The sequence below is a fragment of the Actinoplanes sp. NPDC049681 genome (assembly GCF_044465265.1).
Classification (GTDB): Bacteria; Actinomycetota; Actinomycetes; order Mycobacteriales; family Micromonosporaceae; genus Actinoplanes.
Genome location: NZ_JBITLP010000008.1, coordinates 291,243 through 348,054, shown reverse-complemented (window position 1 = coordinate 348,054; position 56,812 = coordinate 291,243). Strand labels below are relative to the sequence as shown.

52 protein-coding genes and 2 riboswitches (2 of these 54 only partly in view) are annotated in these 56,812 nt (G+C 73.4%); of the genes, 32 read left to right on the top strand and 20 right to left on the bottom strand.

Translation table 11 applies throughout. The features are described from left to right. Both ACIBO8_RS29230 and ACIBO8_RS29225 read left to right on the top strand, forming a co-directional pair. A protein-coding gene (locus ACIBO8_RS29230; protein WP_396118551.1) for a phosphoketolase crosses the window boundary here: on the top strand, positions 1–195 show its 3' portion. The gene continues 2,208 nt to the left of window position 1, outside the view; the window shows 195 of its 2,403 coding nt (coding positions 2,209–2,403); its start codon lies beyond the left edge, outside the window; its stop codon occupies positions 193–195. Between the two features lie 44 nt (positions 196–239). Beyond that, complete coding sequence (locus ACIBO8_RS29225) at positions 240–860, top strand: response regulator transcription factor (protein ID WP_396118550.1); 621 nt, start codon at positions 240–242, stop codon at positions 858–860. Between the two features lie 6 nt (positions 861–866). Here the strand turns inward: ACIBO8_RS29225 and ACIBO8_RS29220 are convergent, their stop codons facing one another. Further along, a complete protein-coding gene (locus tag ACIBO8_RS29220) occupies positions 867–1,070 on the bottom strand; it encodes a hypothetical protein (protein WP_396118549.1) in 204 nt (67 codons plus the stop codon). 32 nt (positions 1,071–1,102) lie between these two features. Beyond that, a complete protein-coding gene (locus ACIBO8_RS29215) occupies positions 1,103–1,669 on the bottom strand; it encodes an AAA family ATPase (protein ID WP_396118548.1) in 567 nt (188 codons plus the stop codon). Positions 1,670–1,753: 84 nt separating this feature from the next. Between ACIBO8_RS29215 and ACIBO8_RS29210 the strand changes: the two genes are divergently transcribed. From ACIBO8_RS29210 to ACIBO8_RS29200, 3 genes are all read left to right on the top strand, one after another. Next, complete coding sequence (locus tag ACIBO8_RS29210) at positions 1,754–2,239, top strand: hypothetical protein (protein ID WP_396118547.1); 486 nt, start codon at positions 1,754–1,756, stop codon at positions 2,237–2,239. A 110-nt stretch (positions 2,240–2,349) separates the two neighbouring features. Then, a complete protein-coding gene (locus tag ACIBO8_RS29205) occupies positions 2,350–3,168 on the top strand; it encodes a hypothetical protein (RefSeq protein WP_396118546.1) in 819 nt (272 codons plus the stop codon). Then, positions 3,156–4,499 (top strand): hypothetical protein, encoded by a 1,344-nt coding sequence (locus ACIBO8_RS29200; protein ID WP_396118545.1) that lies wholly within the window; start codon positions 3,156–3,158, stop codon positions 4,497–4,499. The genes ACIBO8_RS29205 and ACIBO8_RS29200 overlap by 13 nt, the downstream gene beginning before the upstream one ends. Here the strand turns inward: ACIBO8_RS29200 and ACIBO8_RS29195 are convergent. From ACIBO8_RS29195 to ACIBO8_RS29180, 4 genes are all read right to left on the bottom strand, one after another. Further along, on the bottom strand, positions 4,414–5,589 hold the full coding sequence (locus ACIBO8_RS29195) for a glycosyltransferase (protein WP_396118544.1): 1,176 nt from the start codon (positions 5,587–5,589) through the stop codon (positions 4,414–4,416). The two genes, ACIBO8_RS29200 and ACIBO8_RS29195, sit on opposite strands and share 86 nt — an antisense overlap. Next, positions 5,586–6,515: a glycosyltransferase family 2 protein gene (locus ACIBO8_RS29190; protein ID WP_396118543.1), complete on the bottom strand. Its 930-nt coding sequence runs from the start codon at positions 6,513–6,515 to the stop codon at positions 5,586–5,588. Before ACIBO8_RS29190 ends, ACIBO8_RS29195 begins: the two co-directional genes overlap by 4 nt. A 100-nt stretch (positions 6,516–6,615) precedes the next feature. Continuing rightward, positions 6,616–6,957, bottom strand: a complete 342-nt coding sequence (locus tag ACIBO8_RS29185) for an STAS domain-containing protein (RefSeq protein WP_396118542.1) — start codon at positions 6,955–6,957, stop codon at positions 6,616–6,618. Further along, entirely contained in the window at positions 6,957–8,180 is a 1,224-nt protein-coding gene (locus ACIBO8_RS29180; RefSeq protein ID WP_396118541.1) for a PP2C family protein-serine/threonine phosphatase, read from the bottom strand. The genes ACIBO8_RS29185 and ACIBO8_RS29180 overlap by 1 nt, the downstream gene beginning before the upstream one ends. Positions 8,181–8,274: 94 nt before the next feature. Between ACIBO8_RS29180 and ACIBO8_RS29175 the strand changes: the two genes are divergently transcribed. From ACIBO8_RS29175 to ACIBO8_RS29115, 13 genes are all read left to right on the top strand, one after another. Next, positions 8,275–9,810: a serine/threonine-protein kinase gene (locus ACIBO8_RS29175; RefSeq protein ID WP_396118540.1), complete on the top strand. Its 1,536-nt coding sequence runs from the start codon at positions 8,275–8,277 to the stop codon at positions 9,808–9,810. A gap of 173 nt (positions 9,811–9,983) precedes the next feature. Then, positions 9,984–11,120 (top strand): inositol-3-phosphate synthase, encoded by a 1,137-nt coding sequence (locus ACIBO8_RS29170; RefSeq protein ID WP_396118539.1) that lies wholly within the window; start codon positions 9,984–9,986, stop codon positions 11,118–11,120. Then, positions 11,117–11,965, top strand: a complete 849-nt coding sequence (locus ACIBO8_RS29165; protein WP_396118538.1) for an SCO3242 family prenyltransferase — start codon at positions 11,117–11,119, stop codon at positions 11,963–11,965. Before ACIBO8_RS29170 ends, ACIBO8_RS29165 begins: the two co-directional genes overlap by 4 nt. Further along, positions 11,962–12,807 carry a sugar phosphate isomerase/epimerase family protein gene (locus ACIBO8_RS29160; protein WP_396118537.1) on the top strand — a complete coding sequence of 282 codons (846 nt, stop codon included), beginning with the start codon at positions 11,962–11,964 and terminating at the stop codon, positions 12,805–12,807. Before ACIBO8_RS29165 ends, ACIBO8_RS29160 begins: the two co-directional genes overlap by 4 nt. Beyond that, a complete protein-coding gene (locus tag ACIBO8_RS29155; RefSeq protein WP_396118536.1) occupies positions 12,804–13,400 on the top strand; it encodes an EboA domain-containing protein in 597 nt (198 codons plus the stop codon). Before ACIBO8_RS29160 ends, ACIBO8_RS29155 begins: the two co-directional genes overlap by 4 nt. Beyond that, on the top strand, positions 13,400–14,248 hold the full coding sequence (locus tag ACIBO8_RS29150; RefSeq protein WP_396118535.1) for a TatD family hydrolase: 849 nt from the start codon (positions 13,400–13,402) through the stop codon (positions 14,246–14,248). Before ACIBO8_RS29155 ends, ACIBO8_RS29150 begins: the two co-directional genes overlap by 1 nt. After that, positions 14,248–15,399, top strand: a complete 1,152-nt coding sequence (eboE, locus tag ACIBO8_RS29145) for a metabolite traffic protein EboE (protein WP_396118534.1) — start codon at positions 14,248–14,250, stop codon at positions 15,397–15,399. Before ACIBO8_RS29150 ends, eboE begins: the two co-directional genes overlap by 1 nt. Continuing rightward, positions 15,396–16,766 carry an alkaline phosphatase family protein gene (locus ACIBO8_RS29140; RefSeq protein WP_396118533.1) on the top strand — a complete coding sequence of 457 codons (1,371 nt, stop codon included), beginning with the start codon at positions 15,396–15,398 and terminating at the stop codon, positions 16,764–16,766. Before eboE ends, ACIBO8_RS29140 begins: the two co-directional genes overlap by 4 nt. Further along, entirely contained in the window at positions 16,763–17,833 is a 1,071-nt protein-coding gene (locus ACIBO8_RS29135) for a polyprenyl synthetase family protein (RefSeq protein WP_396118532.1), read from the top strand. The genes ACIBO8_RS29140 and ACIBO8_RS29135 overlap by 4 nt, the downstream gene beginning before the upstream one ends. 103 nt (positions 17,834–17,936) lie before the next feature. Beyond that, on the top strand, positions 17,937–19,034 hold the full coding sequence (locus tag ACIBO8_RS29130) for an LCP family protein (RefSeq protein WP_396118531.1): 1,098 nt from the start codon (positions 17,937–17,939) through the stop codon (positions 19,032–19,034). A gap of 272 nt (positions 19,035–19,306) precedes the next feature. Next, on the top strand, positions 19,307–20,887 hold the full coding sequence (locus tag ACIBO8_RS29125) for a DUF4041 domain-containing protein (protein ID WP_396118530.1): 1,581 nt from the start codon (positions 19,307–19,309) through the stop codon (positions 20,885–20,887). A 158-nt stretch (positions 20,888–21,045) separates the two neighbouring features. Continuing rightward, on the top strand, positions 21,046–21,726 hold the full coding sequence (locus tag ACIBO8_RS29120) for an MBL fold metallo-hydrolase (RefSeq protein ID WP_396118529.1): 681 nt from the start codon (positions 21,046–21,048) through the stop codon (positions 21,724–21,726). Between the two features lie 106 nt (positions 21,727–21,832). Next, on the top strand, positions 21,833–22,195 hold the full coding sequence (locus ACIBO8_RS29115) for a hypothetical protein (RefSeq protein ID WP_396118528.1): 363 nt from the start codon (positions 21,833–21,835) through the stop codon (positions 22,193–22,195). A gap of 76 nt (positions 22,196–22,271) precedes the next feature. Here the strand turns inward: ACIBO8_RS29115 and ACIBO8_RS29110 are convergent, their stop codons facing one another. Further along, on the bottom strand, positions 22,272–22,988 hold the full coding sequence (locus ACIBO8_RS29110; protein ID WP_396118527.1) for a nicotinamide riboside transporter PnuC: 717 nt from the start codon (positions 22,986–22,988) through the stop codon (positions 22,272–22,274). Positions 22,989–23,056: 68 nt separating this feature from the next. Then, positions 23,057–23,187: riboswitch (FMN riboswitch) on the bottom strand. A 273-nt stretch (positions 23,188–23,460) separates the two neighbouring features. Here ACIBO8_RS29110 and ACIBO8_RS29105 point away from each other — a divergent pair. Further along, entirely contained in the window at positions 23,461–25,167 is a 1,707-nt protein-coding gene (locus ACIBO8_RS29105; RefSeq protein ID WP_396118526.1) for a serine/threonine-protein kinase, read from the top strand. Between the two features lie 7 nt (positions 25,168–25,174). Here the strand turns inward: ACIBO8_RS29105 and ACIBO8_RS29100 are convergent, their stop codons facing one another. The 3 genes from ACIBO8_RS29100 to ACIBO8_RS29090 are packed head-to-tail and all read right to left on the bottom strand — an operon-like array spanning position 25,175 to position 27,041. Beyond that, a complete protein-coding gene (locus ACIBO8_RS29100; RefSeq protein WP_396118721.1) occupies positions 25,175–26,296 on the bottom strand; it encodes a CaiB/BaiF CoA transferase family protein in 1,122 nt (373 codons plus the stop codon). After that, positions 26,293–26,481 (bottom strand): DUF1918 domain-containing protein, encoded by a 189-nt coding sequence (locus ACIBO8_RS29095; RefSeq protein WP_396118525.1) that lies wholly within the window; start codon positions 26,479–26,481, stop codon positions 26,293–26,295. Before ACIBO8_RS29095 ends, ACIBO8_RS29100 begins: the two co-directional genes overlap by 4 nt. Continuing rightward, positions 26,478–27,041: a universal stress protein gene (locus tag ACIBO8_RS29090; protein WP_396118524.1), complete on the bottom strand. Its 564-nt coding sequence runs from the start codon at positions 27,039–27,041 to the stop codon at positions 26,478–26,480. The genes ACIBO8_RS29095 and ACIBO8_RS29090 overlap by 4 nt, the downstream gene beginning before the upstream one ends. Before the next feature lie 167 nt (positions 27,042–27,208). On the opposite strand from ACIBO8_RS29090, the gene ACIBO8_RS29085 reads away from it, so the two are divergent. Together ACIBO8_RS29085 and ACIBO8_RS29080 are read left to right on the top strand one after the other, a co-directional pair. Beyond that, entirely contained in the window at positions 27,209–27,766 is a 558-nt protein-coding gene (locus ACIBO8_RS29085; RefSeq protein WP_396118523.1) for an HD domain-containing protein, read from the top strand. Positions 27,767–27,811: 45 nt separating this feature from the next. Beyond that, the gene (locus tag ACIBO8_RS29080) at positions 27,812–28,696 is read left to right on the top strand and encodes an alpha/beta fold hydrolase (protein WP_396118522.1); all 885 of its coding nucleotides are present in this window, start codon (positions 27,812–27,814) and stop codon (positions 28,694–28,696) included. A gap of 20 nt (positions 28,697–28,716) precedes the next feature. Here the strand turns inward: ACIBO8_RS29080 and ACIBO8_RS29075 are convergent, their stop codons facing one another. From ACIBO8_RS29075 to ACIBO8_RS29050, 6 genes are all read right to left on the bottom strand, one after another. Then, complete coding sequence (locus tag ACIBO8_RS29075; protein ID WP_396118521.1) at positions 28,717–29,049, bottom strand: STAS domain-containing protein; 333 nt, start codon at positions 29,047–29,049, stop codon at positions 28,717–28,719. A gap of 58 nt (positions 29,050–29,107) precedes the next feature. Beyond that, a complete protein-coding gene (locus ACIBO8_RS29070; protein ID WP_396118520.1) occupies positions 29,108–29,941 on the bottom strand; it encodes a cyclase family protein in 834 nt (277 codons plus the stop codon). 78 nt (positions 29,942–30,019) lie between these two features. Continuing rightward, a complete protein-coding gene (locus ACIBO8_RS29065; protein WP_396118519.1) occupies positions 30,020–31,537 on the bottom strand; it encodes a serine/threonine-protein kinase in 1,518 nt (505 codons plus the stop codon). Positions 31,538–31,615: 78 nt separating this feature from the next. Then, a complete protein-coding gene (locus ACIBO8_RS29060) occupies positions 31,616–31,843 on the bottom strand; it encodes a PspC domain-containing protein (protein WP_396118518.1) in 228 nt (75 codons plus the stop codon). 54 nt (positions 31,844–31,897) lie between these two features. After that, complete coding sequence (locus ACIBO8_RS29055; protein WP_396118720.1) at positions 31,898–33,109, bottom strand: aminotransferase class V-fold PLP-dependent enzyme; 1,212 nt, start codon at positions 33,107–33,109, stop codon at positions 31,898–31,900. Between the two features lie 83 nt (positions 33,110–33,192). Then, positions 33,193–33,309, bottom strand: a riboswitch (SAM riboswitch). 25 nt (positions 33,310–33,334) lie between these two features. Continuing rightward, entirely contained in the window at positions 33,335–34,639 is a 1,305-nt protein-coding gene (locus ACIBO8_RS29050) for a M20/M25/M40 family metallo-hydrolase (RefSeq protein ID WP_396118517.1), read from the bottom strand. A 39-nt stretch (positions 34,640–34,678) separates the two neighbouring features. Here ACIBO8_RS29050 and ACIBO8_RS29045 point away from each other — a divergent pair, with 39 nt between their 5' ends. From ACIBO8_RS29045 to ACIBO8_RS29030, 4 genes are all read left to right on the top strand, one after another. Then, positions 34,679–35,686, top strand: a complete 1,008-nt coding sequence (locus tag ACIBO8_RS29045) for a DMT family transporter (RefSeq protein WP_396118516.1) — start codon at positions 34,679–34,681, stop codon at positions 35,684–35,686. After that, positions 35,683–35,910 (top strand): chaplin family protein, encoded by a 228-nt coding sequence (locus ACIBO8_RS29040; RefSeq protein ID WP_396118515.1) that lies wholly within the window; start codon positions 35,683–35,685, stop codon positions 35,908–35,910. The genes ACIBO8_RS29045 and ACIBO8_RS29040 overlap by 4 nt, the downstream gene beginning before the upstream one ends. Before the next feature lie 147 nt (positions 35,911–36,057). Then, positions 36,058–37,662 (top strand): methyl-accepting chemotaxis protein, encoded by a 1,605-nt coding sequence (locus ACIBO8_RS29035; RefSeq protein ID WP_396118514.1) that lies wholly within the window; start codon positions 36,058–36,060, stop codon positions 37,660–37,662. Positions 37,663–37,670: 8 nt separating this feature from the next. Beyond that, positions 37,671–38,708 (top strand): BMP family protein, encoded by a 1,038-nt coding sequence (locus ACIBO8_RS29030; RefSeq protein ID WP_396118513.1) that lies wholly within the window; start codon positions 37,671–37,673, stop codon positions 38,706–38,708. Between the two features lie 30 nt (positions 38,709–38,738). Here the strand turns inward: ACIBO8_RS29030 and ACIBO8_RS29025 are convergent, their stop codons facing one another. Then, the gene (locus ACIBO8_RS29025) at positions 38,739–39,056 is read right to left on the bottom strand and encodes a hypothetical protein (protein WP_396118512.1); all 318 of its coding nucleotides are present in this window, start codon (positions 39,054–39,056) and stop codon (positions 38,739–38,741) included. Positions 39,057–39,215: 159 nt separating this feature from the next. Then, positions 39,216–40,184, bottom strand: coding sequence for a DUF6461 domain-containing protein (locus ACIBO8_RS29020; protein WP_396118511.1), 969 nt, complete (start codon positions 40,182–40,184; stop codon positions 39,216–39,218). Positions 40,185–40,257: 73 nt separating this feature from the next. Here ACIBO8_RS29020 and ACIBO8_RS29015 point away from each other — a divergent pair, with 73 nt between their 5' ends. From ACIBO8_RS29015 to ACIBO8_RS28995, 5 genes are all read left to right on the top strand, one after another. Further along, positions 40,258–41,823, top strand: coding sequence for a protein kinase (locus ACIBO8_RS29015; protein WP_396118510.1), 1,566 nt, complete (start codon positions 40,258–40,260; stop codon positions 41,821–41,823). Between the two features lie 192 nt (positions 41,824–42,015). Beyond that, entirely contained in the window at positions 42,016–47,082 is a 5,067-nt protein-coding gene (locus tag ACIBO8_RS29010) for an RHS repeat-associated core domain-containing protein (protein WP_396118509.1), read from the top strand. Positions 47,083–47,084: 2 nt separating this feature from the next. Continuing rightward, positions 47,085–47,387, top strand: coding sequence for a hypothetical protein (locus ACIBO8_RS29005; RefSeq protein ID WP_396118508.1), 303 nt, complete (start codon positions 47,085–47,087; stop codon positions 47,385–47,387). Next, the gene (locus tag ACIBO8_RS29000; RefSeq protein ID WP_396118507.1) at positions 47,384–47,995 is read left to right on the top strand and encodes a hypothetical protein; all 612 of its coding nucleotides are present in this window, start codon (positions 47,384–47,386) and stop codon (positions 47,993–47,995) included. The genes ACIBO8_RS29005 and ACIBO8_RS29000 overlap by 4 nt, the downstream gene beginning before the upstream one ends. A 71-nt stretch (positions 47,996–48,066) precedes the next feature. After that, a complete protein-coding gene (locus tag ACIBO8_RS28995; protein ID WP_396118506.1) occupies positions 48,067–48,363 on the top strand; it encodes a WXG100 family type VII secretion target in 297 nt (98 codons plus the stop codon). A gap of 60 nt (positions 48,364–48,423) precedes the next feature. On the opposite strand, the gene ACIBO8_RS28990 is transcribed toward ACIBO8_RS28995, so the two are convergent. Beyond that, positions 48,424–52,752, bottom strand: a complete 4,329-nt coding sequence (locus ACIBO8_RS28990) for an FtsK/SpoIIIE domain-containing protein (RefSeq protein ID WP_396118505.1) — start codon at positions 52,750–52,752, stop codon at positions 48,424–48,426. Positions 52,753–52,972: 220 nt separating this feature from the next. Here ACIBO8_RS28990 and ACIBO8_RS28985 point away from each other — a divergent pair, with 220 nt between their 5' ends. Beyond that, complete coding sequence (locus ACIBO8_RS28985) at positions 52,973–54,370, top strand: LysM peptidoglycan-binding domain-containing protein (protein ID WP_396118504.1); 1,398 nt, start codon at positions 52,973–52,975, stop codon at positions 54,368–54,370. Between the two features lie 16 nt (positions 54,371–54,386). On the opposite strand, the gene ACIBO8_RS28980 is transcribed toward ACIBO8_RS28985, so the two are convergent. Beyond that, positions 54,387–55,469, bottom strand: coding sequence for a glutamate-cysteine ligase family protein (locus tag ACIBO8_RS28980; RefSeq protein WP_396118503.1), 1,083 nt, complete (start codon positions 55,467–55,469; stop codon positions 54,387–54,389). A gap of 117 nt (positions 55,470–55,586) precedes the next feature. On the opposite strand from ACIBO8_RS28980, the gene ACIBO8_RS28975 reads away from it, so the two are divergent. After that, positions 55,587–56,812 carry the 5' portion of an ABC transporter substrate-binding protein gene (locus ACIBO8_RS28975; RefSeq protein WP_396118502.1) on the top strand. The gene runs 478 nt beyond the window's last position, so only the first 1,226 of its 1,704 coding nucleotides appear in the window; it begins with the start codon at positions 55,587–55,589; its stop codon lies beyond the right edge, outside the window.

The following is a 56,812-nucleotide window of genomic DNA, read 5'->3' as shown; positions in this document are numbered from 1 at the left end:
CGGAACCGGGCATCGCGCTACCACCTGGTGATGGACGCGATCAACAACAGCAAGCGCCTGCCCCGCGGTGCGACCGAGCTGAAGGCCTGGTGCCAGTCGCAGCTGGACCGGCACGAGCGGTACGTGGTGGAGCACCTCGAGGACATGCCCGAGGTACGGGACTGGGTGCTGGGGGACTGGGCGACGCGCGGATGACGTCGCACTGAACCGAGCGGGGCCGATGATCCGTACCATCGCCCATGAAGGTCTTGCTGGTAGAGGACGACGAGTCGATCGCCGAGCCGCTGGTCGACGGCCTGGCCCGGTACGGCATCGTGGCCGACCACGTGACCACCGGCGCGGCGGCGCTCGCCGCCGCACCCACCGACATGGTGCTGCTGGACGCCGCCGTACGGGACGCCGACGGCATCGAGCGCTTGTGCCACTCCGGCGACACCCCGCTCATCGTGCTGACCGCCCGCGGCGAACGGGCCACCCACGGTGCGGATGAATACCTGCCCAAGCCGGTCAGCGTCCCGGACCTCGTGGCCCGCATGAAATCGGTCAGCCGTCGGCGTCGCGCCGTACCGGTTACCACCTGTGGCCCGCTGAGCATCGACACCCGTACGCACGAGGTCCGCGTCCACCGCATCCCGGTCTCCCTGAGCCCCAAGGAATACGACCTGCTGACCCTGCTGGCACAGGACCCGGGCGCGGTGGTGTCGCGACGGCACCTGCTGGAGAGCGTCTGGGGGCCGGCGTTCCCGGGCCCCGGCAAGACGCTCGACTTCCACGTCGCGAGCCTGCGGCGCAAGCTGGGCGACCCGGGCTGGATCGAGAACCGGCGCGGCGTCGGCTTCCGCCTCGCGATCCCGGCCTGAGAGCTGCTAGCTGACGGGCCCAGGCTTCGGAAGCCGGATTTCCCTGACGAGGGCGCCGGCCCAACTGGTGACCACCAGCACGTGGAAGGCGACATCCCACCAGTCGCGGTCCGCACCCCGGAAATCCCAGACCAGGAGACCACCACCGACGGCGAGAAGGATGGCGTATATCCCCATCAGCCCGGCGTTCTGGGACCGTGGCTTCCTCACGTGGTGCTCCTTCCGATCCACCGATGCGGCCGTCACTGTAGATCACCGCCACCACGGCGTCCGGAAGGCGTCCACGGCGCTCCATCCCTGACCGCAGCCGCCATCTCCGCCGCGGCCTGGGCGGGCGTGAGGTGCGTGGTGTCGACGACCTGTGCCTCGCGGTGCAGCCACGTGCGGGCCGCCTCGGCGTACGGCCCCAGATGGGCGAGGCGGAACGGAGAGGGCGCCGGACTGGCCCCCTCGATGCGCCTGCGAAGCGTGTCCTGGTCGGCGTGGAGCACGAAGTGCCTGACCGGGACGGCGTGCCGGGCCAGGCCCCCGCTGATCTCGCGCCAGTACCGCTCGACCAGCACGGTCATGGGCATCACGAGGGTGCCGCCGGTGTAGTCGAGAACGCGCCGGGCGGTGTCCACGACGAGCTGCCGCCACGGTGGCCAGTGCTGGAAGTTGTCGGTGGCGGGCAGGCCCGGCGTGATGTCCATGAGCGTCTCGCCCACCTTCTCGGCGTCGAAGACGCGTGAGTCCGGGATCAGCCGCTGCACGTGCGCACCGGTCGTCGTCTTGCCCACGCCGTGGGTGCCGTTGATCCATACGATCACGGGACGGGATGGTAGTGCCGCTCGTCATCCGTACGAATGACACGTTTGGGATGTAGTCGGCGAAGCGGGCCTATCGTCGAGGGGGTGACCGAGGAGAACGAGCGGACCGGCGCGGACGTGGTCCGCGAGGTGATCGTCGCGCTCTCACCCCGCGAGCTGCCGTTCCTCGAGGCGGTGCTCGACTCCTACCGGGCCGACCCGTGGACGCTCGAGGACGACGCCAAGTCGCCCGTGGACCAGCGGGTGCCCTGGGCGACGTTCGCCATGGGCTTCGTCGCGCAGGACGTCGTCGGTCTCCTGCGTGCCGCGGGCTGGTCGCCGCGAGGCCCGTCGTGGTGGGGGCGGTTCCCGTCGCGGATGGGCCGGCGGCCGCGATGGGCCGATCTCGCCGTGGTGCCGGATCTCGTGCTGCCGGCGCTCGAGGAGCCGTATCTCCACCGGATCTGGGCGGATGCCGTGCGAGCGGCCGCGGTCAAGGGGCTCTCGCCTGCGGATCGGGAGGCCTTCGCCGCCGCCGTCGTCGCGGGCCTGACGGTCGGCCGCCTGCCGCTGTCGCGGCACGGCACCTGAGCCGGGCCGCCGTCGCGCGGGTGCATGCGGGGCAACAGCGAGGCGACGGTCAGGGGAACAGTCGTTTCCGGCCGTGGCGGGGACGATCACCGCCGGGACAGAATGCTGCGGTGCACCGGGCCAACGACTATTACGGGCACTCGCACGTCCTGGCGCGCTACTGCGGCGTACCGGCCGGACCGCCGCCGCGGATGTTCGGTTATCTCCAGCACGGGTGGAACATCGGCGACGGCATGGCCGCCGACCACGAGTACGTGCCCGGGGTGCCGCTCTTCCTGTGGTCGGAACGCACCCGGCGGCGGGCATGGTCGTTGGGGCGGCGCGAGACGTACGTCGTCGGGGCGCCGTGGGCGTACCTGCTGCGGCTCACGCCCGAGCCGGCGGCGGCCCCCGCCCGCGAGGGGACGATCTGGTATCCGTTCCACGGCTGGGAGGGCCAGCACGTGCTCGGTGATCACGCCCGGTTGGTGGCGCAGATCCGTGACACGGAACCGGGGCCGGTGACCGTCTGCCTCTACTGGCAGGAGTTCCGGACTCCCGCCGTGCGGCGTCGCTACGAGCAGGCCGGGTTCCGCGTCATCTGTCACGGCTACCGTGGGGACGCCCGCCGGGAGGGCGACGCCGGCTTCCTCGACCGTCAGCTGGCCGAGCTGCGCCGCCACCGCCGGGTCGTCTCGAACCGGCTGTCCAGCGCCGTCTGGTACGGCATCCTCGCCGGCTGCGAGCCCGCCGTCTACGGCGACCCGATGGTGCTGGCGCACGAGGATCCCGCTTACGGCGGCCAGGCCCGGATCCGCCGGCAGTGGGCGGCGTTGCATGGGGAACAGGTGGATCCGGATCTCGCGTACGCCGCGGCCGTCGAGGAACTGGGCGCGGATCGGCTTGCGCCCCCCGCCGAGCTGCGCCACGTGCTGCGGTGGCGACGGTGAACGCCCGGCTGGTCGGGGGCGAGATGCTCGTCTGGTCCGATCTGGACGGCTCGCACGGCCCCGGGCCCGTCCGGGGTTCGGCTCTCGCGCCGTTCCTGGCGGCGGCTCGCGGCCGTACCCTGATCGCCGGTCCTCACGACCCGGAACTGGTCACGGCCGCCGCCGCGGCAGATGACGTGACCGTGCTGATCCGGGGCGTCCCGGACGCCGGGAGATATCCGGGAGTCACCGTGCTGTGCGGAGGCCCCGAAGGCCTCGCCGCCGGGGCCGCCTACGACACGATCATCGCGCTCGACGGGCTGGAGCGGCTGGGCACGGCCGAGCAGGACGAGCTGTCCTGGGTGGAGACACTGCGGCTGCTGCGGGCCGCGCTGCGTCCCGGCGGGCTGCTGATCCTCGGCCTCGCCAACCGGCTGGGCCTGCACCGCATGACCGTTGCGCCCCGGCCACCGGCCGACTCCGACTGGACCGCCGCACCGGACGACACCCGGCCGGCGGTCGCCGAGGCCCTGAGCCGGCTCCTCGGCGGCGTCACGAGAACGTACGCCTGCTATCCCGACCCGGTCGCCCCGCATCTCGTCCTGCCGGCCGATGCCCGCGGCGGCGCTGTGGAAGCCGCGCTCGCCCGCGCCTACGACGCCGGATCGCCCGCCGAGCTGCTGACCGACCCGTACCCGTGGGCGGTCGAGGGTCTGCGCCAGGGGCAGCCGCTGGCGCCCGGCTGGATCGTCGTCGCGGCGGACCCGGTGCCCTCCATCGACCTGCCGCTCCACGGCCCGCAAGGCCCGACCCTCGAGCGGCTGATCACCGGCGCCGCCGCCCGCCGGGACCTCCCCGCGGTCCGCGCGCTGCTCGCCACCTGGCAGGACGGTCCGGCCGCGGGCGTCCCCGCCGGCCAGGTGATCTCCGGGCCGGACGGACGTCTCACCCCGCTGGTCCCGCCGTCGACCCCCGCCGAGGCCCTGCACGAGCTCGCCTCCCGCCTCCTGCGCGACGCCGCCGGGAGCTGGCCGGCCCCGCGGGACGCGACCGACCTCGCCGACCTGCTCGCCGCCATGACCGGCCGCACCCCGGGCACCCGCAGATCCACGGCCGGGCACCGGACGATCACCGCCGAGCTCCTGGCCGAACGTGACCGCCTCACCCGGGAGCTCGCGGAGGCCCGGGCCCAGGCGGCCTACTTCGAGGCCGAGCTCACCGCCCGGGAGGCCGACCTCCGCGGCGCCCGTCGCACGGTCGAGCTCCTCAGCGGTACGGGCCCAGCTCGGGCGGGGCAGGCATTCGTGGGCGGGGTACGCGCGGCGCGACGGCTCCTGCCGCGCCGCGGGTGACCTCGTCGTAGAGCTCCTCCAGGCGCCGCGTCTGCGTGACCAGGTCGAACCCGGCCCGGGCGTGCGCTCGTGCCTGGCGGCCGAGCCGGTCGCGCAGCGACGCGTCGGTGAGCAGCGCCCGGAGGCCGGCGGCGAGCCCGGCGGTGTCTCCCTCGGCACTGAGCAGGCCGGTCGTCCCGTGCACGACCGCCTCCGGGATGCCGCTGTGCCGGGTCGACACCACCGGCACACCCCGGGCGGCCGCCTCCAGAATGGTGGTGGGCAACCCTTCGGTGTCCCCGTCCGGCGCGGTCCGGGACGGCGACGCGAACACCTTGGCCGCGGCCATCATGTCCCCGGCGGCGGCATGGTTCAGCGCTCCCGCGAACGTGACGTCCACGCCGAGCTGTGCGGCGCGGGCCCGGACGGGTTCCCGCAGCGGGCCGTCGCCCACGAACAGGATGCGAGGGGCCAGGTCCCGCAGTGTCGCCGCCGCCTCCAGCAGATCGGCGAGGCCTTTCTTGGGGACGAACCGGCCCACGAACACGATGTCCCAAGGCTTCTCGGTGCGGGGGAGCGGCGGGATCGGCACGCCGGTGTGGTGCACCCGGACCTTCGCCGGGTCCGCGCCCTGGGCGATCGCCCGGTCCCGGATGTGTTCCGAGACCGCCAGGATCAGCGCCGCCCGGCGGAAGACCGTCCGCAGGTTGCGGCGGTGACGGACACCCTTGATTCCCTTCGCGTACGGCTGCCGGGTCACGTCGTGGCCGTGCACGGTGACGACCAGCGGCACGCCCACCTCCGTCGCGGCGCCGCTGATCATCCACCCGTCCCCGCCGAAGTGGGCGTGCACCAGGTCCGGGCCCAGGCCGGCGAGGAGGCGGTGCAGCCGCGGCGACCGGCCGGTGACCCGCAGCCGGAGGAACCCGGCGTCGGGACCGCGCCGCTCACCCGGGAAGACGATGACGTCGCTCTCCTCGGCGAGCGGCGAGGCCACCTTGACGGCTCCGAGGAACCGCGCCTGCCAGCGGGCGAGGGCGTGCGCCTGGGCCCGGACGAACGTTTCCGAGGGGGCGAGCAGGCCGCTGCGCCAGATCACGACCCGGCTCATCCGCGGCCCAGGACCTTGTCACGCAGGACGTGGCGCAGGTGGGGCGGGAGCGCCCAGATCTGCGCGTGCGTGACGTAGTCCATCGCGCCGGGGCGGCCGTGGGCTCGCGCCTCGCGCAGCAGTTCCCGGAAGACGCGGACACTGCGCGTGGGCGCGGCCATCGAGCTCAGGACGCTCATCGTGAAGGCCGCGTACGCCCGTGGGGTGAACAGGGCGCGGTTGCCGCGGAGCCAGGCGAGCTGCGCCTCCCAGGGCATCTCCAGGCTGATCCGCTCCCGGTCCTCGTCCTGGTGCCACACCACGAGCGGCTCGCCGGCCATGACCAGCGTCGTGCCCTCGGCGCGGACCGCCCGCAGGATCCAGTCCAGCTCCTGCTGGCGGCGCAGGCCCACGGTGAACGGCACCTCGCGCAGCAGGCCGGTCGGGGCCAGGATGGTGGACGTCTGGATGAAGCCCTCGCCGTGGAACAGTCCGCGGCGGACGGTGAAGTACTCGCTGAGGTGCTCGCCGTCCGCGGGCAAACGCCGTGGCATGACGAACTCGGCTCTGGGCGTACGGCTGATCAGCCGGCTGGCCACGATCGGCCGCGCCGCGCCGGCAGCGGCGGCGAGCCTCAGTTGCACGGCCAGCTTGCCGGGCAGCCACTCGTCGTCGTCGTCCAGCAGGGCGGTCCACGGTGCCCGGGCCTCGTGCGCGCCGGTGTTGCGGGCGTTCGGCGCGCCGCCCTTGATCGGCAGGGGGATCAGCCGGACCCGGGGATCACCGATCTCGGCGAGAGCCTTCGGGGTGGCGTCGTCCGGGCCGTCGACCACCACCACGATCTCGAAGTCCGGCACGGTCTGCGCCAGGACGCTGCGGACGGCGCGGGTCACCAGCTCGGGGCGGTTGCGGGTCGGGATGACCACGCTGACCTGGGGGGTGTCCATGACGACGGAAGGCTACGGACGCTTGCCGACCGGCGGCTGAACACCAGATGGCCGCGCGCGTGCGGCGCATCGACGAATGCCACGGCCTCGAAGGGCGGCGTCACTCCAGCGCCGCCTCCAGGTGGGAGTGGACGTTGAGGTAACCGGTCAGGTTCGTCGTCTCGAGCACGTTGCGGACCGCGGGCCTCGGCCCGGCCAGCCGCAACCATCCGCCCCGCGCCGCCGTGCGGCGGTGGGTCTCCACGAACAGGCTCAGGCCGCCCGAGTCGCAGAATTCCATCGACGTCACGTCCACGATCAGGCGGTCGACGCCCTCTTCGAGCGCGTCTTCGATCTCGGTACGCAGCACGGCGACGCTGTCGCGGTCCAGTTCTCCGGCGATGCGGAGCACCCGGACGCCGTCGGCCGGGTCGTGCGTGGTCACCTGGAGTATCTCGGACATCATCCCGCCTGGTCGTCCGCTCGGATGGTGGGTGGCACGGTGCGCTCGGCCGCGGCCGCGGACCATTCCACCAGGAGCAGCGTAAGGTCGTCCGCCGGGGGCCCGGCTTGGTGCTCGAGGACGGTGTGGGACAGCCGGCGCAGCGCCTCGGGCAGCGGCAGGCCCTCGGTGACGTGCTCTTCCACGGTGTCGGCGAGGCGCTCGGCGCCGAACTGGCGGCCGGCGGAGTCGCGGGCCTCCGTCACCCCGTCGGTGTACAGCAGCAGACGGTCGCCGGGGCTGAGGGTCACCTCGCCGTACGCCGCCGCCGGACCCTCGATGCCGAGCGGGCGCCGCCGCCCGCCGGTGAGGGTCTCGACGATCTTGCCGGCCCGCTGGACGAGCGGCGGGGGATGGCCGGCGTTGACGTAGCGCAGCAGGCCGGTGTCGAGGTCGAGTTCGGCGAGGACCGCGGTGGCGAACCGGGCGTCAGGGAACTGCCGCAGCAGTTCCTCGTCGGCGGCCCGGGCCTGCTCGAGCAGGTCACCGCCGGCGCGGCGGGCGGCGCGGATGCAGGACAGCACGACCGCCGCCGCGAGGCCCGCCCGCATGCCGCGTCCGGTGGCGTCGAGGACGGCGAACTGGGGCCGCCGCGCGTCGACCGTGTAGTCGAAGGCGTCGCCGCCGACGTCGTAGCAGGGTTCCAGCACGGCCGCGACGGCGAAGTCGGCGACGCTGACGGTCAGCGGCGGCAGCAGCTTCCAGAGCAGTTCCGCGCCGCTCGTCATCGGGGTGGAGCGGCGTACGAGGTGCAGGTGGTCGCCGCGCGGGCTGGTGGTCGTGACGAGGTGGCCCACGAGGCCGGCGACCGTCTCGCAGGCGCGTGCCAGCCGCTCGTCCTGGTGGATGCCGGCGGGCAGCCGCACCTCGAGGACGCCCAGGCGGTCGGTGCCGTTGACCATGGGGGCCCACCGGCGGCCGTCCTCGGCGACCGACTCGACCTGGGTGAACGCGCGCCCGGCGGGTGAGCCGTCGACGGGCTGCGGGCCGGGCGTGGGGCGGCCGGGAACGGCGAGCGCCCGCAGCGTCCGCTGCTCGTGGTCGACCAGGTAGACGGTGATCGCCAGACCGAGGCGGGCGGCAGCCCCGTCGACGACGCTGCCGAGGTCCTCCGGGCGCCACAGATGGGAGCGGTCCAGGAGGTCGTCCATGACGGCCCACCACCGGCTCTGCTCGATGCCCATGCGGCAACCCTACGACGTGACCGGCCGCGAAACGCGTATCGGGCGATGCGGGCCGGGAGGTTTCCGCGGTCGGCGCGCCGGGCACTGCCCGCTGGTGGATCATCGCTACCAGCTGCGCGAGCGCATCGGCGTCGGTGGCATGTCGGTCGTGTGGCGAGCGCACGACGAGGTGCTCGAGCGCGACGTCGCCGTCAAGGTGCTGTCCGCCGCGGCCGCCCCGGATCCGGCGCGGCTCAGCCGCATCCGCCTGGAGGCGCGTGCCGCGGCGGCGCTCAAGCACCCGCACATCGTGGAGGTGTACGACTACGGCGAGTCCCCGGGCGAGCCCGGCTGCCCGCCGTTGCCGTACGTGGTGATGGAGCTGGTCGAGGGGCGCCCGCTCGCCGGCGTGCTCGCGCAGGAGGCGCTGCCCTGGCGGACCGCGGTGCACCTGTGTGCCCAGGTCGCCGCCGCGCTGGCCGCCGCTCACGCACGCGGGGTGGTGCACCGCGACGTCAAGCCCGCGAACGTGATGGTGACGCCGACCGGGGCGAAACTGCTGGACTTCGGCATCTCGGCCGTGGTGGGTGCCGCCGACGAGACCGACGGGGAGTTGCTGGGCACGCCGGCGTACCTGGCTCCCGAGCGGCTCGACGGCGGCCCGGTGCGCCCGGCGACCGACGTCTACGGCCTCGGCCTGCTGCTCTACCGTGCGCTCGCCGGCCGGATGCCCTGGCACGCCGCGACGGTCACCGAGATGGTGCGCGCCCACCTCTACACCGATCCGGCGCCGCTGCCCCTGATCCCCGGGCTGCCGCCGCGGGTGGCCGAGCTGTGCCGGCGCTGCCTGCGCAAGGATCCGAAGAAGCGGCCGAGCGCGGCGGAGGCGGCCGGGATCCTGGCCGAGGCGGCCGGCTTGATGCCGCTGCCCGTGCCGGCGCCGGGGGTGGACACGGTGCCGATCCGCCGGCCCGCGCGTCGCCGCCGGTTGGCGGGCGCGGCGGCCGCGGCGGTGCTCGCCGTGGGCGGCGCGGCGCTGGCCTGGTCGGTGCAAGGTCCTGATCCGGTACGCGGGGGAGCAACCCCGGCCGCCGCAGCCGTGGCGCCGCCCGCCGCACCCGTGGCGGCCCCGGCGTCCCGCTGCACCGTGCGGTACACCGTCCGCACCGCGCCCGGCGGCCGGCTCGCCAACGCCGTCGCGGTGGTGAACACCGGCCGTACCGCCCTCGCCGACTGGCGGCTCACCTTCGCGCTGCCGTCCGGCCAGCGCCTCGTGCGCGCGTGGGACGACCGCTGGCACCAGCAGGGTGGCAAGGCTCAGGTCCGTGGCGCCCGGCTGGCTCCCGGTGCCACGGCGACCACCGGCTTCGACGCCGCGTACGACAAGGGCGCCGCCACCTTCCCGACCCGTTTCGAGGTGAACGGCGTCGCGTGCGAACCCGTGCTCGCCGCCGTGGCTCCCGCTCCGGCCGCGCCCGCCGTCGTACCGCTGACGGCGGGGAAGTCGGGAGCCGGCTCCTCGGCCAAGGGCACGGCCACGGCCAAGGCCAAGGCCAAGGCCAAGGCCAAGGGCAAGGACAAGGCGGGCAAGGACAAGGCGGGCAAGGACAAGGGCAAAGGCAAGGGGAAGGGCAAGAGCGGGAAGGGCTGACGGCCGCACTTTCGTACGGCTGAGGAGAAAGTTTCTCCATCACGCGGAGAAGTTTCTCGATATCGAGGGTTTCCTTTGTCCCGCGAGCTGGGTTAGCGTCGCTTCACGTAACACGGGCGATACGTCGTGTTATCGCGAGGCGCGTCTATGTCCGCTCTCGGGAGGGATGCTGCATGCGTACCGGAATCTGGTTGATCGGCGCACGCGGCTCCGTCGCCGTCACCGCGATCCTCGGCGCCGCCGCCCTGCGGGCCCGCCTCGTCGAACCGACCGGCTGCGTCACCGAGCTCCGGCAGCTGCGCGGCGCCCCGCTGCCGGCCTGGACCGACCTGGTCGTCGGGGGCCACGACGTGGTCACGCTGCCGCTGGTCAAGAAGGCCGAGACGCTGGCGGCGGCCGGTGTCGTGCCGGGACGGCTGGTGGCAGCGCTCGCCGACGATCTGGGCCGCACGGAGCGTGATCTGCGGCCGCTGCCGGTCCGGAACACCCAGGCGGACATAGCGCGGCACATCGGCCGCGACCTGCGGGAGTTCCGGGAGCGGCACGGGCTGGAGCGGGTGGTGGTCCTCAACGTGGCCACGACCGAGCCGGTCGCGGCGACGCACCCGGCCCACGCGTCGCTTCCCGCGCTCCGGGAGGCGCTGACCGGGCCGCAACCCGTGCTGCCGTCGAGCGCGCTGGCCGCGTACGCCGCGTTCGAGGCGGGCTGCTCCTTCGTCGACTTCACCCCGTCGACCGGTGCCCGCCTGCCCGCCCTCGCCGAGCTCGCCGGCCGCGCCGGGGTCCCGTACGCCGGCAACGACGGCAAGACCGGGGAGACGCTGGTCAAATCGGTCCTCGCGCCCATGTTCGCGCTGCGCAACCTGCGGGTGACGAGCTGGTCGGGGCTCAACCTGCTCGGCGGCGGCGACGGCGCCAACCTGGCCGACCCGGCCGCGAACGCCGCCAAGGTGGCCAGCAAGCAGCGGGTCCTGGGCGACGCGCTCGGCTACCGTCCGGAGGGGACCAGCCGCATCGACTACGTCCCGGAGATCGGCGACTTCAAGACCGCCTGGGACCTGGTCACCTTTTCCGGCTTCCTGGGCACCGGCATGCGCCTGGAATTCACCTGGCACGGCTGCGACTCCGCGCTGGCCGCGCCGCTGGTCCTGGACCTCGCCCGGCTGACCGCCGCGGCGCACCGCGCCGGCCGCCGCGGTGCCCTGACCGAGCTCGGCTTCTTCTTCAAGGACCCGCTCGGCGACGGCCCGTCCGCCCTCGCCGCGCAGTGGGACGCGCTCGCCGGCTTCGTCGCCGGGCTGGGCCGATGAAGGCGCCGCTGCGAACCCTGGCCGAGCTCGTCCGCGCGCCCGCAGCGCTGTCGGTGCCCGGCGACGTGGTGGCCGGTGCCGCGGCCGCCGGCACGCTGGCGCCCCGCAGCGCCGGGCTCGCCGCCGCCTCGGTCTGCCTCTACTGGGCCGGGATGGCGGCCAACGACTGGGCCGACCGGGACCTCGACGCGGTGGAACGCCCGGAGCGGCCGATCCCGTCCGGCCGGGTGGGCGCCCCGGCCGCGCTGGGCATCGCCGCCGGGCTCACCGCGGCCGGTCTGGTCGTCGCCGGCCGGGTGGGCGGTCCGCGCGCCCTCGCCCTCGCGATGCCGCTGGCCGCGGCGGTGTGGGCGTACGACCTGAGGCTGAAGAACACGGCCGCCGGGCCGGCCGGGATGGCCGCCTGCCGGGCGCTCGACGTGCTGCTCGGGGCGAGCGCCGGAAACCCTGTCCGGGCCCTGCCCGCGGCCGCGGCGATCGGGATGCACACGTACGCGGTCACGGCCCTGTCCCGGCACGAGGTGGCCGGCAGCGCGAACGGCGAGCTGCCCGCCGCCACCCTGCTCACCACCGCCGCGATCACCGGTGCTGTCGCGGCCCGGGGTGGCGCCCCCGCCGTGCTGCTCGCCGGGCAGTACGCCGCCGGTTTCGGCCGGGCCCAGTCCGCACTGTTCGGCGACCCGTCGGCCGCCCGCGTGCGCTCGGCCGTCGGCGCCGGCATCACCGCACTGCCGGCCCTGCAGGGTGCGCTCGCCGCGCGTGCCGGCCGTACCCTCACCGGAATGGCGGTGGCGGCCGCCGTGCCGATCGGCAGGCTGCTCGCGCGCAGGGTGTCGCCCACATGAGCGCCCTGCGGTACGGCTACGGCACCAACGGCTTCGCGAACCACCGGCTCGCCGACGCTGTCGGGGTCATCGCCGACCTGGGCTACTGCGGCGTGGCGCTGACCCTCGACCACGACCACCTGGACCCGTTCGCGCCCGGCCTCGCGCGGCGCGTGGCCACCGTCGCCGACCAGCTGCGCGACCGCCACCTGGGCGTGGTCGTCGAGACGGGAGCGCGCTACCTGCTCGACCCCTGGCGCAAGCACGCGCCCACCCTGCTGCACGATGACCGCAAGCTGCGGCTGGACTTCCTGCGCCGGGCCGTCGCCGTCGCCGCCGACCTCGGCGCCGAGGCGGTGTCGTTCTGGGCCGGCGTACGCCCGCCCGAGGTCGACGAGCGCACCGCCTGGCACCGCCTGGTCGACGGCTGCGCCGAAATCACCGATGTCGCCGCGATGCTCGGGGTGCCGGTCGGCTTCGAGCCGGAACCCGGGATGCTCGTCGAGGACCTGGCCGGGTGGCACCGGCTGCGCGACGACCTCGGCGCCCCGGCCGCGTTCGGGCTCACCCTCGACATCGGGCACTGCCGGTGCCTCGAGCCCGAGCCCGTGCCGCAGTGCGTCGCGGCCGCGGCGCCGTACCTGGTCAACGTGCAGATCGACGACATGCGCCGGGACGTGCACGAGCACCTCGAGTTCGGCACCGGCGAGATCGACTTCCCGCCCGTGCTGCGGGCCCTGATCGACGGCGGATACCGCGGCCTGGTCGCCGTCGAGCTGCCCCGGCACTCCCACGCGGCGCCGGCCGTCGCCCGGCGGTCGCTCGCCTTCCTCCGGGCCGCGGAAGAGGAGGCGCACCCGTGACCCTCGACGAGCTGCGTGCCGTGGTCGCCGCCGTACCGGAGAAGGACTGGCTGGACGACGCGGAGGCCCGCGTGCGCGCCGACCCGGACGCCGTCGCGCCGCTGTTCGCCCGGGCCGGGCGCAAGCTGGGCCGGCAGCCGCTGCCGGACCGGCCGGGATGGACCGCCGGGCAGGCCGGGCGGGTGCTGCTGCTGGCGGCGCTCGACGATCCCGGGCGCGTGGCGGAGCTGTACTGGCATGGCGACGCCGCGGAACGCCTGGCGGTGCTGCACGCGCTGCCCCTGCTCGGGATGGGCGACGCGGGTGTGCCGCTGGCCGAGGACGCCCTGCGCACCAACGACCCGCGGCTCGTCGCGGCGGCTCTCGGGCCGTACGCGGCGCACCTCGACGCGAGCACCTGGCGCCAGGGCGTCGTCAAGTGCGTGTTCATGGGGATCCCGCTCAGCGTCGTGGACCGCCTCGACGACCGCGCCGACGCCGAGCTCGCCGCCATGCTCACCGCCCTGGCCCGGGAACGCGCCGCCGCCGGGCGCCGCATGCCCGCCGACGCCCTCGCGCTGCTCAACCGGCACCTGCTGCGCAAGGAGGACTGATGCGCGTCTTCGACCCGCACATCCACATGACCTCAAGGACCACCGACGACTACCGCAGGATGGCCGGCCACGGCGTACGGGCGGTGGTCGAACCCGCGTTCTGGCTGGGGCAGCCGCGCACGAACCCCGGCTCCTTCGCCGACTACTTCGACTCGCTGCTCGGCTGGGAGCCGTACCGGGCGTCGCAGTTCGGCATCCGGCACCACGCCACCCTGGCGCTGAACCCGAAGGAGGCCAACGACCCGCGCTGCAAGGGCGTGCTCGACCTGCTGCCGCGCTACCTGGACAAGGACGGCGTGGTCGCGGTCGGTGAGATCGGGTACGACTCGATGACCCCGGCCGAGGACGAGGCGTTCGCCGCGCAGCTCGAGCTCGCCGTGCGGTACGAGCTGCCCGCGCTCGTGCACACCCCGCACCGCGACAAGGCGGCCGGCACCCGGCGGACCCTGGACGTCGTGGCCGCCGCCGGCATCGATCCCGGCCGCGTCGCCGTCGACCACCTCAACGAGGTCACCGTCGGCCTGGTCCGCGACACCGGTTGCTGGATGGGCTTCTCCATCTACCCGGAGACCAAGATGTCGCCGCCACGGATGGTCGAGATCCTCCAGCGGTACGGCACCGAGCGGGTCCTGGTGAACTCGGCCGCCGACTGGGGACACTCGGATCCGCTGCTGACCGTGGAGACCGGGCGGGCCATGCTCGAGGCCGGGTTCACCGCCGACGACGTCGACCGCGTCCTGTGGCGCAACCCGGCCGAGTTCTACGCCCAGTCCGGGCGCCTGGACCTGGAACCGGTCAGCCCGGGTTCGGCGTACGCGGGCAGCTCGATCGCCCGGGGAGGCAGCTGATGCGCCTGCACCACCGCGACGGGCAGACCGTGCATCTGTCGTACTGCACCAACGTCCACGCCGGCGAGAACCTCGAGGGGATCCTGGCGCAGCTGGACACGTACGCCGTACCGATCCGGGAGCGGCTCGGCACCGACGTGCTGGGGCTCGGGTTGTGGCTCGCCGCGCCCGTGGCGGCCGGGCTCGCCTCGGACGTCGCCGACCGGCAGCGGCTGCGCAAGGCGCTGGCGGCGCGGGGGCTCGAGGTGGTGACGCTCAACGGGTTCCCGTACCAGGCCTTCCAGGCACCGGTGGTCAAGCACGCCGTCTACCAGCCGGACTGGACGACGTCGCACCGGATGGCGTACACGCTGGACCTGGCCCGGATCCTGACCGAGCTGATGCCGTCGGACGCCGCGCGCGGGTCGATCTCGACCCTGCCGCTCGCCTGGCGCGAGCCGTGGAACGCGGCCCGGGCGAGCGCCTGCCGGCGAGCCCTCGACGAGCTGGCGCGTGGCCTGCACCGGATGCCGCGGCCGGTCCGGGTGGCGTTCGAGCCCGAGCCCGGCTGCATCATCGAGAACACCGCCGAGGCGGTCGCGCTGCTCGGCGAGGCCGACACCTCCGTGCTGGGCGTCTGCCTCGACCTCGCCCACCTCGCCTGCGCCTGGGAGGAACCGGCGCTGGCGGTGAGCCGCCTGCGCGAGGCCGGGCTGCCGGTGGTCAAGACCCAGGTGTCCGCGGCCCTCGCCAGCACCGACCCGCGCCGCGACGCCTCCGTGCTGGGGGAGTACGTCGAGCCACGCTACCTGCACCAGACCCGCGGGCCGTTCGGGCTGTCCACGGACGACCTCGACGAGGCCCTTGCCACGCCCGGCGGCGACGAGCAGCCGTGGCGGATCCACTTCCACGTACCGCTGCACGAGGCGCCGATGCCGCCGCTGCTGACGACGGTGGGAGTGCTCGCCACCGCGCTGAGCGAACTGGTCGGCGGGGACACGGCGGAGTGCGACCACTTCGACGTCGAGACGTACACGTGGCACGTGCTGCCGCCGGCATCCCGCCCGGACGGCCCCGCGGAGCTGGCCGCCGGGATCGCCGCGGAACTCTTCTTCGCCCGGGCCCAGCTGACCGCGCTCGGGCTCACGACCTCGCAGGGGGTGTCCTCGTGAAACCCGTCGTGGTCCTCGACGTCGTCGGCCTCACCCCGCGGCTGCTGCGGCACATGCCCCGCCTGTCGCGCCTCGCCGATCTGGGCTTCCAGGCGCCGCTCGGCACCGTCCTGCCCGCGGTGACGTGCTCGGTGCAGTCGACCTTCCTCACCGGGACGCTGCCCGCCGGGCACGGCATCGTCGGCAACGGGTGGTACTTCCGGGACCTCGGCGAGGTGTACCTGTGGCGCCAGCACAACGGGCTGGTCCACGGCGAGAAGGTGTGGGACGCGGCCCGCGCGGTGGCGCCCGGCTACACGGTCGCGAACATCTGCTGGTGGTACGCGATGGGCGCCGAGGTCGACTGGACCGTCACGCCCCGGCCGGTCTACCACGCGGACGGCCGCAAGGACCCCGACTGCTACACGTACCCGCCTGAGCTGCACGACGAGCTCAGCACCTTCCCGCTCTTCAGCTATTGGGGCGCGAACGCGGGGATCGCCTCCTCGGCGTGGATCTGCCGGACGGCTGAGCACGTCATGGCGGCGCACGACCCCGACCTCACCCTGGTCTACGTGCCCCACCTCGACTACGACCTGCAACGGTACGGACCCTCCTCCCGCCGGGCCGCCAGGGCCGCCGCGGAGCTGGACGCCACCCTCGGCCCGCTGCTCGCCGCGGCGGACGCCCGGGGCGCGACGATCGTGGCCCTCTCCGAGTACGGCATCACGGACGTCTCCCGCCCGGTGGACGTCAACCGGCTCCTGCGTAGCGAAGGCCTGCTGCACGTCCACACCCAGGCCGGGATGGAATACCTCGACCCGTGGACGTCGCGCGCCTTCGCCGTGGCGGACCACCAGGTGGCGCACGTGTACGTGAAATCGCCGGACGACATCGCCGGGGTCGCCAAGCTGTGCGCCGGCCTGCCCGGCGTCGCGGAGGTGCTGGACCGGCCCGGGCAGGCCGCGTACGGGCTCGACCACGAACGCTCCGGCGAACTGGTCCTGGTCGCCGAGCCGGACGCCTGGTTCACGTACTACTACTGGCTCGACGACGCGGCCGCGCCCGACTTCGCCCGGCTCGTCGAGATCCACCGCAAACCCGGGTACGACCCCGCCGAGCTGTTCTTCGACCCGGCCGGGCCCGTCGCCGCCCGGGGCCGCGCCGCCCTCGCGCTGCTGCGCAAGAAGCTCGGCATGCGCTACTCGATGACCGTGGTGGGCCTGGACGCGGGCGCTCGTGCCGTCCGCGGGTCGCACGGCCGCCTGCCCGCCGACCCCGAGGACGCGCCGGTGCTGCTCTGCTCCGACGCCTCGGCGGCCCGCGGGCCGATCGCCGCCACCGAGGTGAAGGGGCTGCTGCTCGAGCTGGCCGGGCTGCCCTCATGACCGTGGACATGGCCCCCGAGACCGACGCTGCCGGCCTGGCGCGGCGCTGCGAGTCGGCGCTGATCGCGTACCTGGACCGGCAGCGGCCGCACTGGCCGGACGGCACCCCGCGCGGCGTGCTCGACGCGGTACGCCGCTTCGTGCTCGCCGACGGCAAACGGCTGCGCCCGATGTTCTGCTACTGGGGCTGGCGCGGCGCCGGTCAGCCCGATGGTCAGCCGATCGTCGCGGCCGCCGCGGCGCTCGAACTGTTCCACGCCTTCGCGCTCATCCACGACGACATCATGGACGGCAGCAACCTGCGCCGCGGCCAGCCGACGGTGCACCGCCACTTCGCCGACGTGCACGCCCGCCACTCCTGGAAGGGCGAGGCGGTCCGGTACGGCCACAGCGCCGCCCTGCTCTGCGGCGACCTCTGCGCCGCCTGGGCCGACCACATGTTCCACGAGTCCGGGCTGCCGATCGAGTGGATCCACCGCGGCTACCGGCTGTTCACGGTGATGCGTACGGAAGTCATCGCCGGACAGTACCTCGACCTCGTCTCCGGCGTCGGCGACGGCTCGGTGGCGGGCGCACTGACCGTGATCCGGATGAAGGCCGCCCGCTACACCGTCACCCGGCCGCTGCAGATCGGCGCCGGCCTGGCCGGGGCACCCGCCCGCCTGCAGGCCGCGCTGCAGGCCTTCGGCGACCCGCTCGGCGACGCCTTCCAGCTGCGCGACGACGTCCTCGGCGTCTTCGGCGACCCGGCCGTCACCGGCAAACCGGTCATCGACGACCTGCGCGAGGGCAAGCCGACCGTGATGGTGGCGATGGCCCGCGACCGCGCCGACCGCGTCCAGGGCACGCGCATCCGCGAACTGTTCGGCAACCCGGCCCTGGACGACGCCGGCGCCGAGGAACTCCGCGCGATTATCGAGGCGACCGGGGCGCGCGAGGGCATCGAGGACCTCATCCGCCGGCGGGCCGCCACGGCCACCGCGGCCCTCGACCGGGCACCGCTGACCGCGGACGCGCGAACGGCCCTCGCCGCGCTGGCGTCGTCGGTCGTCTCCCGCCGTCGCTGAGATCACTGCAACGTTTCGGGGTCCCGCACCCGTCGTCAAGGATGTGAAAGGAATTCGGCGACACCGCACGGGACGCTCACCTCGCTGGGCCCGCTGGTGCCTGATGCTCGGGGCGTTGCTCATGCTGGGCAGCGGCACGGCGGTCGCCGGCAGCCGCGTGCTGCTCGGCTCGGCCACCAACACGGTGAAGCGGCAGGATCTGCTCGGCTCCACCCGCCCGGAGGCGAAGCACGTCACCATCAGGGGCGCGAAGACGATCGTGCTGGCCGGCCTCGACACCCGCCCCCGCCAGGACCCGAGCAAGCTCACCCGCTCGGACTCGATCATCCTGCTGCACATCCCGGCGGCCCACGACACCGCCTACCTGATCTCCCTGCCCCGCGACACCCTCGTACGCATCCCGCGCTTCGACAACGGCAAGGTCCCCTACGCCGGCGGCGAGAACAAGATCAATGCGGCTTTCGCGTACGGCAGCAGAGGACTGACCGGCGACGCGGCCCTGACCGGCAGCTTCACCCTGCTCGCCAAGACCCTGCAGCAGCTGACCGGCATCACCCCGGACGCCGGAGCCATCATCGACTTCCAGGGTTTCCGCCACGTCGTCGACGTCCTCGGCAAGGTCTGCATGGACGTCGACGAGGACACCACCTCGATCCACATCGGCACCGACAACCGCACCGGCAAGCGTGCCGCGCCGTACAAAATCAACCCGGACGGCACGGTGAACCACCGGATCAGCGGCGTCACCCCGAACATCTACCGCAAGGGCCACCACTGCTTCACCCCGACCGAGGCCCTCGACTTCGTCCGCCAGCGCGACCTGCTCGCCAACCGCGACTACGACTACGGCCGCCAGCGTCACCAGCAGCAGTTCCTCAAGGCGGTCCTCAAGAACATCGCCGACAGCGGCCTGAACTCCCCGGCCAAACTCCCCGGCCTGCTCAAGGCCCTCGGCAAGACGATGACGGTCGACGACGGCGGCATCCCCCTGCAGGACTGGGTCTACGCCATGCGATCCATCCGCCCGGACAACCTGGTCACCATCAAAACCAACAACGGCACCTTCAACAGCCGCACCGTCCCCGGCGTCGGCAGCGCCGAGATCCTGAGCAGCACGAGCATGCAGCTCCTGAAGGCGGTGAAGAACGACCGCGTGGACGAATTCGTCCGAGCCAACCCGACCTGGGTCACCAAGAGCTGATCTCTCCGCCGGTGCCGGTGTCCGGAGCCTGCCAGAGGTCCCGTAACGATCCTCGCGAACAGGAGTTTCGCCCGCGCCGCGGGATCAGTCCGTTCAGATCGGTCATCGGCCTATGCGGATGACGGCATGTACTGGTCGGCCGGTAGCGGCCGCCGCGTAGACCGTCCTGACGGCACCCAGTGGGGATCTCTCCGAGCAATGGGCCGCCATAACATCAGGAGCACATCCCGGCAGGTAGCTGCGGATTTCCGCCAGTTCAATTGGTGCATCGGGTGAACGATTACGTCTTTGTAGTACCGCCGGCGTGGCCGCAGCCGCCGGAAGGTTGGGTCCCGCCGCCTGGATGGCAACCGGAACCCGGCTGGCCACCTCCGCCACCGGGCTGGCAGTTCTGGCAGCCGCGACAGCAGGTGCCACCTGCGCCCGTTGCCGCGGTGCCGCCCAAGGTCGCATCGGGACAACTCTTCGGGGGCAGTCGCCGTAGAGAGCTCGAAGCCGAGCTCCAGACTCTGCGAACCACCACAGCAGAACTCCGCAACGAGCACGACCTGCTGACGCGGGACAACGCCGCACTCCGCACGGAAGTCGGCCGGCTCAACGCCGCGGTGGATGCCGCGAACGCGGAGGTGCGGCGGCTCCTCGGGATAGATCCGAACGCGGTCCGCGGCGAGGCCGCTCGCATGGTTGGCGCACGCGATGTCGCCACCCGACAGGCAGAAGCAGCACACGCCGAGCTAGCCAGCATTCAGCAACAGCTGGTGACGGTTCAAGAGACGGCCATGCTGCAGGAAGCTGGCATCTACGAGTACCTGCATCCTCTGGACGACGCGATCGCTTACAAGGCACGACTGGAACAGCTCAAGGACAAGATTAAGTCCATGGCGCGGGGCAACACCGCCGTGCAGGCCACTACCAGTTGGTTGGTCAACGGGTCTGCCCGCGAGGGCATGGCCATGGTCCGCGATTTCTCGAAGCTGATGCTGCGTGCCTACAACGCCGAGGCTGACAACTGCGTGCGTTCGCTTCGTCCGCACCGCTTGCACGCCGTGATCGATCGGCTTACGAAGGTCCGCGACACCATCGCCCGGCTCGGCAAGACCATGGACATCGAGATCGCCGCCGACTATCACCGCGCCCGCGTCGATGAGATCAGGCTGACCGCCGACTATCTCGGCAAGGTGGAGGAGGAGAAGGAGCGCATCCGTGCTCAGCGCGAGCGGCAGCGCGAGGAGGAGCGTGCCCAGCGGGAATTTGAGCGCGAGAAGGCCCGGCTTCTGAAGGAGCAGGCCCACTACCAGGCAGTTCTGACCCGAATGCGAACTCAAGGCGACACCGCAGCCGCCGCGCAACTGGAGGACAAGCTCGCGGAGATCGCCGGTGCCATCCACGGTGTCGAGGACCGCGAAGCCAACATCCGCGCCGGCTACGTCTACGTGATCAGCAACATCGGTGCCTTCGGCCCGGACATGGTCAAGATCGGCATGACTCGACGACTCGAACCCACCGACCGCATTCGCGAGCTAGGCGATGCCAGCGTGCCCTTCCGCTTCGATACCCACGCGCTCATCTTCAGCGAGGACGCCGTGGGATTGGAAGCGCGCCTTCACCAGGCACTCGCGGACCGCAAGGTCAACCTCGTCAACCAGCAACGCGAGTTCTTCTACGCCTCGCCTGCCGACGTACGCGACATCCTTGCCCAAGTGGCCGGTCAGCACCTGCTGGAATACCACGAGACGCCCGAGGCGCTGGAATGGCATGCCAGCCATCGAGATCGAGGCAAGGCATCACCCATGCCGGCGCCTACACGACCTGCCGCTATGGCTGTGGCTGAACCGGTGGTTCTTCGTCCGTAAGTCCGTCGTCGCGTCGTGCCGCCGGCGTCCATGGATCTCCGAGGTTGTGGTCAGCGGTTGCCGCGCCCACCCACCCGTGGGCGGACGGCCGTGCCCGATCCGGGAAGTGTCGCGGCGCGCATCATGGTCTGCGCCGTCCGAAGTGGCATGATCACGCCATGCGGGAAGTGGTCGACGGGGTCTTCGAGGTCGGGATCGGCTATGTCCACGTGCACCTGGTGGTGACCGACGACGGTGTCGTGCTGGTCGACACCGGGCTGCCGGGCCGGTCGGCGCGGATCGGCCGGGCGTTGCACGACATCCGGCGCAAGATCGGTGACGTCACCACGATCCTGCTCACCCACCATCACGTCGACCACACCGGCGGCCTTGCCGAGGTCCGGCGCCGCTCCGGCGCGCGGGTGGTCGCCCATCAGGACGATGTTCCGTACGTGACGGGCGAGGCACAGGCGTACATGCCGCACCCGGTGGTCCGGCTCGTCGGCCTGTTCCTCGGCAAGGCCGAACCGGCACCCGTGGACGAGATCATCACCACGGACAGCGCCACGCCGCTGCCGGGGTTCACCGCTGTGCACACGCCGGGTCACACGCCGGGGCATCTGTCGTACCTGCTGGACCGGGACGGCGGCATTCTCTTCGCCGGGGATGCGGCCGCCGGGGGTCGGAGCGGGAAGATCGGCAGCGCGCCCAAGATGGTCTCGGCGGATCTCGACGCCCAGTGGCGCAGCGTGGAGAAGCTCGCCGGCCTGGAGTTCGAGCATGCCGTCTTCGGCCACGGCCGCGCCCTGAACGGCCGGGCGGTGGAGGCGTTCCGCGCCTACGTCGCGGCCGGTAAATAGTCGCAGTTCGCGCCTACGGCGGTCACACTGCGTACACAGACGGGGCGCCGACTCTGAGGTCATGCGGGACGGCATGAGGCCGGTCCGCCGAACCGAAGGAGTTCCCGTGTCCCGGAAGAAGATCGGTCTGATCGCCGCAGGCGTCGTCGCCGTGGGCGGGCTGGCCCTCGGCGGGTCGACGATGGCCAGCGCCGCCACTGCCATGCCCGCGCCCAGCTCGTCGGCCGGTGCGGCCGCGGGGCCCGGCGGGTCTGCGGACGCCCCGGTCACCGGAGACGAGGCCACCAAGGTCACCTCTGCCGTTACGGCGAAGGATTCCCGGGTCACCGTGACCGGCGTGCGGAAGGATCCCGACGGCTCGTACGACGTCTTCGGCACCAAGGCCGGCGCCCGGGTCATGTACGACGTCAGTGCCGACCTGACGGCGATCACCGAGGGCGGCGGGCCCGGGCGGGGCCCGGCGAACTGAACGTGGCGCCACCGGTCGTGGTTCAGCGGCCGGTGGCGCCACGGCGCCCAGGAGGAGCGGGCGCAGCGGCGTACGGTCAGGCGACGGTCTCCATGGCGGGGGAGTCGATCCGCTGCGCCTGCGCCGTCCGCGAGACCCGCAGCCACACGACGAAGCCCCAGATCACGAACCCCGCGTAGACGGCGTACAGGACGGCCGAGGGGTAGTAGCGGAAGTGCAGCAGCTCGGGCACGCCCACCAGGTCCACGGCGATCCAGCAGAGCCAGAACTCGACCCAGCCGCGGGCCATCGCGTAGGTCGCCAGGATCGACCCCACGAAGATCCACGAGTCGGCGAGGTAGTACCACCACGGGACCGGGAAGCCCGCCCCGACGGCACGGAAGACGAAGAAGCAGAGGACCACGGCGGACAGGGCCAGCGCGACCACCACCGCGCGCTGGCGCGGGGACGCCCAGTGCGGCACCACGGCCGCCCCGCCCGGGGCGTGGCGGTTGCGGCGCCAGCGCCACCAGCCGTAGACGCTGGTCGCGATGAAGAAGACCTGGCGGGAGGCCTGACCGTAGAGCGGGGTGCCCTGGTCGTTGCCGACCGCCTGGCCCAGGAAGACGGTGAGGAGCAGGACGTTGCCGACGATGCCGACGGGCCACGCCCAGGCGCTGCGGCGCAGGCCGAACAGGGCCGAGCCGAGCCCGAACGCGTTGCCGACGATCTCCCGGTAATAGATCGCCTGGGTGTCGGTGACCTGCCACTTGGCGTCGTAGAACGCGGTCAGCAGGCTGTCCAGCCAGTGCATCCGGATCACCTCCGTGTACGACAGAGGTGCACGCCGGGGAGCGACCGCGCACGCGGGTTCATGACCGTCCGCGTGCTGCCTCCCATCCGGACTTTCACCGTCGGTCCCGGAATTTCACCGGGTCAACCGGCCGCCGGCTGCGGTCGGGTCGCGGACTGTCACCGCCGGTTCGGATTTTCACCGACCCCGGAGCACGCTGAACGATGGTGCTGAGTCGGATCGTAGTCCCGTTCGGCCCCGGCGCCGGGACAAGCGATGCACGACACATCGATGGTGACGGCACAACCCTGCCCAACGAGGTCATGGGTACGCGGTGACGGGTGGGCGGCGAGGGTCGCGGCTGGCGACAGTTCGGGCGTTCGTGCCTTGTCGTCGTGCGTACCGGCCGCCACGATCGTCGGCGCCCCCGCCGATCCCCGGGCGGGAAGGTGGACGCCGCCAGGACCCAGAAGATGGAAGGACCCGACGACACGTGTCGCACATCCCCGCGATCCGCGCGAGACAGCCCAGCGACGAGGCCGCGACGGTGGATCTCAGCGGGCGCTGCGTCGGGAACTCGTACGTCCTGATCTGCCCGGTCGGGCACGGCGCCACCGGCACGGTGTGGCGCGGCCTGGAGCAGACCTCCGGCGACCAGGTGGCGGTGAAGTTGCTGCACGAGGGCCTGCTGCGGCAGCCGAAGCTCGTCACCCGGTTCGTGCAGGAGCGGTCGATCCTCAAGATGCTGCGGCACGAGCACATCGTCGGCGTCCGCGACCTGTTCAGTGTGGGGGAGTCACTGGCGCTGGCCATGGACTTCGTGGGCGGTGGCAGCCTGCGGGAACGGCTGCGCGACGCCGGCACGCTGGAGCCGGCGGAGGCGGCGCGGCTGCTGGCCCAGGTCGCCGCGGCGCTGAACCAGGCGCACTCGCTGGGCGTGGTGCACCGCGACGTCAAGCCCGACAACATCCTGCTGCAGGTGCGGGCCGAGCGTGCCGACGTACGCCTCACCGACTTCGGCATCGCCCGGGTGCTGGACGCGCCCGGGGTCACCACCCCGCACGCGGTCATCGGCACTCCTCACTACATGGCGCCGGAGGCCATCAGCGGCGGCGACGCCACACCCGCCGCTGACGTGTACGCCCTGGGCATCGTCCTCTTCGAACTGGTGGCCGGCCGTACGCCGTACACGGGTGAGCCCTTCGCCGTGCTGCGCGGCCACCTCGACGAGACGCCCCGGCGTCCGGAGGGCATGCCGGACCCGGTATGGCGGGTGATCGGCCGGTGCCTCGGCAAGGATCCGGCGTCACGCCCGTCGGCCGCGGAGCTGGAGCTGACGCTGCGGCAGCTGCGCGACGAGCTGGCCGGCGTACCGGCGCTGGCGGCGCCGCCGGTGGCTCCCGGGCCGGCGGTGTCCGCGGTGTCGCCGCCGCCCGGCGTCCGGGTGCGCCCGAAGCGGCGGCCGCCGAACCGCCCCCGCAGCTGGGCCTGGGGCCGGCGGGGTGCGCTGGCCCTGCTGATCGCCGGAGCGCTCGCCGGCTCGGCCCTCAGCGGCTACAGCGTGTGGCAGGTACGGCAGAACCGGGCGGCCGGCAACCAGGCCCTCCTGCCCGGTGCCGATCCCGCGGTGGTGCCGGACCGGTCCGCGCTTCCGGCGGCGACGACGGCCACGGGTGCGGCACCCGCGCTCAAGGCGGTGCAGGTGGCCGGGACGGCGCCGGACCTGCCCGGCCTCGCCGCACACCACACGCGCAAGGACGACGCCGGTCCGCAGGTGGCGGCGTCGGCCGGTGCGGGCGTGGACACCGGAGCCGGCAAGGTGGGCGGGCAGGCCGACGTGGCCTTCGGGCCGTACCGGTGCGGCGACGAGTACGAATGGGACGTCGGCCACCCGGTGCTCGCCCAGCCGTGCCATGCCCTCGGCTCCGAGGTACGGGTCATGGGCCGGATGGAGGCCACCCCGGGCGTGCAGGCGGACGTCTCCCTGACGGTCCGGGACGCGCGTACCGACGATGTGGTGGCCGGGCCGTACACCTGTGAGGGTTTGATGTTCACCGACTTCAAGCTGGAGCAGACCTGCGGGCCGGCCGACCTCGCCGCCCCGCACGGGCACCGCTACGTGGTGGTGGAGAGCTGGCGGTACACCGGGCGTTCCCTGTTACCGGGCGGCACGGTGCGGGGCGTCGAGTTCGACTGGTGAGCCGGGTTCAGGGCGCCCATTCCCGCAGCACCTCCGCGACGCTGACCCGGTCCCGCTCCGGGTCCGGCGCGGGCCGCGGCGGGGCGGCCGGCGTCCGGCCGAAGCGCGGCGCCGGGGCGGGTTGCGTGTCGGCGCCGACCTCGACGAAGGTGCCCCGGGCCCGATTGTGCGGATGCCGGGGTGCCTCGGCCGGGGAGAGCACGGGCGCCACGCAGGCGTCCCGGCCGTCGAAGATCGCCGTCCACTCGTCCCGGGTACGCCGCGCGAACGCTTCCGTGAAGCGCTGCCGCAGCACCGGCCACCCGCCGCGGTCGTACTGGTCCGGCAGGCCGGGGTCGCCGTCGAGGCCAAGCCCCGCGAGCAGGTTCGCGTAGAACGCCGGTTCGAGGGCGCCGACGGCCAGGAAACCGCCGTCCGCCGCGGCGTACGTGTCGTAGAACGGCGCGCCCCCGTCCAGCAGGTTGGTGCCGCGCGGCCCGTTCCACCGTCCCGCGCCGATCATGCCGTGCAGGAACGCCGTGAGCAGCGCCGAACCGTCGACCATCGCCGCGTCGACGACCTGCCCGGCGCCGGAGCGCTCCCGTTCGAGCAGGGCGGCGAGCACGCCCAGGGCCAGCAGCATCCCCCCGCCGGCGAAGTCTCCGAGCAGGTTCAGCGGCGCGTGCGGAGCCTGGCCGGCGCGTCCGAGCGGATCCAGCGCACCGGCGACCGCGATGTAGTCGATGTCGTGGCCGGCCCGGTGTGCCAGCGGTCCCTGCTGGCCCCAGCCCGTCATCCGGGCGTACACGAGACGGGGGTTGCGCCGCAGGCACACGTCCGGGCCGAAGCCGAGGCGCTCGGCGACGCCGGGCCGATAGCCCTCGATCAGCACGTCGGCGTGATCGGCGAGGCGCAGCAGATCGGCCACCCCCGGCGGCGACTTGAGATCGAGCGCGGTGACGCGGCGGCTGCGCTGCAGCGGCCCGCCGGAGGGCGGGGCCAGGGAGTCCGGTGCGGGCGGGCCGGCCCGGTCCACCCGCACCACGTCCGCGCCCAGGTCGGCGAGGAGCATGCCGCCGAAGGGCCCGGGGGCCAGGCCGGCCAGCTCCACCACCCGTACGCCGGCCAGGGGTCCCGACGGCGGGCTCAGCGCGCGGCCTCCACGTGTGCTTCGGGACCGGGGAACACCAGTGCCTCGTGGTCGGTGTCCAGCCAGCGGACCCGGTACGGCGGGGTGCCGTCGGGGTGGGGCACGTCCACGATCACTCCGATCCGCTGAGGGTCGCCGACGTGGACTCCCTTGAAGACGAGCCGGTCTCCGGTGTGCGCGATCATCGTTCCTCCTGTGTCGGGGCGCCTTTCTGGACGAATCCGGTGCTCGCAGGGGGCAACACGGCCAAGGGGCAGCGCGTCACGCCGATCAGGGCCCGCGCGGTGTGCCCGAGGGGTGCGGCGCCGTGGCCGGCCGCCACGACGAGCAGCGAGGCGTCGGCGCTGAGCGCGCACAGCGCCCGTGCCGGATCGTCGTCGTGCAGGATCTCGCGTTCGGCGGCCGCGGCGTCGCTGTCGCCGAGATGGTCGTAGAGGACCGCGGACAGCAGGCGGTCGGCGTCGCACATGGCGTCGTGGGCGTCCCGGGCCGTGCCGCGTTCACCCCACACGTGGACGACCCGCAGCGGTACGGAGCGGCGGCGGGCCTCGGCGGCGGCGTACCGCACGACCGGTCCGGGGTTGCCGTCGTCGTCGACCGCCGCGACGACCGCGGCCCGCGGTGCCGGACGGGCGCATCCCGGCACCACGACGGCTTCACCGGCACCTCTCGCGAGGATCGCCGCGGCGACGTCCCCGGCGCGGATGCCGGTCCCGGTGTCGGTGTCGGAAAGTCCAGAGGTCATGGCTCACCCGTCCCTCCGCTGACGCGTACGGGGGCGTCCCTCTCAGCATGGCGCTTTTCGGGCGCTACGGCCAGGGTCGATGGTCCCGCCGTTGCCCGAGCGGGTGATTCAGTCACCGTGCACGGGCGCGCAAGCTTCCGTTCACCTTCGGGGACGACGATCCGCCGATGACGGTACGCACCCCCGCCCTCGCCACCGCGGCCCGCGAGGTCGCGTTCGGGCTGCTCGGCACGATGGGCGATCGCTGGCGGCACACCATCGGCGTCGCGCAGCGGGCGGCGGAGCTGGCGTCCGCGCTCGATCTGGACGGCGACGTCCTGGTGTGCGCCGCCTGGCTGCACGACATCGGGTACGCCGACCCGGCCGTCGTCACGGGCTTCCATCCGCTGGACGGCGCCGACCACCTCGCCGGGCGGGGTTGGCCCCTGTCGATCGCCACGCAGGTCGCCCACCACTCCGGGGCCCGGTTCGTCGCGGCCGCGCGGGGGCTGGGGGAGCGGCTCGCCGCGTACCCGTGGGTGGAGGACGCGATGTCGGACGCGCTGACCTACGCGGACCAGACGGTGGGCCCGCGCGGCGACCGGGTCACCGCCACCGACCGGCACGAGGAGATGCTGCTCCGGCACGGTCCCGCGTCGTGGAACGCGAAGGTCGACCACCTGCGCGGCCCGTATCTCGCGGCGGTCGCCGACCGGGTCGAGCGCTGCCTGAGGGTCGCGCTCTGACGCAGGCCCTGGCAAGCTGGCCCCGGAGTGAGGGGAGGCGGCATCGTGCCGATAGCGAGGACCAACGGCGTCGAGCTGGCGTACGAGACCCTGGGTGACCCGGCGGCACCCCCGCTGCTGCTGATCATGGGCCTGGGTGCGCAGCTCGTCGACTGGCCGCAGGAATTCTGCGAGCTGCTCGCCGGCGAGGGGCTGCGCGTCGTCCGCTTCGACAACCGGGACGCGGGACTGTCCACGCAGCTCGAGAATCTCGGCGTGCCGGACTTCGCCGCGCTGCTGTCCGGCGATCGGTCGGTGGCGCCGTATCTGCTGGCCGACATGGCCGCCGACACCGCGGGCCTGCTCGACGTGCTCGGCATCACGCGCGCTCACGTGGTCGGGGCGTCGATGGGCGGGATGATCGCGCAGCAGCTCACCGTGGACCACCCCGGGCGGGTCGCCAGCCTCTGCTCGATCATGTCGACCACCGGTGACCGTACGGTGGGCCGCTCGACCCCGGAAGCGGCGGCGCTGCTCGGCCGCCCGCCCGCCACCAGCCGCGAGGAGGTTCTCGCCGCCGCCGTCGCCGGGGCGCGGGTCATCGGCTCGCCCGGCTTCCCCGCCACCGAGGAGGAGCTGCTGCGCCGGGCGTCGGCCAAGTACGACCGGGCGTACCGTCCGCTGGGGACGCTGCGGCAGTACGCGGCGGTGATCGCCTCGCCCGACCGCACCCCGGGCCTGCGGGAGGTGACGGCACCGACGCTGGTCGTGCACGGCGAGGACGACCCGCTCGTCGACGTGAGCGGCGGCCGGGCGACGGCCGCGGCGATCCCGGGCGCCCGGTTGCTGACCGTTCCCGGCATGGGCCACGACCTGCCGCGTGAGCTGTGGCCGCGGATCACCGAAGCCATCGTCGCGAACGTCCGGCGGGCTGTCGTGGACGCCGGCTGACGCCGGACGCACCCGGCGCCTCAGTCGGCCGGCGGCAGCCCGAAGACGTCCGCCAGGCCGGTGACCTGGATGGCCTTGCGCACCGGCTGCGACGGGTCGACCAGCGTCAGGGTGACGCCGGCGGCCGCCGCCGAGTTGCGGGCGCTGACCAGCGCGCCCAGGGCGTACGAGTCGATGAAGGTCAGGCGGCTGACGTCGACGTGCAGGTAGCGGCAGCCGGTGCCCGTGGCGGCCGCGGCGAGGCTGTCGCGCACCTCGTCGGCACAGTCGAGGTCGAGGTCTCCGTCGAGCGCCGCGACGAGCAGACCGTCCGTGGTGACGTCCTCGTACGCGACCAAAGCGTTCCTGGTCATCTGCCCGAGGGTAGCCGCGATCGGCGTGATCGGCTCGCCGGGAGTCACCCGTGCGACGTCACCAAACGGCGAAGACGCGGGCCTGGCCGCCCGACCCCTGCTCGAACGGGAGCAGGCCGACGACGATCGTCGCGCCGCGGCGCGGGACGGACCCGAGGTTGGCGAGGTTCTCCACGCCGTAGCGGTCGGCGCCGGTCAGCGTCAGGTGCACGGGGAAGTCCTCGGAGCGGCCCGGGTCGATGCTGAGCGTGTCGACACCCAGGCTCCGGACGGCCCGCTTCTCCAGCAGCCACTCGCAGGCGTCCGCACTGAACCCGGGGAAGTGCAGCACCCCGTCCGCGTCCGTGCCCCGGTACGCGTCCGTCGAGCCGGCCTTCGCGCCCCAGCCGGAGTACATGAGCACCGCGGCGCCGCGCGGGATCCGGTCGTACCGGTGCTCGAAGGTCCTGAGGTCGCCGACGGTGACCTCGGCGTCGGGGTCCGCGGCCGCCTTGCGGGCGATGTCCACCACCACCGCCGGCACGATGAGCTCTTCGAGGGTCAGCTCGGGCGACAGGCGTCCGCCGGCGGTGAAATGTCCTGGTGCGTCCACATGGGTGCCGGTGTGCTCGACCAGTCGCCACTCCTGCATGTAGTAGCCGTCGTCCTCGATCGTCACGTACGTGCGCCGCCGCGCCTCCTCACCGTCCGCGAACGGGGGGAACGTCGTGGTCAACGGATAGGTCAGGTCCCGCAACCCGCGCCGCGGTCCGGTCAACGCGGAGGCGGGTGCCGCGGCCGTCGCCGGCTCGGACAGGGCCCGCCCGCCCGCCGCGGCGGCCGCGCCGAACAGTGCCGCGCGGCGGGTCACCCGTGCGCCGGTGGCCTGGCGAAGACACTCCTCTGTGCACATTGCGCCGCTCCTCTCGAAGGTGGTCCTCCGAGGCGATCACAGGATGACGCGCAGTGGCAAGGCCCTGACGGCCCGTGGTCAGACCGGGCCGCGGTCCACCAGGCTGAAGCTCAGCAGGTTGGGGGAGTCGCCGGCCTCCTCGACGTACACGGCGCGGCGGTTCTCGCTCCACTGCACGAGGCCGTACGCCTCGTTGCCGATGGTGTACGTCGGCCGCCCCTTCTCGTCGCGCCCCTCCGCCGGCTGGATCCCGAAGATCGTGGCCTTGGTGGCCTCGCAGGCCGTGGCGACCAGCGACCCCGGCCCGTCCGGGTTGATCTTCACTCCCAGGCAGCGCTCCTGACCGTGGGGTCCCGGGCGTACCGCCTTGATGAGGTAGTCGACGCCGTACGACTCGAGCACGAACAGGGCGTCCGGCCCGGTGCCGTCCGACGCGCGGGCCGGTCCGGTGTCGGGCAGCGCCAGGTCCCGGTCGATCCCGGCCAGGTGCAGCAGGGTCCGCCGGCTGCCCACAAGGATGCCGTCCGGCGTCGCCGACGGGCTCGCCGGCGCCACCGCTGCGGGCTGCGCTTCCGGCTCGGGTGTCCCCCCACTGCGGGCAAGGAGGAGGCCGGCGCCCACCACGGCCGCGGTGAGCAGCGCGGCGCCGACCAGCAGGACGCCGCGGCGGGTACGCCGTGGCCGCAAGACCGGGGCGGGCGGCGGTGTACGCCAGGCCTCCGGCGGTTCGCCGGGCGGGCGGGGCGCCGCGGGCGGCACGGGTGGTTCCGAGGCCGGCATGGGCCCGGACAGCAGGGCGTCGAGCACCTCACGGGCGGTGGGCCGATCGGCGGGATCCCGGGCGAGCGCACGGGCGATCAGATCCCGTAGTGTGCCCGGAACCCCGGTCAGGTCCGGCGTCCCGGTCAGGATCCGCAGGGCGGTCGCCGGGGCCGAGTCGGCGGCGAACGGCGTACGGCCGGTCGCCGCGTACGCGATGACGACGCCGAAGGCGAACACGTCGGCGGGGAAGGCCGCCGCCTGTCCCGGGACGGGCTCCAGGCGCTCGGGCGCCATGTAGGAGACGGTGCCTACCATCTGGTCCACGGCGGTGTGGTGGCTGGTGGCCTCGAGCGGCTTGGCGATGCCGAAGTCGATGACCTTGAGCCCGCCGCGGGCGAGCAGGACGTTCGCGGGCTTGAGATCGCGGTGGATGACGCCGGCGCCGTGGATGGCGGTGAGGGCGGTGGCGATCCCGACGGCCAGGGTGTGCACCGCCGCCTCGCCCAGCGGACCCCGGTCGCGCACCACCGCGGCCAGGCTGGGGCCGTCGACGTACTCGACGACCAGGTAGGGCGGGTCGTGGTCCGGGTCGGCGTCGATCACCTCGGCGGTGGAGAAGGGCGGCACCTGCTTCGCCCGGTTCACCTCGCTGCGGAACCGGCCCCGGAACTCGGCCTCGTGGGAGAACTCCGGCCGGACCATCTTGATCGCGACCTCGCGGCCGTCCGGTGCCTCGCCGAGGTAGACGGTGCCCATCCCGCCCTGGCCGAGGCGGGCGAGAACGGTGTAGCGGCCGAGCCGGCGCGGGTCACCGGGGAGCAGCGGCCGGCTCATCGATCCCTCATCTCACCTCGCGGGGGCACACCGACCCGCACCCTACCGCCCGGGTGCGGTGCCGGTGGTGCCCCGAGGTCAGAGCGGGTAGCCCGGCTTCTCGCCCGGCATCAGGATCCACAGCAGCGGGTAGACGAGCAGCTGGCTGCCGGGGATCGCGAGCAGCACCAGGACGAAGAGCAGGCGGGTGAGCCACGGGTCGAGCCCGAAGCGGCGCGCCAGCCCGGCGCAGACACCCCCGAGCATGCGGCCCTCGCGGGGACGGACGAGGCCTTGACGGGTCATGGAGTCGGAGAAGGCGTTCATGGGATCCAGCGTCGCCCGGCGCGTACCCGACCGGCATCGGGAGCGGCCCCCGAGTTAACCCTGATCCCCGGACCCCGGCCGGCTCAGGAGATCGCCCAGGGCCTGCACCAGCCGGTCGATGTCGTCGTCGCGGGTGCCCAGGCCGAAGCTCACCCGCAGCAGCCCGGTGGCGCCGGCCCCGCACGCGGCGGCACCGGCCGAGGCGGTGAGCCGGCGGGTCAGCGGGTGGGCGCAGAACTGGCCGGCGCGGACCCCGACGCCGTACCGGTCGGCCAGCCGGGCCGCCACGACGGCCGGATCGTGCCCGGGCAGGGCGAGGGAGACGATCCCGACCCGGGGTACGCCGCCGCCGAAGGCGCCGACCTCCACGGCGCCCGGCACCCGCGCGAGCCCGTCGCGCAGCCGGGTCAGCAGGCCCTGCTCGCGCTCGTGCAGCGCCGCACGATCCGCCCGGGCCAGCGCCGCGCACACCGCAGCCAGCGCCACCGCGCCCAGCAGGTTGGGGGTGCCGCCCTCGTGCCGGGCCGCCCCCGCGGCCCAGGTCACCTCGCCGGGACGGTCCCCGACGACGGCACTCGCGCCGCCCCCGGCGAGGTACGGCGACGCGGCGTCCAGCCAGTCGCAGCGCCCGGCGAGCACGCCGGCGCCGAACGGTGCGTACAGCTTGTGCCCGGAGAACGCCAGATAGTCGGCGCCGAGGGCGGTCAGGTCGACGGGGGAGTGCGGGGCCAGCTGGGCGGCGTCGACGACCACGCGGGCGCCGTACGCGTGCGCCACGTCGGCCAGCCGGCGCACCGGCCACACCTCGCCGGTCACGTTGCTCGCGCCGGTCACCGCGAGCAGGGCGGGCCCGCGTACCGTCCGCAGCGCCTCCTCGACGGCCGCGACCGCCGCGTCCGGGCTGTCCGGGCACGGCAACCGGCGCTGCCGGGGCCACGGCAGCAGGTTGGCGTGGTGTTCGCCGTCGAAGACGATCGTGGTGGTGCCCGGCGGCAGGGCACGCGCCAGCAGGTTCAGCGCGTCGGTGGTGTTGCGGGTGAATACGACGGTGTCGCCCGGGCGGGCGCCGACGAAGGACGCCACCAGGTCGCGGGCGCGCTCGTACTCCAGCGTCGAGGTCTGCGAACGGATGCCGGCGCCGCGGTGGACGCTGCCGTACCAGGGCAGCAGGGCCTGGACGGCGTCCGCTGCGGCGCGCACGCAGGGCGCCGAGGCGGCGTGGTCGAGGTGGGCGAACCGGACGGTCTCGCCGGTGGTGAGGCGCACGGCCGCGTCGTCGCCGACGACGTCCAGATCGTGCTGCAGAGCCAGGGTCACGGGAACCTCCGCGAGGTCAGGGACCCCCACGGGGTCCGCGCTTGCCCGCGCCGGTGCCGGCGCAGGCCCGGTCCTCACCCGGGGCACCCCATCGCGAACGGAAGGGTTGCCGGCCAGCGAGCCGGGGCTTGGCGCTGGCACTCATGACCTGCTGAAAAAGTAGCAGATGATCCCTCAGCACGTCCGCAGCAACCGGTCGAGCACCCGGGTCCCGAACTCCAGCGCCGCGGTCGGCACCCGCTCGTCGACGCCGTGGAAGAGCGCGGTGAAGTCCAGCTCCGGCGGCAGGCGCAGCGGGGCGAAACCCAGGTGGCGGATGCCCAGGCGGGCGAAGGCCTTGGCGTCCGTGCCGGCCGGCATCAGGTACGGCAACAGCCGCGCCCCGGGATCCTCGGCGTCGACCGCGGCGGCCATGGCGGCGACGAGCTTCCCGTCGAAGGTGGTCTGCACGGCGGGCAGGCTGTCCCACTCGATCGCCACGTCGGGGCCCAGCACGCGGGCGAGCTCGGCCCGGAAGGCCTCGTCGCGCCCGGGCAGCATCCGGCCGTCGAGCTGGGCCCGGGCGATCGAGGGCACGACGTTGGACTTGGTGCCCGCGTCGACGATCGTGGCGGTGGCGGTGTCGCGCAGACCCGGCTCGATCAGCCGGGAGAGATGCCCGAGCCGGCGGACCGCGGTCTCCGGGTCGGCGGGGTCGAACGGTACGCCGGTGAGCCGCGCGACCCCGGTCAGGAACTCACGCACGGGCTCGGTGAGCACCACCGGGAAGCGGTACGCGTCGAGCCGGGCCAGCGCGGCGGCGAGCTTGCCGATCGGGTTGTCGGTGTGCAGCAGCGAGCCGTGCCCCGCGGTGCCGCGCGCGGCCAGCCGCAGCCACATCGAGCCCTTCTCCGCCGTCTGCACCAGGTACGCCCGCGGCCCGCCCGGCAGCCTGACGGAGAACCCGCCGACCTCGCTGATCGCCTCGGTGACGCCCTCGAAGAGATCCGGCCGGTGCGCGACCAGCCACTGGGCCCCGACCACCCCACCGGCCTCCTCGTCGGAGAGGAACGCGAAGACCAGGTCGCGGGGCGGTACGACACCGGTGCGCCGCAAGTGCCGGGCGACCGCCAGCGTCATGGCGAGCATCCCCTTCATGTCCACGGCGCCGCGGCCCCACAGGTAGCCGTCGCGGACCTCGCCGGAGAAGGGCGGGACCGTCCACTCGGCGGGATCCGCGGGGACCACGTCCAGGTGGCCGTGGATCAGCAGGGCGCCCCGCGACCGGTCGGCGCCGGGCAGCCGGGCGACGACGTTGCCGCGCCCGGGTGCGCCGGACTCGACGTAGTCGCTGGTGTACCCGGCCTCGGCGAGCCGGGCGGCCACGTATTCGGCGCCCGCCCGCTCAGGTCCCGGACCGCCGTGGGTGCCGGGGTTGGTGGTGTCGATGGCGATGAGCTCGCTCGCGAGGGTCACGACCTCGTCCGCAGGGTGCGTCATGGGAGGAAATTGTCGTACCTCTTCGGCAGAGTGTCAGGAGTGGAATCGCGTACCGCTCCTGACACTCACTCCCTGCGCGGCTGGCTGCCCGGCTTCCTCGCCCTGGCGGCGATCTGGGGGACCAGCTTCCTGTTCATCAAGGTCGGCGTCCGGGAGCTGCACCCGCTGTGGCTCACCTTCGCCCGGGTCGCCGCCGGCGCCCTGACCCTGCTCGTCATTCTCCTGCTGACGCGCGACCGCCTGCCGCGCGACCCGCGGCTGTGGGGCCACCTCGTCGTGGTGGGCGCGCTGGGCGTGACGTTCCCCTTCACCCTTTTCGGGTACGGCGAGCAGCGGGTCTCCTCCGTGCTCGCCGGCATCTGGAACGCCGCCACGCCGCTGGTCGCGTTGCCGCTCGCGGCGCTGGTCTTCCGCACCGAGCCGTTCACCCGGCGGCGCGCGGCCGGGATCGGCATCGGCTTCGCGGGTGTCATGGTGGTGCTCGGCGTGTGGCGGGGCGTGGGCGGCACCCAGCTCACCGGCCAGCTCATGTGCTTCGGCGCGGCCATGTGTTACGCCGTCGCGATCCCGTACCAGAAGAAGTTCGTCGCCGGGCGCACGGGCAGCGGGGTCTCCATCGCGGCCGCGCAGCTGCTCATGGCCCTGGCCCAGCTGGCGGTCGCCGCGCCGCTGCTGGCGGGGGCGCCGCCCGCGCCGGCGTCGCTGTCGCCGGAGGTGGTGGGCTGTGTTTTGGCGCTCGGCGCGCTGGGGACCGGCGTGGCGTTCGTGCTGAACTTCCGGGTCATCCGGCTCGCCGGCGCGAGCACGTCGGCGTCGGTCACCTACCTCATGCCGGTGGTGGCCACCGTGGTCGGTGTGACGGTCCTCGGCGAGCACCTCATGTGGTTCCAGCCGGTCGGCGCGCTCGTGGTGCTGGCGGGTGTGGCTACCTCCCAGGGGGTGTTCTCACGTCGCAGGGCGGACTCTTCGGTCAATCCGGCAACTGCGAGTGATCTCACAACTACGGTGAGTCCTGCATCTGTCGGAAGATCGAAGGGTATGACATGAAGCTTCTCCACGGGCTGGTACTCGGCACAGGCGCGGTGGCCGCCGCGCTCGCGCTGTCCGCCGGGCCTGCCAGCGCGAGCACGAGCGACGGCCCCGGGGGCAACGTCGGGCTGCTGAACGGCAACTCCGTATCGATGCCGGTGCACGTCGGCGCCAACGCCTGCGGCAACGCCCTCGCCGTCCTCGGCATCGCCGGCGGTTCCGGAGACTGCTCGAACGGCTGATCACCACCGCTCGGCCGGCGTCCGGGGGCGGGTGGCACGCAGGATCACCCGAACCGGGCGCCGGGCCCGTGGCTCAGCTCTTTCGTGCGCGTGCCGAACAGATGAGTGGGGCGGCTCCGTGCTGCCACCGGACCGGAGGGAATCCACGTGCGGCGGTTCAGTATCGGCGCCCGGCTGTTCGGCACCTTCGCCGCGGTTCTCGTGCTGCTCCTGGGCATCGCGGCCATGGCCTTCGCCACCATCGTGGCGCAGCGTGGCTCGGCCAACGACGTCCGGCGCCTCGAGGTGCTGACGCGCCAGGCCCAGGAGATCAAGACGCACGCCGCGACGCTCAACGGGTGGCAGTCGAGCTACATCAACGACATCTACCGGCTCGGGGCCGCGCGGGCCCTGGGCGGCGACTCCGTGGCGTACAAGGCGTGGCAGCAGGAGCGGGACACGTTCCGTACCTTCCTCGGCCGGGTCGACGCCGCCGCCTTCACCGCGACGGAGAAGACGCTCTTCGCCCAGGTCGGCAAGGAGCTGGACACGTACGTCGCGGTCAACGACAAGCTCGTGGCCACGTACAAGCCGGGCACCCAGCAGGCGCTGTGGAACGCCGACCAGATCGCCATGTACGACAGCTTCAACAGCTACTACCGGATCATGGTGGCGGCCCAGAAGCTCGCCGCCTCGGTCGACGCGCGCAGCGTGGAAGCGGTCCGCGTGTCCGCCCGCGACGCCAACCGCGCCCAGTGGGTCATCGGCATCGCGACTTTGCTGGCGCTGCTGCTCGGTGCCGTCTCCGCGTACGTGGTCACCCGCAGCATCGTGGGTCCGGTCGGCGCCGCCCGTGACGCCCTGCGCCGGATCGCCGACGGTGACCTGACCGAGACACCCAAGAGCGCCTGGCGTGACGAGGTCGGGCAGATGGCGGCCGCGCTCGGGCAGGCGGTCAACTCGGTCCGCACCATCGTCTCCGACGTCGCCGCCCAGGCCGACGCGCTCACCCGCACCTCCGCCGAGCTCGACGCGGTCTCCGCCGCCTTCGCGAACGCGGTCGGCGACACGTCGCTGCAGGCGGAGCTCGTCGCCGGTGCCGCCGAGGACGTCAACCGCAACGTCGACACGATGGCCGCCGGCTCCGAGGAGATGGGCATCTCCATCCAGGAGATCTCGCGTAACGCCACCGACGCGGCCAACGTCGCCGCCGAGGCGGTGCGCGCCGCGGAGACCGCCAACGGCACCGTCGCCAACCTGGGCTCCTCGTCCTCGGCGATCGGTGACGCCGTACGCCTGATCACCAGCATCGCGGAGCAGACCAACCTGCTCGCGCTCAACGCCACCATCGAGGCCGCCCGCGCCGGCGAGCTCGGCAAGGGCTTCGCGGTGGTCGCCGGCGAGGTGAAGGACCTGGCCCAGGAGAGTGCCAAGGCGGCCGAGGAGATCGACGGCCTGGTCCGGGCGATCCAGGGCGACACCGAGGCGGCCGTGGTCGCCATCGAGAAGATCGGCGGGGTCATCGCGCGGATCAGCGACTACCAGACCAGCATCGCCGGGGCCGTGGAGGAGCAGACCGCCACGACCGTCGAGATGAGCCGGGGCGCGGTCGCCGCCTCCAGCGGTACGGCCAGCATCGCCGAGAACATCCGCGCGGTCGCCGCCGCGACGTCGGTCACCTCCGCCGAGGTGGCCCGCGCCCGCGAGGCCGCCGCCGAGCTGACCCGCATGTCCACCACCCTGCGCGACGCCGTCGGGCAGTTCCGGTACTGAGGATGCAGATGCGCAGAAGGATCACCGCCGCCCTGCTCGCCGCCGCCGTCGCGACGCTGTCGGCGTGCGCCTCGGCGCCGGTCACCGTCTCGACCGGCGCGCTGACCGGGCTCGGCAGCGAGACCGTCCATGTCGGCATCGCGTACGACAGCGCGGGCCGTGGCGACAAGAGCTTCAACGACATGGCCGCGGCCGGCCTGGACCGGGCGAAGAAGGAGCTCCTGGTCGAGGGAACCGAGGTCACTCCGAAGGGGGCGGACGACAATGCGCGCGCCGCCGCGCTGCGGGATCTGGTGAAGGCCGGCAGCAACCCGGTGATCGCGGTCGGCTTCCTGTACGCCAGCGTCCTCGGTACGGTCGCCAAGGAGAACCCGAACACGCTGTTCGTCATCATCGACGACGACTCGGTGCAGGCGAAGAACGTGGTGTCGCTGCTCTTCTCCGAGGAGCAGGGCTCGTACCTGGTCGGCGTCGCGGCGGCCCTGGCCACGAAGACCAACCACGTCGGCTTCGTGGGCGGCGTGGACGTCCCGCTGATCCGCAAGTTCGGCGTCGGCTTCGCGGCGGGCGTGCACAGCGTGGACTCCGGCATTCAGGTCGGCGCCCGCTATCTGAGCAAGCCGCCGGACTTCAGCGGCTTCGGCAGCCCGGACAAGGGCAAGGCCGCCGCGGCCGCCCTGCTGGCCGACGGCGCGGACGTCGTCTACTCGGCGGCCGGCGGTTCCGGCCAGGGCGCCATGCAGGCCGTGGCCGCCGCGGGCGACGCCTGGGCCATCGGCGTGGACTCCGACCAGTACCTCAGCGCCGAGGGTGCGGTGAAGGACCGCATCCTCACCTCGATGCTCAAGCGTGTCGACAACAGCGTCTTCCAGGAGATCCAGGCGTTCATCAAGGGCGATCGCTCGGGCGGCAGCAAGCGCTACGACCTCAAGGTCGACGGCCTCGGCTACTCCACCTCGAACCCGGCGCTGAAGCCGTACGAGGCGAAGCTCGAGAAGGCCCGCTACCGCATCCTCAGCGGCGCGGTGAAGGTGCCGACCAGCTAGGGCGTCCGCCGTCCCCGGCACCGGGGTCGGTCACCTGGTGAAGCTGATCAGGGAGACGCCGAAGAATCCCGCGGTGACGAGCCCGCAGACGGGGATGCCCCACCAACGTGCTCGGGGTACCAGGAACCACCAGCCGACCATGGGGGCGACGATGGCTACGGCCATCGCGAGACCGAAGATGATCGCCAGGCGGGTGGACCCTTGCCCTTCGATCGGGTGGATCTCGAGGTTCATCAGCAGGAACATGCCGATCGCGACCCAGGAGCCGACGCAGGCGATCCCTATCCCACCGCCGACGCGTACGACCATGTCAACCGTCTCGCTGGTTGAGCGCCCACCTGCGGTCATGGGTGTCATTGCAGCACACGGATCTGGTCGGAGCCGACGAATGGGACACCGTCGCGCAGTGTTCCGGACAGCGACAGGCTGGTGCCGCCGGCGTGCTTCGCCGACCTCAGCTTCGTCGATGATGCGTCATCAACGAAGCACTGATCCGAGAGACGCTCCCTAGGCGCCGAGCGCCGCGATCGCCGTCCGCACCGCCTCGTCATCGACCCCGGTCGCCTCGCGCAGCGCCGCCCGCAGGGCGATGTCGGCGTCGCGGCCGAGGACCCCCCGCAGGGCCACCGCGAGGCTGCGCAGCGGCGTTCCCGCGGGCTCGCCGAGCCAGGCGCGCACCTCGCGGCCCAGCGGGGTGTCCATGGCGACCGGCTCGCCGGCACCGGCCGCCGCCCGGTCGAGGGCCGCGCCGAGCCCGGGAGCGTCCGCGACCCCCGCCGCGGCGGCCTGCCGGCGCACCTCGGCGACGGCGACCTCCCGCTTGCGCTCCTCGGGGGCGGCCTCCGCGGCGGCGAACAGCTCCGCGAACCGGGGGCCCGGACGCAGCAGGTCGGCCGGGTTCACCGGTGCGACGAACCACGGCTCGAGCCGCGCCGACACCCGGGGCCGGTCGAGCAGCTCCTCCGGCAGCCGCGCCCCGGTGAGCCGCTGGGCGAGGACCAGCGCCTTGGCCTCGGCGTCGCGCCACGTCTCCTCGTCCTCGCCGGCCGGCTCGCGCAGCCCGATCGCCTGCATGAGGTGGCGCAGCAGCTCCGGGTCCGAGCCCCAGGTGAGCTCCGGCGCCGGGTACGCCGGATCGAAGGCCACCGCGGTGCTGCCGCCGACCGCGTACGTGAAGCGCGGCGACGCCTTGTCGTCGGCCAGCAGTGACAGCGCCTCGGTGCCCCGCGAGACCTTCTCCAGGAGGAGGTGGTCGGCCCCGGCCGCGCCGCCCGGCTCGATGACCACCGTCCACCGGCCGACGATCGCCGCGGCGGCGTGGCCGTCGAGCCGCGCCCCGTCACGCTCGGCGACGGTGTCCGGGTACGCCCCCATCCGCTGCAGGGCTTCCCGCTCGTCGACGCCCTTCACGAAGGTCAGGCAGAACGCCGGGCCGAGCTCCGCCACGCGCGTACGGGCGTACGCAAGGTCATCCACGCCGGAAGCGTATCGCCGTAAGGCCTGCCCGGCGGCGGTGTGACCGAGGGCGCGCCGGGGTATATCGGCCCGCATGAGTGCGGGACCGGTCGGCGTCGCCGGGCGCTACCGGCTGGGGGAGACCCTCGGCGCCGGCGGCATGGGCCGGGTGTGGCTCGCCCGCGACGAGATCCTCGGCCGGCAGGTGGCCGTCAAGGAGGTCGTGCTCCCCGCGGACCTCGTCGCCGCCGAACGCGACGCCGTGCACCGCCGCATGCTCCAGGAGGCACGGGCCGCCGCCCGGCTGAGCCACCCGAACGTCGCCCAGGTCTACGACGTCTTCGAGGACGACGGCGGGGCGTGGATCGTCATGGAGTACGTGCCGTCGCGCTCGTTGCAGCAGGTGCTGCGCGAGGACGGTCCCCTCGAGCCGGCGCGGGTCGCGGCGATCGGTCTGCAACTGCTCGACGCGCTGGAGGCGGCGCACCGGGCGGGCGTACGGCACCGGGACGTCAAGCCGGCGAACGTCCTGCTCGGCGACGACGGCCGGGTGGTGCTCACCGACTTCGGCATCGCCTCCATCGAGGGCGACAGCGTCATCACGACCAGCTCCGAGCTGGTGCTGGGCTCCCCGCAGTACATGTCGCCGGAGCGCGCCAAGGACGGCACCGCGTCGGCGGCGGCGGACCTGTGGTCGCTGGGTGCGACCCTCTACGCCGCGGTCGAGGGCCGCTCTCCGTTCGAGCGCCCGTCGGCCATCGGGACGCTGACCGCACTCGCCGCGGACGAGCCGGATCCGCCGCGGCGGGCGGGTGCGCTGCAGCCGGTCCTGGACGGGCTGCTCCGCAGAAACCCGGCCGAGCGTACCGACGTCGCGGAGACACGCCGCCGCCTGCTCGCCGTCACCGCCGACGCCCGCGAGGAGGAGCCCGGCGACGTCCCGGTCGAGAAGCGCAGCCGCCGGTTCTTCGTCCTGCTCGCCGCGGCGATCGCCGTGATCCTGGTCGCCGCCGGGGCGATCACCTGGCTGGCGGCCCGTTCTCCCGGGCGGACGGAGGCGCGGACCACGCCGTCGGCCACCGCGACCGCGACCGCGGCGGCCCCGGTCCCGGCGTCGGCAGCCCCGCCCTCGTCGGCGCCCGCCTCGTCGGCGCCGGCCTCCGGAGGAGCTACCGAGAAGACGGCGGCGACGTCACCCGCGGCCGGCCGCCACCTTCCGCCCCGGCCGGCGGGGTGGCGCGACTACCGGGACCGCACCGGGTTCGCCGTGTACGTGCCCGAGGGCTGGCGGCGCTCCAAGGAGGGCTCGATCGTCTACTTCCGGGATCCGGCCACCGGCCGGGTGCTCGGCATCGACCAGACCGACGATCCCCAGTGGAACCCGGTCGCGGACTGGCGGGGCAAGGCCGACTACCGGGTCGGGGCCGGCGACTTCCCCGGCTACCACGAGATCCACATCCGCGAGGTCCGCTACTTCCGCAAGGCCGCCGACTGGGAGTTCACCTTCGACGGCAGCAGCAGCCGCCAGCACGTGAACAACCGCGGATTCGTCGTCGACGCGGATCAGGCGTACGGCATCTACTGGCAGACGCGCGACGCCGACTGGGACGGCGCCCGCGACGACCTGCAGCTGGTCTTCGACAGCTTCCGTCCCGCCTGAGGGATCAATCACAGCACGCACCTTGAACCGGTCCGCCGGCACCCGTCCTGACCTGCGCATACGCCCGAAAATGCCCGCCTGGGTACATGTGCCCGCTGGGGTACGGTCCACTCTGCAATCCCGGCTGAACCGTGCGATGTCGGCCGGCTCCGGAGGGCGTTCGCGCCCCTGACGAACGGTGGGAGTGCCTGGATGGCGCGGCCGGGTGACTGGTGGGTGCTGGACTTCGACGGGGATCCCACCCCAGGCGCCCCGGACAATCTCGTCACGGTGGGCGACCGTTTCCTGACCTTCGCCGACGAGGCGCACCGCGCGCAGCGTGCCGTCGAGTCGCTGCAGGGCGACGGTGCCGTGCTCACCTGGATCGGGCAGTCCGGCGACGCGTTCCGCGAGCAGTTCGGCGAGTTCCCCGACCAGCTGCGCAAGCTGTACACCTCCCACCGCATGGTCGGCGACGCGCTGCACGCCTTCGCCCCCAAGCTCCAGTCCGCGCAGTCCATGGCGGACCGGGCCCTGGCGGACGGGCGCGCGGCCCGGGAACAGCTGGGTGGCCTCACCGGGCAGCTCCAGATGGCGCAGGGCGACGTCGAGGCGGTCGCGCGGCAGGCGGAGTCCCTGCAGCAGCACACCGACCCCGACCCGGGGCAGGTCCAGCAGGCGCTGCGCGACGCCGCGGCGGCCCAGCAGCGGCTGTCCGACGTCCAAGGCCGGGCCGCCTCCGCCGAGCAGGCGCTGAACGCCGCGAAGTCGCTCGCCGAACAGGCCCGGCAGCTGCGCGACGGCGCCGCCCGCGAGTGCCGGCGGGAGATCGACGCGGCCTCCGATGCCGGCATCCAGCCCCGCTCCTTCTGGCAGAAGCTCGGCGACGCCCTGAAGAAGCTCTGGGAGATCGTCTGCGAGGTGGCCAAGTGGGTCGCCCTCGTGGCCGGCGTCATCGCCATGATCATCGGCGGTCCGCTCGCCTGGGTGGCCGTCGCAGCCGGCGCCGTGCTGCTGGTCAAGGCGATAGTCGACTTCGCGCAGGGCAGAGGCAGCATCCTGGACCTGGTCTTCGGCGTGCTCGGGATCATCCCGGGCGTTCGCGGCCTCACCTCGCTCTCGCGGCTGTCCGCCCTCTACAAGGCCGGCGGGCTCCGGGAGATCGCGAAGGCCGCGCTGACGTCCATGCGCAACACCGTCCGTGGCCTGGCGACCACGGTCACCAAGGCCGCACGCGGCACCGTCGACGTGGTGAAGTCCGGGCTCAACCGGCTGACCACCAGGATCAACGAGCTGCCGTTGCGCACCTCGAAGCGCGCTCCCGAGATACCGGCCTGCGGCGATCCGGTAGACATCAGCACCGGGCGGGTGTTCCTCACCGAGATCGACGTCGACCTGCCGGGTGCGCCGCCGCTGCTGCTGGAGCGTACGCACCGCTCCGACTACCGTGCCGGCCGGTGGTTCGGGGCGTCCTGGGCGTCCACGCTGGACCAGAGCATCGCGGTGGAGCCGGGCGGTGTGCACCTGCTGGCCGCGGACGGCACCCTGCTGACGTACCCGGTGCCCGGTGACGACGTCCCGGTCCTCCCGCGGCACGGCCGTGGCCTGCCGCTGCGCCGCGCCGGCGCGGGCTTCGTCGTCACCGACACCGCCGCGGGTCTGACCCTGCTCTTCGACGCCCCCCGGGCCGAAGAACCCGAGCGCGGGGAGCCGGGGGTCACCCCGGCGCTGCCCGCGGAGCTGTTGCCCGGCCCGGCCGACGCCCCGGTCGCCTTCGCGCCGCTCGTCGCGATCGCCGACCGGGAGGGCAACCTGATCGAGATCGTGCGCGACGACCGGGGCGCTCCCCGGGAGGTGCGGCACGGCGATGGCCGGCGCGTCGAGGTGACCACCGAGGACGGGCGGGTGACGGCCCTGCATCTGGTCCCGGCCGGCGGCGGCTCGCCCGTACTTCTGAGGACCTTCGAGTACGCGGACGGCCACCTGGTCCGGGTCGTCAACTCCTCCGGGCGGCCGATGCACTTCGGGTACGACGACGAGGGCCGGCTGACGCGGTGGCAGGACCGCAACGGCATGTGGTACCGCTACACGTACGACGAGCAGGGCCGGTGCGTGCTCGGCGAAGGCCGCGACGGCTACTTCACGTACCGGTTCGCGTACGACAGCGCGCAGCGCCGCACTCGTGCCACGGACTCCCTCGGCCACACCACCGTCTTCGACCTCAACGAGGATCTGCAGGTGGTGGCCGAGACGGATCCGCTCGGCGGCATCACCTACCGCGAGTGGGACCCGCAGCACCGCCTGCTGTCGCGCACGGATCCGCTCGGCCGGACCACCCGGTTCCGCTACGACGCGGACGGCGTGCTCGACACCGTGGTGCGCCCGGACGGCAGCCTCTGCGAGATCGTGTACGAGGACGGCCTGGTCACGGCCGTCGTGGTCGAGCAGGACGGCCGGCTGTGGCGGCGGTACTACGAGCCGGCCGAGTCGCCCGACCCGCTCACGGAACCGCTCGGCGTCGGCGTGCTGCTCGGCCACCGGCAGCTGACCGGCGGGCAACCGTACGACTTCCGGACGGCGTCGCAGGATTCCGCCGGTGCCGACGAACCGGGCGCTGTGGCTGCCGCCGTACCGTTGCCGATGCCCGTCGGTGGCCGCGACCCGGACGTGGCGATCGTGGCTGCCGACCCGCTCGGCCGGCCCGCCGTCGTCGGCGATACCGCGGGCCGGCAGGTCTCGTGCGGCTGGACGCCCGACGGCGAGCCCGCCTGGCGGGAGGAACCGGCCAGCGGGCGTCAGGAATGGCGGTACGACGCCGAGGGGAACGAGGTCGCCCACACCGACGCGCAGGGCCGCACCACCCGCACCGAGTACGGACCGTTCGACCTGCCCGTGGCGACCGTGACCCCGTCCGGCGCCCGTACCACCTACGAGTACGACACCGAGCTGCGGCTGACCCGCGTCACCGATCCGGCCGGCCTGCAGTGGCACTACCGCTACGACCCGGCCGGGCGGCTGGTGGAGGAGGTCGACTTCGACGGCCGGGTCCGCCGCTACACCCACGATGCGGCCGGGCAGCTGCTCCGCACCGTCAACGCCGCCGGGGAGACCACCGAGTTCGAGTACGACGTGCTCGGCAACCTCGTCCACCGGCGCGCCACCGCCGCGGAGGACGAGCGGTCGGCGACGTTCCGGTACGACCCCGTGGGCCGGCTCGTCGCCGCCACCAGCCCCGACGCCGTCGTGACCGTCGAGCGCGACTTCTTCGGGCGGGTCACCGCCGAGTCCGTCGGCGACCGGACCGTCACGTTCGCGTACGACGACGCGACCGCGTCGGTCGTCCGCCGGACGCCGTCCGGGGTGTGCACACGGTGGGACTTCGACGCCGCGGGCCTCCCGATCGCCCTCAGCATGGCCGGCCACCGCCTGACGTTCACGCACGACGCCCGCGGCCTGCGCCGGACCGAACGACTCGGCGAGTCGGTGACCGTCACCCGCGAGTTCGACGCCGGCGACCGGCTCGCCGCGCAGCGGGTGACCGGCGTCTCCGGGCTGGAGGTGCGCCGCACCTTCGGGTACCGGGCCGACGGCTTGCTGACCACGGTGACGGACAGCCGGGACGGCGCCACCGCGTTCCGGCTCGACGACGAGGGACGCGTCACCCATGTGGACGGTCCCGGCCGCCACGAGAGCTATCGCTACGACGTCGCGGGGGAGCCCGTCGAGGCGTCGGGGGAGGCCCGCGCGTACGAGGGCACGGAGCTGACCCGGGCCGGCGACGTCGCGTACCGCTACGACCGAGCGGGGAGGCTGATCCGCCGCCAGGAGCCGGACGGCCACGGCGGTCTGCGGATCTGGACGTACCGCTGGAACGCCGACGGTCAGCTGCAGGGTGTCGTCACCCCGGACGGCGGTCGGTGGCGCTACCGGTACGACGCGCTCGGGCGGCGCATCGCCAAGCAGCGGCTGGCCGGCGCCCCGGCCGGCGCACCGCTCGACGGTCCCGCGGCCGCGCAGGTGGACGTGAGCTGGGACGGCCCGACGATCGTCGAGGAGTCGGACTCCGCCGGTCAGGTCACCACCTGGCAGCACGATCTGGACGGGCTCCGGCCGCTGCTGCAGCTGGACGGCCGGCTGCGGCTGGCCGTCTGCGACCCGAACGGTGCCCCCACCGACCTGGTCGACGCGGACGGCACGGTGAGCTGGCGTTCCGCGGCGGGGCTGTGGGGCCAGGAGCACGCTCCCGCGGCCGGTACGTCGCTGCGCTTCCCGGGCCAGCACGCCGATCCCGAGAGCGGCCTGCACTACAACCTGCACCGCTACTACGATCCGCGCACCGGCCGGTACGTCAGCCCCGACCCGCTCGGCCTGGGCGCCGGCCCCAGCCCCGTCCGGTACGTGGACAACCCCCTGCTCGAGATCGACCCCCTCGGCCTGGCCTCGTGCCGGGCGGCTGCCCGCAGGGCCAACGACAAGATCCTCCGGGCCGCCGACGACGACCGGGAGCTCCGCAAGCTGATCAACACGCGCAAGCGGGCCGGCGGCTCCTCGTCCGGCCCGGCCGGCGGCATCTCGAAGCCCGCGAAACAGCTGCGAAAGCTGGTGCCCGACAAACGGACGATGATCAATATCCGGAGGGCCCTGGGCAAGGAGCCCCGCCTCTACCCGAAGGCCGACTTCGACGCCCCGCTGCCGCAGTCCGGGATCCTCAAGGCGCCGGTCCAGGGCACCAGCCCGAGAGGCGGTCAGGCCTGGTCGGTCGAGTGGCTCAACAACAGCGAGCGCACGCCCGGCGTGCGGCAGGCCCTGCACCAGGCCGGCCGTCAGGACGACGGCTGGGTCAAGGGACATCTGCTCAACGACAATCTCGGCGGCCACGGCGTGACGGACAACCTCACGCCGCTCACCCACACGGCCAACGGCAGGTACGAGGACCTCTTCGAGAAGCCGCTCAAGGACGCGCTCGTCCGGTTCCGCAACCTGAAGTCCGTCTACAAGATCGACGGTGATTTCGCCATCGAGTACAAGGTGGCCGTCAGCGACGCACCCAAGTTCCCGGGCTCGCCCGACGTGGGGGAGAAGACGATCCGGGACTTCGTCCGGATGGATGCGCAGTACCTGCGGGACGGGCGGCCCCTCACCCCGGCGGAGCTGAACGACATCAACGCAAGGCTGCTGGGCCAGGGTCAGGCGCCGTTGCCCGCCCTGCCCCCGCGAGGCACCACGATGGACACGGTTACCGGGGTCTTCACCACGCCGGCCGGAACGATCTGGGGGTAGAGATGGGATCAACCGACCAGTTGAAGGTCGATCTCGGCGGCCTGGAGGACTTCGCCGGCACGCTGGAGCGCATCCGTGACGGCCTGCACGGCGCCAACCGGTGGATGCTGCAGTTCGCCGGTGACCTCGGCGGTGACGACGTCGACGGTGCGCTGGACCACTTCGAGTCGCACTGGAGCGACGGCCGCTCGCGGGTGGACAAGAACTGCGAGCGGCTGGTCAAGATCTCCCGGCAGGCGGTGGAGAACCTGCGCAAGGTCGACGACGAGCTGGCCGCGGAGCTGCGGGAGCAGGTGCGGGCATGACCGGTCCCGCCGGCTTCGCGATCACCGTTCCCGACTCCTGGTTCGAGATTGACGTGCACCCCGACACCCGCAACACCGCGATCAGTGCGCTGGTGAACGGGCGGGTCCGGGAGGTTCCGGAGCTCCTGCCGCATCGCGCGGCGCTGACCCGGGCGCTGCGCGGCGTCGCCCGCACCGCGTATGCGAACGGCGCCGCCTACTGCGGCGCGATGGTGCAGGGCTTCGACGAGGCCCTGCTGACAGCGAGCGTCACGGTGAGCATTGTGCGGCCCCCGGGCAATGACACCGACGCGTCGGCGGTGACCGCGCAGCTGCGGCCGCTGGCGCGTACGGGCGCCGACGCCCCCTGGCGCGAGGTGGTGCAGGCGGAGCTGCCGGAGATCGGCGGCGTCGCGCGTACCCGCGGCGTCGAGGACGTCGTCCTTCCCGAGGGCGAGGGATGGATCAGGTCGGTGATGATGCAGACCTTCGTCCCGTTCCCGGGCCCGGACCCCGACCGGATCGCCGTGATCACCGCGAGCTCGCCGATCCTGCCGCTGGCGGAGGATCTGCTGGATCTCTTCGACGCGGTCACCGGCACGTTCCGGTTCGTCCCCGCCGGCTCCTGACCGACGCCGGCCCCCGCACCCCGGTGTGAAGATCCGCTTCGCACCGGAGAACCACGAAGGGATATGCCGCCATGGCAAACGTCAACGTCACCTATCAGGACATGCGCGACGCCGCCAACCGGCTCGTCCGCGGCAAGGACGAGGTCCTGGACAAGCTGAACGAGCTGCGCCGGATGGTGAACGATCTGGTCAACGGCGGTTACGTGACGGACTCGTCCAGCAAGCAGTTCGAGCAGTCCTACGACGAGTTCAACCAGGGCGCCACCAAGATGGCCGAGGGGCTGGAGGGCATGGGCAAGTACCTCACCGCCGCTGCCGACGCCTTCAAGCAGGCCGACGAGGAACTGGCGAAGTCCATCTCCAAGTAGGCAGCCGCCCGGGTCGCCGGGCCGGACGGCGGGAGCGCCGGCCCGGCCCGGGCCCGCGGGTCAGCACGGCACCTGGACCACGACGGGCTCGCCGTCGCCCAGGTACAGCAGTGCCCGCCCCGGCTGGACCGGCCGGCCCACGGCGGTGCGGGGCAGCCGCGCGCCGACCAGGTCACCGTCGGTGCGGTTCTGCGGGGACAGCAGCGCTCCCCGGCGGGCCTTGCGGGCATCCACGAGCCACCCGGTGAAACCGGCGCTCAGGTCCTCCGGATCCCCCGCGTACACGATCGCCAGCCCGTGCCGTTCCCCGCCGCGCAGGACGGCCCGCAGGTCCGCGCCGGCCTCGGCGTCCCGCAGCGCCCCGGCGTCGTCGACGGCGATCAGCGCGCGCCCCGCCACCTTGTCCAGGGCTGCCGCGAACTCCGCGGCGCCGACGTCGGGTCCGGTGAACGATGCGATCACCCCGGGATGGCCCGCGACGTCACGCAACGGCGAGCTGCGCGGCGTGAGCAGGATCGCCTGCTGCCCCGCGTCGAGGGCGTAGCGCACCATCGTGGACAGCGCCGTGCTGCGCCCGGACCTCGGCGGTCCGCCGATCGCGAACGCCGGTACGCCCTCGGCGAGGTCCGGCCCGTACGCGGCGAGCTGGTCACCGCCCACGCCGGCCAGCACCCAGCCCGGGCCGGCGTCCGGGGTGCACAGTGCCGCGGCCTCGGCGTACGGGATCCGGGCAGGCAGCTCACCGAGCCGGAACGGCCGTGCCGCGGCCGGGACCCCGGCGTCCCTTTCGCGTGCCCGGCGCCCGATCTCGCTCAGCGCAGCGGCCTGCGCCGGTCCGCTCGGCGCCCCGGGCAGCAGGGCGATCTGCGTCTCCACGCCGGATCCCGACCACAACGCACGCCCCGGAGGCATCTGCGGCGGCACGCCGCGAGGCGAGATGCCGGCCAGGGACATGTCGCCCGGATCCGGCATGCGCAGCACGAGCTTCTCCTCGGTCAGGGTGGCGATGCGGCCGGTGAGCACCGACCGGTCGCCGGAGACGATCAGGTGGACGCCGCTGCTGGCGCCCTCGCGCAGGAACCGGAAGATGTCATCGGTGAGCGCCCCGGCGTCGAGCTCGCCCAGCGAGGCGAGGAACCCTTCCCAGCTGTCCAGCAGCAGGACGACGTGGGCCAGCCGCCGTTCCGCCGGCGCGGCCGCGCGTTGCTCGGTGACGCTGGCGAAGCCTCCCGCGGCGAGCACGGCCTGCCGGCGGCGCAGCTCCTCGTCGAGCCGGCGGATCAGCCGCACGGCGCGCTCGACCTGGACGCGCGTGACCACCGCGCCGCAGTGGGGCAGTTCGGCCGCAGCCAGCAGGGTGCCGTTGCCGCAGTCCAGGCCGTACAGGTGCAGGTCGGCGGTGGAGTACGTCCGCGCGAGCGAGCCGGCGATCGTCCGCAGCAGCTGCGAGCGCCCGGTCCGCGGTGCGCCCGCGACGACCAGGTGTCCGAACCGCTCCAGCTCCACGACGGCGGTGTGCCGCGACTGCTGGGCGGGCAGGTCGTCGAGGCCGTACGGGGCGCCGGAACCGGCTTCCAGCTCGTCCAGGGTCGTGATCGTGGGCAGCGCCGGCAGCCACGGGCTGTGCTGCGGCGGCACCCCGGCGGCCGTCGCAGCCGCGCGAATCTCCTCCACCAGGACCTGAAGGTCGGTGACGTCGTCACGGTCGTCGCGCACGGCGGTCGGCTCGGCGGCGATCGTCCGGCCCAGGTCGGTCCAGCCGAGCGGTCGTACCGCCGGCGCCGGCAGTTTGGCCACGTGCTGCCCGGCACGCCGGCCCCCGACGCGGGCGGTCTGGAACGGGACGAGGGAGGCGTGACCCAGCCGGACGTACGCCCGGCCCGGCGTGCTCTTGGAGATCCGTGCCGCGTCCGGGGCGTCGATCACGTCCTGGCTCTCGGCCGTGTCGGTGACCCGCAGCGCGATCCGCAGGTTGGTGTTGGCGCGGATCTCCGGCGAGACGACGCCGCCCGGCCGTTGCGTCGCCAGCAGCAGGTGGATGCCGAGGGACCGGCCGCGCTGGGCGATGTTGACCAGCCCGGTGACGAAGTCGGGCAGGTCGCGGACCATCGAGGCGAACTCGTCGATGACGATGAGCAGCCGGGGCAGGGGCGGGCGGCCGGGGTGCCGATCCGCCGCGCGCACGTAGTCGTCGATGTCCTTGGCGCCCGCGCCGGCCAGCAGGTGTTCGCGCCGGCGCAGCTCGGCGCCGAGCGACTCCAGTGCCCGGCGGACCAGGTGCTCGTCGAGGTCGGTGACCATGCCGACGGTGTGGGGGAGCCGGACGCAGTCGCCGAAGGCGCTGCCGCCCTTGTAGTCCACCAGGACGAACGTCATGGCGTCCGGCCGGTTCGCCACGGCCAGCGCCGCCACCACGGTCTGCAGCAGCTCCGACTTGCCGGCGCCGGTGGTGCCGGCGATCAGGCCGTGCGGGCCGTCGCGGCGCAGGTCGATCTCGAACGGGCCGTCGTAGGACTCGCCGACCATCGCCACGGTGCTGCGTCCGCCCAGCCGCCACCGCGCCAGGATCGCCCCGGCCCCGGGCGGCTCGAGGGCCAGCACGGTCAGCAGCCGGCTGGACGACGGCAGCACGGCGTCCTCGTCGTCGCTCACGTCGCGCAGGGGTGCCAGCGCCCGGGCCACCCGGCCGCACCAGGCGGCGTCGAGGAGGTCGGCGCGGACGTCGCTGACCTCGTCCGCGCCGGCCTGGGTCACCCGCAGCCCCGCGCCGGTGTCCTCGACCACCGCCTGGCACTCGGCCGGCAGCAGACGCCGGTCGTCGTCCAGGCACAGGGCGTAGATGCCGGCGGGGGGACCGGTACGCAGCAGCTGCACGACGCCCGGGAGCGAGCGCAACCGGCGGGAGCCGTCCAGGACCACGAGCACGTCCGGGTCACCGGCGGTCACCTCGCCGGCCGCGGTACGGACGCTCGCCCGGTGCGCGGCCAGCTCCAGCAGCTCGGCGACGCGCCGGCCGACGGAATCGGCGTCGGTCCCGATGAGCACCGCCGGGCCCGAACCCTCCGTGGGGCGGGCGTGGGGCAACCACCGTACCCAGTCCCAGCGGTCCCGGGCGGCCGGCTCCGTGAGCACCACGATCTGCAGGTCGGCCGGGCTGTGCAGGACCGCCGCCTGGATCACTGCCCACCGGCCCAGGGCTTGCGCGCTGCCTTCCGCCCCGGCGATTCCGGCCACCCCACGTTCCCGCAACGGCACCGTCACCGGTACGTCGCCGAGGCTCCAGTGGGTCGTACGCCGGTGCTCCTCCCGTTCGGGATCCTCCACGACGACCTCGGACGGCAGCGCGCCGGCGCCCATCCGCAGCACCAGGTAGTCGTCGTCGCGCCGACGCCGTTCCCACAGGCGGTGCCGGGGACCCAGTGCGATGCCCCGCACCGCCGCCGGGTCGGGATGCCGCCGCCGCCGTTCCCGCCGTTCCAGCCGCACCGCCTCGCGGACGGCGGCCTCGACGCCCTCGCGGCGCGAGCGGTATTCCCGCATCTGCTGGGCGTGGGAGCGACGGCCCTGACGGCGGTTCATCAGGTGATTGCCGATCATCGACAACGGACTGAGCAGGGCGAGGAACAGCATGCCGGGGTTGCCGGTGATGAGGACCAGGGCGAGCGCCCCGACGAGCGGCAGCAGGGCCATCAGCCAGGGCAGCGGGGATCGCACGGGCGACGGCGGCGGGGCGGGCAGCCGGAACCGGGTCTGCCGGGCCACGGGCAGGATGCGGGGCGGACGGTTGTAGTCCACGGCGACGCTGTCCGGGGACATCTGCAGTGCCGCATCGGGCAGCGAGTAATCGGCGAGCTCCAGCAGCGTGGACCCGATGCCGATCTGGTCGCCCGGCTGCCACGGGACACGTGCGCCGACGGGCTCGTCCTCGAGGTGCACGGTGACGCCGGGTGCAGGCTCGATCCAGCAGCGCCCGTTCAGGTCGACGGTCAGCTGGGCGGCCACCTCGGGCACTCCGGCGACGGCGACCCAGCAGTCGGCGCCCGAACCGAGAGCACCGGCGCCGGCACCGACCGTACGCACCGAGCCGATCGCCGGCCCGCCCGTCACCCGTACCTCGAGCAGCCCCGCCGGTCCGGCGTCCGGTTCGCCGGCCGGTCCGCCGAGGCCGACGACGGCGCCCTCCCGCAGCGGCGACTCGGCCAGGGTGAGGCCGGCATCCACCGGCCTGCCGTTCACGTAGAGGGTGGCGGCGGTGCGCTCGGCGGCGTCACGAAGCAGTGCTTGCAGCTCCTGAGCCAGCTCGCCGATCCGGTTCCCGGCGTCCGCCGTCACCAGGACGTCGGTGCTGTCCCGGGTACGGGGATCGACGACAGTCAGGAAAAATCGCACATCTTCTCCGGTGGCTGCGGGCCGGCAGGGTCCACACGGGACCGTGCGGGAGCCGGTTCCGGGCGGGCCCGGACGATGCTAGCCGAGCACATTGCGTAATCTATTCGGATTCGTCGGACCGTCCCCGGGGATCGCCATGCCACGTCGAGCGCTATCGGTACCACCCGCACCGCCGCGGACCGTCCCACCCGGGCGGACGGCGTGGGTGTGGGTGCTCGCCGTGCTCGCTCTGGCGATGGCCCTGGGCGGTCCGGCAGCCGCTCACGCCCCGTCCGAGCCGGTGAAGTACTACGTGGTGCGCTCGGAGTATCGCGGCGAGCCGGAATTCCTGTACGAGATCGCCGAGCGCTTCCTCGGCGACGGTGAGCGGTACCGCGAGATCTTCAAGCTGAACAAGGGACGGCTGCAGCCGGACGGTGGCCGGGTGACGGACCCGGGGGAGCTCGATACCGGCTGGATCCTCCGGCTGCCGGCGGACGCCAAGGGCGACGGCGTCGTGACCGGGCCGCTGCCGGCCGTGACCGCCCCGTCTTCGGGCCCGGCCGCTACCCCGGGCGGCGACGCTGCCGTGCCGCCGGCCGGTGGCGTGCCGACCGCCGGCGTCGCGCCGGCGAAGGTGCGGCCGGACAGCGGCCCGGGTCTCCGGCTGGTGCTGGTGCTCGTGGCGGGTGGCCTGCTGCTGGCCGCCGCGGTGGTCGCCGCCGTGCTGCTGCGCCGGCGTCGCCGAGCGGCGACGGCGGAGGCGGCGCGGTCGGCGCCCGCTGAAGCACCCGCGGCCGCCACCCTTCCGCGGGCGAAGCCGGCCGTCCCGGCGCAGCGCAGGGGGGACCGCTCGCAGTCCTCGGCGATTCTGGATCGGGTGGACGCCGCGGCCGGCTGGACCGTGGATCGCGCACTCCGTGTCGTGGCCACTGCGTGTCACCAGGCGGGGCGCCCGCTGCCGCAGCTTTACGCCCTCATGGTGACCGCCGACCGGATGGCTCTCCGGCTGGCCGTGCCGGACGACCGGGCGCCGGCCCCTTGGGTGGCCGCCGACAACGGCCGGACGTGGGAATCGCCTCTGCTCGACCTGCAGGCGGCCCCGGTCGACGTCGCCGTCCCGGTGCCGAGCCTGCGCCTCGTCACGCTCGGGTCGGCCGATCAGACCCGCGTGCTGCTCGATCTGGGTCAGTGCCACGGACTCATCGCGATCGACGCGGAGAAGGGCGAGAAGGATGCCGTGCGCGTCCTCGCCCTGACGTGGGCCGCAGAGCTGGCCACGAACTCCTGGTCCGCCGGCGTCCGCGTCATCGTCGCCGGCCTGGGCGGCGCGCCGTCGGACGGCGACGGGGGCATCCTGTTCGCCGACGGCGTGCGTGCCGCGCTCGACGAGGTCTCGGCCGGCACGGAGGGCGCCGCGGGTGTTCTGTTCCTCGCCGCCCCGCCGTCCGGCCGGGACGCCGCGGTCCTGAAGGCGCTGATCGCGAGCCCCGAGTCGCGCTGGGCAGTGGTCGTGCTGGGAGCCGTGCCGGAAGCCCGGTGGAGCTTCCGGCTGCACGCCGACGGGAGGCTGGACACCGGAGCGGTGGGCATGGTCGTCCATGCCCCGGTGAACGCCGGTCCGTCCCGGTCCCGGTGACGGCGAGGCCCGCGCCTCAGAGGTGGTGCGGGGCGGTGGCGCGGTCGAGGACGTCGTCGGCCGGGCAGCGGCCGCGCATCACGTAGCGGTCGATGAACGCGGCGACCGCATCCCGCAGTTCCCGGGACACCCCCTGACGGGCCAGCGCCTCGTACGCCGCCAGGAAGCACGCCTTCGCCGCGGCGCCGAGCTGCGGATCCGACAGGCCGGAGCGGGCCGCGCGTTCCCACAGACCGGGGACCGTCCGAAGTGGTTCGGTGGCGGTCAGGACCTGCACCGCCGCGCGCGGGTCGTCCATGAGTGCGGCCGTTACGGCGACGGGGATCCGCCAGCCCGCGCCCGGCTGCCGGTCCGCCACGTCGAGCTCGAGGTGGCGGCGCGCGGCGACCGGTGGCCGTACGGTGCCCAGATGACGGGCGAGGTCGGCGAGCATCGGCCGGTCGCCGGGCCCCGAGCGGGTCCAGTCCCGGAAGGTGCGGCCCGTGTTCACCACGGGTGCGTCCAGCACCAGGGCGGTCCAGTCCGCGCGGGGATCGGCGGTGCAGGGGCGCAGGCGCCGCAGGGCCTGGCGGTTGCTTCGCCAGCCGGTCGGCCGGCCGTGCCGCAGCGGCGAGTTGGCGAAGGCGCCCGCCAGGACCGGGGCGAGAGCGTGCGCCAGGGCCCAGCGCCGGCGCAGCCCGAGCAGCCCGTCCTCGTCGAGCCCCGCCTCGAGGCCGATCCGGATGCCGGCGGTGGCCCAGGCCGGTGACGGACCGGCGACCGCAGGGTCCACATCGTCGGACGCCTCCTCGAGGACGGCGACGTCATGCCCGCCGATGAGGGGCAGCGGCATGGGCAGGTCCTCGGCGAGGCGGGCGATCGCGGAGTCGATGCCCGGTGACGGCGGGCCGCTGACCACCGCGACCCGGGGTGAGCGGGCGGTGAGGAAGCCGTGCCGCAGGCGCGGTCTGTCGCGGACCAGTGAGCCGGTCAGCGAGCCCGGCAGGCCGGGACGGGACAGCAGCAGGTCCACGGCGGCGCCGACGAGGCCCGGGCGGGCCGGGGTGAAGGCGGTGTCGGTGATGAGCAGCTCGGCGGATCGTTCGGTCAGCGAAATCATGCCGCGCTCCCTGGTCGATGCGGGTCACCATCCTACCTTACCGATAGAATTTGTGGGCCGGGTCACGAGGTATCGAACGACTTGCATCCCCTACTGCGCAAATAGATAGGGTGTGCCATGCGCATCCGCAGATCCGTGCCCGTGACCGTTGCCGCGACACTGCTGGCCGGAGGCCTGGTGGCCTGCCAGGACGCCGGTGGGGGCGGCTCGTCGTCCGCCGCGTTCGACCCGGCGACCTGCCAGGGCGGCACGCTCTCCGTGCTGAACCAGGGCGGCATCACGCACCTGGATCCGGCGCGCCTCTACACCTCCGGCGGCGGCAACATCCCCTCGCTGCTGTTCCGCACGCTGACCACCCGCAACCGGCAGCCCGGCGAGGCCGGCACCAAACCCGCGCCCGACCTAGCGACCGACCTCGGCACCCCCTCCGACGGCGCCCGCACGTGGACGTACAAGCTGCGTGACGACATCTTCTTCGAGGACGGGACGCCGATCACCGCCGCGGACGTCAAGTACGGCATCGAGCGCTCGTTCGCGCCCGAGCTGCCCGGCGGCGCACCGTACCTGCGGGACTGGCTCGTCGGCGGGGCCGGATACCGGGGGCCTTACCAGCAGCCCGACGGACTCGAGGCCATCGAGACGCCGGACGACCGCACGATCGTCTTCAAGCTGCGCAAGCCCGAGGGAGACTTCCCGTTCCTCGCCACGGCGACCCAGTTCGCGCCGGTGCCCAAGGACAAGGACAAGGGCGTCGGCTACGAGAGGCATCCGATCTCGTCCGGACCGTACATGGTCTCCTCGTACGAGCAGAAGAAGTCGCTGTCCCTGGTACGCAACCCGCACTGGACGCGGTCCTCGGACACCCTCCGCTACGCCTGCCCCGACAAGATCGACGTGACCGCGGGCCTCGACGCCGCCGTCATCAACCAGCGCCTCACCACGGGCGCCGGGCAGGACGCCGACGCGGTCACCACGGACGCGGTCGTCGGGCCCGAGCAACTGGCGCAGCTCGGCTCCGGATCCGCACTGGACAAGCGGGTCGCGCGCGGTGAATTCCCGTCGACGACGTACCTGGCGTTCAACACCAGGAAGAAGCCGTTCGACGACGCGCGGGTGCGCCAGGCCCTCTCGTACGCGATCAACCGCACCTCGGTCGTGAACGCGCTCGGCGGCAGCGCGGTCGCCGGCGCCTCGACCACCTTCCTGCCCCCGCAGGCGGCGCTCGGCTACCAGCCGTACGACTACTTCCCGGCGGGTGACACGGGCGACCCGGCCAAGGCGAGGGAACTGCTCGCCGCCGCCGGGCAGAGCAACCTCACCATCGAGCTCGCCCACGAGAACGA

Bases quoted from the DNA above. Each gene is read 5' to 3' on its own strand.
- ACIBO8_RS29225 (WP_396118550.1), top strand. From the start codon at position 240: ATGAAGGTCTTGCTGGTAGAGGACGACGAGTCGATCGCCGAGCCGCTG.
- ACIBO8_RS29195 (WP_396118544.1), bottom strand. From the start codon at position 5,589: ATGAGCCGGGTCGTGATCTGGCGCAGCGGCCTGCTCGCCCCCTCGGAA.
- ACIBO8_RS29190 (WP_396118543.1), bottom strand. From the start codon at position 6,515: ATGGACACCCCCCAGGTCAGCGTGGTCATCCCGACCCGCAACCGCCCC.
- ACIBO8_RS29185 (WP_396118542.1), bottom strand. From the start codon at position 6,957: ATGTCCGAGATACTCCAGGTGACCACGCACGACCCGGCCGACGGCGTC.
- ACIBO8_RS29180 (WP_396118541.1), bottom strand. From the start codon at position 8,180: ATGGGCATCGAGCAGAGCCGGTGGTGGGCCGTCATGGACGACCTCCTG.
- ACIBO8_RS29170 (WP_396118539.1), top strand. From the start codon at position 9,984: ATGCGTACCGGAATCTGGTTGATCGGCGCACGCGGCTCCGTCGCCGTC.
- ACIBO8_RS29165 (WP_396118538.1), top strand. From the start codon at position 11,117: ATGAAGGCGCCGCTGCGAACCCTGGCCGAGCTCGTCCGCGCGCCCGCA.
- ACIBO8_RS29160 (WP_396118537.1), top strand. From the start codon at position 11,962: ATGAGCGCCCTGCGGTACGGCTACGGCACCAACGGCTTCGCGAACCAC.
- ACIBO8_RS29150 (WP_396118535.1), top strand. From the start codon at position 13,400: ATGCGCGTCTTCGACCCGCACATCCACATGACCTCAAGGACCACCGAC.
- eboE (WP_396118534.1), top strand. From the start codon at position 14,248: ATGCGCCTGCACCACCGCGACGGGCAGACCGTGCATCTGTCGTACTGC.
- ACIBO8_RS29135 (WP_396118532.1), top strand. From the start codon at position 16,763: ATGACCGTGGACATGGCCCCCGAGACCGACGCTGCCGGCCTGGCGCGG.
- ACIBO8_RS29130 (WP_396118531.1), top strand. From the start codon at position 17,937: ATGCTCGGGGCGTTGCTCATGCTGGGCAGCGGCACGGCGGTCGCCGGC.
- ACIBO8_RS29120 (WP_396118529.1), top strand. From the start codon at position 21,046: ATGCGGGAAGTGGTCGACGGGGTCTTCGAGGTCGGGATCGGCTATGTC.
- ACIBO8_RS29110 (WP_396118527.1), bottom strand. From the start codon at position 22,988: ATGCACTGGCTGGACAGCCTGCTGACCGCGTTCTACGACGCCAAGTGG.
- ACIBO8_RS29095 (WP_396118525.1), bottom strand. From the start codon at position 26,481: ATGATCGCGCACACCGGAGACCGGCTCGTCTTCAAGGGAGTCCACGTC.
- ACIBO8_RS29090 (WP_396118524.1), bottom strand. From the start codon at position 27,041: ATGACCTCTGGACTTTCCGACACCGACACCGGGACCGGCATCCGCGCC.
- ACIBO8_RS29085 (WP_396118523.1), top strand. From the start codon at position 27,209: ATGACGGTACGCACCCCCGCCCTCGCCACCGCGGCCCGCGAGGTCGCG.
- ACIBO8_RS29075 (WP_396118521.1), bottom strand. From the start codon at position 29,049: ATGACCAGGAACGCTTTGGTCGCGTACGAGGACGTCACCACGGACGGT.
- ACIBO8_RS29070 (WP_396118520.1), bottom strand. From the start codon at position 29,941: ATGTGCACAGAGGAGTGTCTTCGCCAGGCCACCGGCGCACGGGTGACC.
- ACIBO8_RS29065 (WP_396118519.1), bottom strand. From the start codon at position 31,537: ATGAGCCGGCCGCTGCTCCCCGGTGACCCGCGCCGGCTCGGCCGCTAC.
- ACIBO8_RS29060 (WP_396118518.1), bottom strand. From the start codon at position 31,843: ATGAACGCCTTCTCCGACTCCATGACCCGTCAAGGCCTCGTCCGTCCC.
- ACIBO8_RS29050 (WP_396118517.1), bottom strand. From the start codon at position 34,639: ATGACGCACCCTGCGGACGAGGTCGTGACCCTCGCGAGCGAGCTCATC.
- ACIBO8_RS29040 (WP_396118515.1), top strand. From the start codon at position 35,683: ATGAAGCTTCTCCACGGGCTGGTACTCGGCACAGGCGCGGTGGCCGCC.
- ACIBO8_RS29030 (WP_396118513.1), top strand. From the start codon at position 37,671: ATGCGCAGAAGGATCACCGCCGCCCTGCTCGCCGCCGCCGTCGCGACG.
- ACIBO8_RS29025 (WP_396118512.1), bottom strand. From the start codon at position 39,056: ATGACCGCAGGTGGGCGCTCAACCAGCGAGACGGTTGACATGGTCGTA.
- ACIBO8_RS29015 (WP_396118510.1), top strand. From the start codon at position 40,258: ATGAGTGCGGGACCGGTCGGCGTCGCCGGGCGCTACCGGCTGGGGGAG.
- ACIBO8_RS29010 (WP_396118509.1), top strand. From the start codon at position 42,016: ATGGCGCGGCCGGGTGACTGGTGGGTGCTGGACTTCGACGGGGATCCC.
- ACIBO8_RS29005 (WP_396118508.1), top strand. From the start codon at position 47,085: ATGGGATCAACCGACCAGTTGAAGGTCGATCTCGGCGGCCTGGAGGAC.
- ACIBO8_RS29000 (WP_396118507.1), top strand. From the start codon at position 47,384: ATGACCGGTCCCGCCGGCTTCGCGATCACCGTTCCCGACTCCTGGTTC.
- ACIBO8_RS28995 (WP_396118506.1), top strand. From the start codon at position 48,067: ATGGCAAACGTCAACGTCACCTATCAGGACATGCGCGACGCCGCCAAC.
- ACIBO8_RS28980 (WP_396118503.1), bottom strand. From the start codon at position 55,469: ATGATTTCGCTGACCGAACGATCCGCCGAGCTGCTCATCACCGACACC.